47 protein-coding genes and 1 pseudogene are annotated in these 46,826 nt (G+C 55.1%); 22 read left to right on the top strand and 26 right to left on the bottom strand.

The features are described 5' to 3' along the window. The 4 genes from JHD74_RS18330 to hutC form a co-directional block, all read right to left on the bottom strand. The coding region (locus JHD74_RS18330; RefSeq protein WP_199063238.1) for a serine hydrolase at positions 1-1,443 on the bottom strand (1,443 nt) is incomplete at its 3' end. A 347-nt stretch (positions 1,444-1,790) separates the two neighbouring features. Beyond that, entirely contained in the window at positions 1,791-2,588 is a 798-nt protein-coding gene (gene hutG / locus JHD74_RS18335) for an N-formylglutamate deformylase (RefSeq protein WP_199063239.1), read from the bottom strand. After that, entirely contained in the window at positions 2,588-3,805 is a 1,218-nt protein-coding gene (hutI, locus tag JHD74_RS18340; protein WP_199063240.1) for an imidazolonepropionase, read from the bottom strand. The genes hutG and hutI overlap by 1 nt, the downstream gene beginning before the upstream one ends. A gap of 191 nt (positions 3,806-3,996) precedes the next feature. Continuing rightward, positions 3,997-4,752, bottom strand: coding sequence for a histidine utilization repressor (gene hutC, locus JHD74_RS18345; RefSeq protein WP_074030943.1), 756 nt, complete (start codon positions 4,750-4,752; stop codon positions 3,997-3,999). Between the two features lie 183 nt (positions 4,753-4,935). Here hutC and JHD74_RS18350 point away from each other — a divergent pair, with 183 nt between their 5' ends. Both JHD74_RS18350 and JHD74_RS18355 read left to right on the top strand, forming a co-directional pair. After that, entirely contained in the window at positions 4,936-6,306 is a 1,371-nt protein-coding gene (locus tag JHD74_RS18350) for a formimidoylglutamate deiminase (RefSeq protein ID WP_199063241.1), read from the top strand. After that, positions 6,306-6,878: a HutD family protein gene (locus JHD74_RS18355; RefSeq protein ID WP_199063259.1), complete on the top strand. Its 573-nt coding sequence runs from the start codon at positions 6,306-6,308 to the stop codon at positions 6,876-6,878. The genes JHD74_RS18350 and JHD74_RS18355 overlap by 1 nt, the downstream gene beginning before the upstream one ends. Before the next feature lie 152 nt (positions 6,879-7,030). Here JHD74_RS18355 and JHD74_RS18360 read toward each other — a convergent pair whose 3' ends face one another. After that, complete coding sequence (locus JHD74_RS18360) at positions 7,031-7,240, bottom strand: hypothetical protein (protein ID WP_024529976.1); 210 nt, start codon at positions 7,238-7,240, stop codon at positions 7,031-7,033. 172 nt (positions 7,241-7,412) lie between these two features. On the opposite strand from JHD74_RS18360, the gene JHD74_RS18365 reads away from it, so the two are divergent. Further along, positions 7,413-7,601, top strand: a complete 189-nt coding sequence (locus JHD74_RS18365) for a hypothetical protein (RefSeq protein WP_074030945.1) — start codon at positions 7,413-7,415, stop codon at positions 7,599-7,601. On the opposite strand, the gene yniD is transcribed toward JHD74_RS18365, so the two are convergent. After that, a complete protein-coding gene (gene yniD / locus JHD74_RS26660) occupies positions 7,598-7,705 on the bottom strand; it encodes a small membrane protein YniD (protein ID WP_223499378.1) in 108 nt (35 codons plus the stop codon). The genes JHD74_RS18365 and yniD overlap by 4 nt on opposite strands. A gap of 21 nt (positions 7,706-7,726) precedes the next feature. Then, complete coding sequence (locus tag JHD74_RS18370) at positions 7,727-7,864, bottom strand: hypothetical protein (protein ID WP_199063260.1); 138 nt, start codon at positions 7,862-7,864, stop codon at positions 7,727-7,729. Positions 7,865-8,042: 178 nt separating this feature from the next. On the opposite strand from JHD74_RS18370, the gene JHD74_RS18375 reads away from it, so the two are divergent. Both JHD74_RS18375 and JHD74_RS18380 read left to right on the top strand, forming a co-directional pair. Next, the gene (locus tag JHD74_RS18375) at positions 8,043-8,429 is read left to right on the top strand and encodes an ASCH domain-containing protein (protein ID WP_021804633.1); all 387 of its coding nucleotides are present in this window, start codon (positions 8,043-8,045) and stop codon (positions 8,427-8,429) included. Positions 8,430-8,432: 3 nt separating this feature from the next. Beyond that, entirely contained in the window at positions 8,433-9,038 is a 606-nt protein-coding gene (locus tag JHD74_RS18380) for a hypothetical protein (protein WP_024529978.1), read from the top strand. Positions 9,039-9,091: 53 nt separating this feature from the next. On the opposite strand, the gene JHD74_RS18385 is transcribed toward JHD74_RS18380, so the two are convergent. Next, positions 9,092-9,340 carry a DUF1480 family protein gene (locus JHD74_RS18385; RefSeq protein ID WP_021178226.1) on the bottom strand — a complete coding sequence of 83 codons (249 nt, stop codon included), beginning with the start codon at positions 9,338-9,340 and terminating at the stop codon, positions 9,092-9,094. Positions 9,341-9,848: 508 nt separating this feature from the next. Between JHD74_RS18385 and JHD74_RS18390 the strand changes: the two genes are divergently transcribed. The 6 genes from JHD74_RS18390 to JHD74_RS18415 all read left to right on the top strand — a co-directional run bounded on the left by JHD74_RS18390 (position 9,849) and on the right by JHD74_RS18415 (position 15,841). Then, positions 9,849-10,394, top strand: a complete 546-nt coding sequence (locus tag JHD74_RS18390; RefSeq protein ID WP_024529979.1) for a spore coat U domain-containing protein — start codon at positions 9,849-9,851, stop codon at positions 10,392-10,394. Positions 10,395-10,457: 63 nt separating this feature from the next. After that, a complete protein-coding gene (locus JHD74_RS18395; RefSeq protein ID WP_074030947.1) occupies positions 10,458-10,976 on the top strand; it encodes a spore coat U domain-containing protein in 519 nt (172 codons plus the stop codon). A gap of 12 nt (positions 10,977-10,988) precedes the next feature. After that, entirely contained in the window at positions 10,989-11,513 is a 525-nt protein-coding gene (locus JHD74_RS18400; protein WP_199063242.1) for a spore coat U domain-containing protein, read from the top strand. 18 nt (positions 11,514-11,531) lie between these two features. After that, positions 11,532-12,329: a molecular chaperone gene (locus JHD74_RS18405; RefSeq protein ID WP_024529982.1), complete on the top strand. Its 798-nt coding sequence runs from the start codon at positions 11,532-11,534 to the stop codon at positions 12,327-12,329. Positions 12,330-12,347: 18 nt separating this feature from the next. Continuing rightward, the gene (locus JHD74_RS18410) at positions 12,348-14,870 is read left to right on the top strand and encodes a fimbria/pilus outer membrane usher protein (RefSeq protein ID WP_199063243.1); all 2,523 of its coding nucleotides are present in this window, start codon (positions 12,348-12,350) and stop codon (positions 14,868-14,870) included. Beyond that, positions 14,867-15,841, top strand: coding sequence for a spore coat protein U domain-containing protein (locus JHD74_RS18415; protein ID WP_199063244.1), 975 nt, complete (start codon positions 14,867-14,869; stop codon positions 15,839-15,841). Before JHD74_RS18410 ends, JHD74_RS18415 begins: the two co-directional genes overlap by 4 nt. Before the next feature lie 3 nt (positions 15,842-15,844). Here the strand turns inward: JHD74_RS18415 and rsmF are convergent, their stop codons facing one another. From rsmF to yebS, 3 genes are all read right to left on the bottom strand, one after another. Next, positions 15,845-17,281: a 16S rRNA (cytosine(1407)-C(5))-methyltransferase RsmF gene (gene rsmF, locus JHD74_RS18420; RefSeq protein WP_199063245.1), complete on the bottom strand. Its 1,437-nt coding sequence runs from the start codon at positions 17,279-17,281 to the stop codon at positions 15,845-15,847. 188 nt (positions 17,282-17,469) lie between these two features. Next, complete coding sequence (locus tag JHD74_RS18425; protein WP_024529986.1) at positions 17,470-20,103, bottom strand: PqiB family protein; 2,634 nt, start codon at positions 20,101-20,103, stop codon at positions 17,470-17,472. Then, positions 20,072-21,319, bottom strand: a complete 1,248-nt coding sequence (yebS, locus tag JHD74_RS18430) for a membrane integrity lipid transport subunit YebS (RefSeq protein ID WP_074031035.1) — start codon at positions 21,317-21,319, stop codon at positions 20,072-20,074. The genes JHD74_RS18425 and yebS overlap by 32 nt, the downstream gene beginning before the upstream one ends. A 240-nt stretch (positions 21,320-21,559) precedes the next feature. Here yebS and JHD74_RS18435 point away from each other — a divergent pair, with 240 nt between their 5' ends. The 4 genes from JHD74_RS18435 (at position 21,560) to htpX (ending at position 26,079) form a co-directional block, all read left to right on the top strand. Continuing rightward, positions 21,560-22,057: a GAF domain-containing protein gene (locus tag JHD74_RS18435; RefSeq protein ID WP_024529988.1), complete on the top strand. Its 498-nt coding sequence runs from the start codon at positions 21,560-21,562 to the stop codon at positions 22,055-22,057. Positions 22,058-22,152: 95 nt separating this feature from the next. Continuing rightward, positions 22,153-22,866 carry an RNA chaperone ProQ gene (gene proQ / locus JHD74_RS18440; protein WP_024529989.1) on the top strand — a complete coding sequence of 238 codons (714 nt, stop codon included), beginning with the start codon at positions 22,153-22,155 and terminating at the stop codon, positions 22,864-22,866. 19 nt (positions 22,867-22,885) lie between these two features. Continuing rightward, on the top strand, positions 22,886-24,934 hold the full coding sequence (gene prc, locus JHD74_RS18445; protein WP_024529990.1) for a carboxy terminal-processing peptidase: 2,049 nt from the start codon (positions 22,886-22,888) through the stop codon (positions 24,932-24,934). Between the two features lie 266 nt (positions 24,935-25,200). Beyond that, the gene (htpX, locus tag JHD74_RS18450) at positions 25,201-26,079 is read left to right on the top strand and encodes a protease HtpX (protein WP_021178212.1); all 879 of its coding nucleotides are present in this window, start codon (positions 25,201-25,203) and stop codon (positions 26,077-26,079) included. Positions 26,080-26,148: 69 nt separating this feature from the next. Here the strand turns inward: htpX and JHD74_RS18455 are convergent, their stop codons facing one another. Continuing rightward, a complete protein-coding gene (locus JHD74_RS18455; protein ID WP_199063246.1) occupies positions 26,149-27,540 on the bottom strand; it encodes an MFS transporter in 1,392 nt (463 codons plus the stop codon). A gap of 228 nt (positions 27,541-27,768) precedes the next feature. Here JHD74_RS18455 and kdgR point away from each other — a divergent pair, with 228 nt between their 5' ends. After that, positions 27,769-28,560 (top strand): DNA-binding transcriptional regulator KdgR, encoded by a 792-nt coding sequence (gene kdgR, locus JHD74_RS18460; RefSeq protein WP_021178210.1) that lies wholly within the window; start codon positions 27,769-27,771, stop codon positions 28,558-28,560. A gap of 98 nt (positions 28,561-28,658) precedes the next feature. On the opposite strand, the gene JHD74_RS18465 is transcribed toward kdgR, so the two are convergent. From JHD74_RS18465 to hxpB, 7 genes and pseudogenes are all read right to left on the bottom strand, one after another. Further along, on the bottom strand, positions 28,659-29,552 hold the full coding sequence (locus JHD74_RS18465) for an SMP-30/gluconolactonase/LRE family protein (RefSeq protein ID WP_199063247.1): 894 nt from the start codon (positions 29,550-29,552) through the stop codon (positions 28,659-28,661). Then, positions 29,545-30,423, bottom strand: a complete 879-nt coding sequence (locus tag JHD74_RS18470; protein ID WP_199063248.1) for an SDR family NAD(P)-dependent oxidoreductase — start codon at positions 30,421-30,423, stop codon at positions 29,545-29,547. The genes JHD74_RS18465 and JHD74_RS18470 overlap by 8 nt, the downstream gene beginning before the upstream one ends. A 93-nt stretch (positions 30,424-30,516) precedes the next feature. Further along, on the bottom strand, positions 30,517-31,425 hold the full coding sequence (locus JHD74_RS18475) for a LysR substrate-binding domain-containing protein (protein ID WP_199063249.1): 909 nt from the start codon (positions 31,423-31,425) through the stop codon (positions 30,517-30,519). Positions 31,426-31,541: 116 nt separating this feature from the next. Then, positions 31,542-32,933: an L-cystine transporter gene (locus tag JHD74_RS18480; protein WP_199063250.1), complete on the bottom strand. Its 1,392-nt coding sequence runs from the start codon at positions 32,931-32,933 to the stop codon at positions 31,542-31,544. Positions 32,934-33,117: 184 nt separating this feature from the next. Continuing rightward, positions 33,118-33,666 (bottom strand): metal-dependent hydrolase, encoded by a 549-nt coding sequence (locus JHD74_RS18485; RefSeq protein WP_024530036.1) that lies wholly within the window; start codon positions 33,664-33,666, stop codon positions 33,118-33,120. A gap of 203 nt (positions 33,667-33,869) precedes the next feature. Next, positions 33,870-33,983 (bottom strand): annotated as a pseudogene (locus JHD74_RS26665) (2-deoxy-D-gluconate 3-dehydrogenase); the annotation flags it as partial. Positions 33,984-34,181: 198 nt separating this feature from the next. Then, positions 34,182-34,847, bottom strand: a complete 666-nt coding sequence (gene hxpB, locus JHD74_RS18490; protein ID WP_199063251.1) for a hexitol phosphatase HxpB — start codon at positions 34,845-34,847, stop codon at positions 34,182-34,184. Positions 34,848-35,060: 213 nt separating this feature from the next. Between hxpB and JHD74_RS18495 the strand changes: the two genes are divergently transcribed. Continuing rightward, positions 35,061-35,621 carry a YniB family protein gene (locus JHD74_RS18495; RefSeq protein WP_021178205.1) on the top strand — a complete coding sequence of 187 codons (561 nt, stop codon included), beginning with the start codon at positions 35,061-35,063 and terminating at the stop codon, positions 35,619-35,621. 41 nt (positions 35,622-35,662) lie between these two features. Here JHD74_RS18495 and JHD74_RS18500 read toward each other — a convergent pair whose 3' ends face one another. Beyond that, positions 35,663-36,532, bottom strand: a complete 870-nt coding sequence (locus tag JHD74_RS18500) for a fructosamine kinase family protein (protein WP_199063252.1) — start codon at positions 36,530-36,532, stop codon at positions 35,663-35,665. Between the two features lie 234 nt (positions 36,533-36,766). On the opposite strand from JHD74_RS18500, the gene JHD74_RS18505 reads away from it, so the two are divergent. Continuing rightward, a complete protein-coding gene (locus JHD74_RS18505; protein WP_024530034.1) occupies positions 36,767-37,216 on the top strand; it encodes a GNAT family N-acetyltransferase in 450 nt (149 codons plus the stop codon). Positions 37,217-37,236: 20 nt separating this feature from the next. Here the strand turns inward: JHD74_RS18505 and JHD74_RS18510 are convergent, their stop codons facing one another. The 5 genes from JHD74_RS18510 to ghoS form a co-directional block, all read right to left on the bottom strand. Continuing rightward, positions 37,237-38,097 carry a metal ABC transporter permease gene (locus JHD74_RS18510; RefSeq protein ID WP_199063253.1) on the bottom strand — a complete coding sequence of 287 codons (861 nt, stop codon included), beginning with the start codon at positions 38,095-38,097 and terminating at the stop codon, positions 37,237-37,239. Then, a complete protein-coding gene (gene yfeC, locus JHD74_RS18515) occupies positions 38,097-38,960 on the bottom strand; it encodes an iron/manganese ABC transporter permease subunit YfeC (RefSeq protein WP_199063254.1) in 864 nt (287 codons plus the stop codon). The genes JHD74_RS18510 and yfeC overlap by 1 nt, the downstream gene beginning before the upstream one ends. Beyond that, entirely contained in the window at positions 38,960-39,850 is an 891-nt protein-coding gene (locus JHD74_RS18520) for a manganese/iron ABC transporter ATP-binding protein (RefSeq protein WP_024530031.1), read from the bottom strand. Before JHD74_RS18520 ends, yfeC begins: the two co-directional genes overlap by 1 nt. Next, positions 39,847-40,785: a metal ABC transporter substrate-binding protein gene (locus JHD74_RS18525; protein WP_074030958.1), complete on the bottom strand. Its 939-nt coding sequence runs from the start codon at positions 40,783-40,785 to the stop codon at positions 39,847-39,849. Before JHD74_RS18525 ends, JHD74_RS18520 begins: the two co-directional genes overlap by 4 nt. Before the next feature lie 129 nt (positions 40,786-40,914). After that, positions 40,915-41,214 (bottom strand): type V toxin-antitoxin system endoribonuclease antitoxin GhoS, encoded by a 300-nt coding sequence (gene ghoS, locus JHD74_RS18530; protein ID WP_024486844.1) that lies wholly within the window; start codon positions 41,212-41,214, stop codon positions 40,915-40,917. A 109-nt stretch (positions 41,215-41,323) separates the two neighbouring features. On the opposite strand from ghoS, the gene JHD74_RS18535 reads away from it, so the two are divergent. The 4 genes from JHD74_RS18535 (at position 41,324) to JHD74_RS18550 (ending at position 46,158) form a co-directional block, all read left to right on the top strand. Continuing rightward, positions 41,324-41,986, top strand: a complete 663-nt coding sequence (locus JHD74_RS18535) for a transglycosylase SLT domain-containing protein (RefSeq protein ID WP_024530028.1) — start codon at positions 41,324-41,326, stop codon at positions 41,984-41,986. A gap of 307 nt (positions 41,987-42,293) precedes the next feature. After that, the gene (locus tag JHD74_RS18540; protein ID WP_199063255.1) at positions 42,294-43,019 is read left to right on the top strand and encodes a gluconate 2-dehydrogenase subunit 3 family protein; all 726 of its coding nucleotides are present in this window, start codon (positions 42,294-42,296) and stop codon (positions 43,017-43,019) included. 2 nt (positions 43,020-43,021) lie between these two features. Further along, positions 43,022-44,806: a GMC family oxidoreductase gene (locus tag JHD74_RS18545; protein ID WP_199063256.1), complete on the top strand. Its 1,785-nt coding sequence runs from the start codon at positions 43,022-43,024 to the stop codon at positions 44,804-44,806. A gap of 11 nt (positions 44,807-44,817) precedes the next feature. Then, complete coding sequence (locus JHD74_RS18550) at positions 44,818-46,158, top strand: cytochrome c (RefSeq protein ID WP_199063257.1); 1,341 nt, start codon at positions 44,818-44,820, stop codon at positions 46,156-46,158. Positions 46,159-46,640: 482 nt separating this feature from the next. On the opposite strand, the gene JHD74_RS18555 is transcribed toward JHD74_RS18550, so the two are convergent. Continuing rightward, positions 46,641-46,826 (bottom strand): hypothetical protein (locus JHD74_RS18555; RefSeq protein WP_199063258.1); only part of this gene is annotated, 186 nt, incomplete at its 5' end.

Here is a 46,826-nt window from a genome sequence, read left to right on the forward strand (position 1 = left end):
CCCCCCCCCCCCCCCCCCCCCCCCCCCCCCCCCCCCCCCCCCCCCCCCCCCCCTTTTTAGATGTGTATAAGAGACAGTTGCGGGGCCGACCCCGATGTGGATCTGGTTGCCGCAAATTTCGAACGCGGTGCGGTATTGTGGATGATACCAGTGCCCTTGAACCTGTTTTAGGCAAGCCGTTTCACTAGCCACCGGCAGAAAGCGGCGTGCAACGTGGCCAACTTCACCTTCTACGGCGTCACCCGTCCACTTAAGGCGCATTGGCTGATGGGCCGAGAGCGATACCGCATAACCATCTCCACTTTGATACAGCGGTTCGTTGGTGCCCAGATAAGCCACGTTGCCCCCTTTAACCTCCAACCAGTATGGTTCCGCCTGGGTGGCGTAGATGCCATCTGGGATCGCCGTGCTGCGTTGGGGCAGCGGTTCATTCAGCAGCGCCGCCATCACCTGTAAAATAATGGCAAAGCTGTCGCAATCTTCACGGTTGGCGACCAGCAGGGCACCGGCTTGCCGGTCCGGCGCCAGCAGAAAATAGGTCTTGTAGCCTGCATGAGAACCGCCATGGCCCAGCAAAGTCTGGCTGCCAAGCGGCGTTTGTGCCAGCCCTAGTCCGTAATGGCTGATTTGGCCCTGGCTGAGCTTACGTGGGGCACTTAGCTGCGTCAGAACCCCTTTGCCAGGGCCGCTATTGGCCAGCAGGCATTGCAACCAGCGGGTGAGGGCGTTGGCGCTCCCCGTCAGGCTGCCAGAGGCGGAGAGATGCAAACCAGCACTGGTTTGCTGCCAACCTTTGGCCGAGTGCCAATAGCCCGGAGCCAGCCCAGGCACCACATCAAACCAGCCTTCGGGAGCTTGTAGCTGCACGTCCAGAGGGCGGGCCAGATGCTGCTGAACCAGAGCATCAAAAGCGTAGCCTTTAGTCTTCAATGCCGCCTCTACCAGACGGTAACCGGTATTGGTGTAGGTGATCTCACTGCCTGCGGGGTAGTTGAGCCGGGTTAAACCATGGATAAACTCCATCACCGGTTGGGCTTCACTGACGGTGTTGCTCGAGACGCCAAGCAGCCCCAGCGTTTGCCGAATATCGGGTAGCCCGCTGGTCATGTCCAAAGCCTGTCCTACCGTCACCTCCGCCAGTTGTCCCTGCAATTCTGGCAGTAGACTGCCAAGGCGATCGTCAAGCCGCAGGGCGTTGTCGGTGGCATTGAGCGCCAGCGCGGCAAAAATATGTTTGGTGATCGAGGCATAGCGCACCACGGTATCGGTAGTGAAAGGATCGCGGCGTGCCAGATCGGCCAGCCCTGCACATACCACCGCCTGGGTCGTATCAGTATCAAACAGGGTGATAGCCCCACCGGGTTGGCCTGCGGTTTGCCAGCCTGCCAACAGTTGAGCGGCGGCTGCCTGTGCGGCGCGCCAGTTTAGCGGGGTGTCAGACATAGTTTCCTCCTGAGATAACGAACGCCACACATCACCGTGGCCGACTACACACGAGTGTCTACCGCAGCCAGGATAAAGAAGTGGATGGCGGGTATGGCAAGGGTGGTCTTTCAATCCCTGATCTCTGGCTTGCAACGGGTTGGCATGGGATGAAAGAGGCCCAATTGTGGCGCAAGGAAAAAGTCACGGGCCGCTGTTTTGTGCGCTGTTCAGACCAGTGGGCAACCTTTCCATCAAAATTGGGATGCAGTGCTCAAATCATCATGGAAGGGCGTGAAAGACAGGAGGGGATAATGGTGAGGGCAAGGTCAACTCCGGCGCAATAGCGGCACCGGAGTTGTGGCGGATTAGCGTTGTTGTTCGCCCCAGGCCAGCATGCTTTCTATCATCTGCTGCAACAGGCGTTGTAAAGGTGCAGCACGGACGGCATCAAATTCAAATGTCTGCTCGGACATATAGTTCACCTGTGCCAGCTCCAGCTGCACCGCGTGCTGGTTTTCCTGCGGTTGACCATAGGCACGGGTGATGTAGCCCCCTTTAAAGCGCCCGTTCAGCACGTGGCTGAACTGTTGTTGTTGCTGACAACAGGTGACCAGCCTGTCACTCAGTGAAGCAGGGCAGCTTTCACCACCGTTAGTGCCGAGGTTGAGATCGGGTAGCTTACCGTCGAACAGGCGCGGTATCACAGAGGCGATCGAGTGGGCGTCAAACAGTAAAGCGTAACCGTGTTGGGCTTTTAGCCGTGTCAGCTCATTCTGTAGTTGCTGATGGTAGGGCTGCCAGATGTTTTGCAGATATCCGGCCCGTTCTTGGTCAGAAGGGGCGGCGTCCGGTAGAAAACTGGGGCGGCCATCGAACAACACATCAGGAAACAGACCGGTGGTGGCAGTGGTATAGAGCGGTTTGTCATCTGCTGGGCGGTTGAGGTCAATCACCAGGCGCGAATAGTTACCCACCAGGATGCTGGCACCCATGGCACGGGCAAAATCGTACAGCCGTGGGATATGCCAGTCGGTGTCTTGCAGGGGGTGGGCCTCATCGGTCAGCCCTTTCTCAACCGCTGGCGTCAAGCGGGTACCAGCATGGGGAATACTGATCAACAGCGGCAGTTGGCCGCTCTGGAACTCGAAAGGATCGCAAATCATTAACGGACTTCTCCTCGGAAAATCACCGTGCAGGGCAGTTGACCGCCCAACCAGTAAGCCAGCTCTGCCGGGCGTGCCAGCGGCCAGTGAACAAAATCGGCCACTTTGCCCACTTCCAGCGAGCCGTGGGTTTCCTGCAGGCCCAAAGCCTTGGCGGCATGCAGCGTTACGCCTGCCAGCGCTTCTTCCGGCGTAAGACGGAACAGGGTGCAAGCCATATTAATCATCAGACGCAGCGATAGCGCGGGCGAGGTGCCAGGGTTGGCATCGCTGGCAATAGCCATCGTTACGCCGTGCTTGCGGAACAACTCAACCGGTGGGCACTGCGTTTCACGTAACAGGTAGTAGGCACCTGGCAACAGCACCGCCACGGTTCCGGCTGCCGCCATCGCTATCGCATCTTGTTCGGTGGCATATTCCAGGTGATCGGCGGAAAGGGCATGATGCCGTGCCGCCAATGCGCTACCGCCGAGCGCTGAAAGCTGCTCCGCGTGCAGTTTTACCGGCAGGCCAGCAAGCTCAGCGGCCGCGAAAACCCTCTCAACCTGCTCAGGGGAAAAGGCCAGGTGTTCGCAAAACGCATCCACTGCATCTGCCAGGCCAGCTGCTGCGGCTTCAGGGATGATGGTATTGCACACCAGGTCAATATAGTCGTCGCTGCGTCCGGCATATTCCGGTGGCAGGGCATGAGCGGCCAGGCAGGTAGTTTTCACTTCGACTGGCAATTTTTCTGCCAGACGACGCGCGACACGTAGCATTTTCAACTCGCTTGCTAGCGTTAAGCCATAGCCGGATTTGATTTCTACGCAGGTGACACCCTCAGCCAGCAATGGCCGCAGGCGGAACAGTGCTTGTTCCAGCAACAACTCTTCTTGTGCATCGCGCGTGGCCTTGACCGTGGAGATAATGCCCCCGCCCTGAGCAGCAATTTCTGCGTAGCTTACCCCGTTCAAACGTTGTTCAAACTCACCACTGCGGTTGCCGCCAAACACCAGGTGCGTGTGGCAATCCACCAGGCCGGGGGTGATGATGCCACCGTCAAGCTTCACCGTTTTGGTCGCGGCCAAGGCAGGCATGGCGGCCTGTTCACCCATCCAGACAATCTTGCCTGCGCGTACGGCGATCGCGCCGTTGCTGATGATGTGATACTTGCCGTCACGCATGGTGACGATATCGGCCCCGTGCCACAGGCTGTCGCAGTGGATCTCAGACGTCATGGTGTTCCCGCTCCCACATGGTTGTATATACAATTAAAAACAACCTAGCGCATTCGCCGGTCTGCGACAAGAGAGGGGATAAAAATTTGTTACCAAGATGTGATGAAACGCGAAAAAGGCAGGGATTAGCGTCACTGGACCCAACCAATGGGGCGCATGCTGCGCCCCATTGGTAACACGTTTGGTCTAACTCAAACCTGATTGGTAAAACGGCCAAACAGTTGATAGCGGCTGCCTGGATAGAGCAGGCGGGCGGAGGTTACCACCATTTTGCCAGACCAGGTGCGCCGATGGATCAGCAGGCCCGGTTCGTGGTCTTCCAATTGCAGCAGTTCGCGCTCTTGCTTGGTTGGCACGACGGCTTCGACAATATGTTCACCTGCGGTCAACGGGGCGGATTGGGTCAGGTAAATATAGGGCGTGACCCGATCGAAATCCTGCTTCATATAATCCGGGGCCGCCAGCGGGTTGACGCAGCGATCTTCCACCTGCACCGGCACGTCATTTTCATAATGCACAATCTGCGAGTAGAACAACTGCTGACCCGGCAGGATCCCCAATGCCGTCGCTTCCTCTGCGCTGGCCGGGCGGGCGGTCAACTGCAAAATTTTACTGCTGTGGCGGTGCCCACGGGCGGCGATCTCGTCGGCGATATTATGCACTTCCAGCAACGCGGTGTGTGCCTTGGCCTCGGCCACGAAGGTGCCTACACCCTGCATGCGGATCAAAAAGCCCTCGCTGGTCAATTCACGCAAGGCCCGGTTGATGGTCATGCGGCTGACGCCCAGCTCGCTGACCAGTTCACTTTCCGAGGGGACGCGTTGGTGCGGCTGCCAGTGACCCGCACGGATTTGGCTTACGATGGCCTGTTTGACCCGTTGATAGATCGGGGCGGGGGTCTCGCTCATTGCTGCAGCCAACTGCAACACGGTCTGTTGATCTACCACGACGTTAACCTCGTCAAATAAAAAAATAATAACACCAGTTTACTGTTGATGTTGAAGATATGTATATGTATATACAAGTAAGCGTCCGTTCACCAGATGAATGAAACTGGTTTACAAATTTTTTACCTGCGCGGCGTGACAGTCGTGCGTTCTTAGCCGTTACACCTACTTTGGAATACTGCTATGCCTGCTTATTTTGCCTCTCGCGCACTGCTTCCGACCGGTTGGGCCCATAACGTACGGCTCGAAGTTGATGCTCACGGTCAATTGGTCAAAGTGACCCCCAATGCCGACCCTGACGGTTGTCTGCGGCTGCACGGTGACGTGGTGCCGGGCATGCCGAACCTGCACTCTCATGCCTTCCAGCGCGCGATGGCCGGGCTGGCAGAGGTAGCGGGCAACCCACAAGATAGCTTCTGGACCTGGCGCGATCTGATGTATCGCCTGGTTCAGCGCTTAACCCCGGAGCAGGTTGGTGTTATCGCCCGTCAACTGTATATCGAAATGCTCAAGGGCGGCTACACTCAGGTTGCCGAGTTCCATTATCTGCATCACACACCGGAAGGAAAAGCCTATGCCGACCGGGGCGAGATGACCGGGCGCCTCAGCGAGGCCGCGCTTCAGGCTGGCATTGGCATGACCCTATTGCCGGTGCTCTACAGTTACGCCGGGTTTGGTGCCCAGCCTGCGCAAGCGGGGCAACGGCGCTTCATTCAGAGTGCAGAGAGCTACCTCGAACAGCAACAGGTGATAGCTCGCCAACTGGCAGGTCAGCCATTGCAGAATCAGGGATTATGTTTCCATTCGCTGCGGGCGGTTGAACTGGGGCAGATGCAGCAGATCCTGGCGGCATCTGACCAGGCGTTGCCGGTACATATTCATATCGCCGAGCAGCAAAAAGAGGTTAACGACTGCCTGGCCTGGAGCGGTCAACGCCCGGTGGCCTGGCTGTATGAACATTTGCCGGTGGATAGCCGCTGGTGTCTGGTGCATGCCACTCATCTGGATCGTGAAGAGCTTGAGCAACTGGCTCGCAGCAAAGCGGTAGCCGGATTATGCCCGACCACCGAGGCCAATCTCGGTGACGGCATTTTCCCAGGCGACAGTTACCTGCATCACCAGGGGCGCTGGGGGATCGGTTCGGACAGCCACGTTTCCCTAAACGTGGTGGAAGAATTACGCTGGTTTGAGTATGGGCAGCGGCTGCGCGATCAACGCCGTAACCGCCTGACCACGCCGGAGCAACCCGCCGTAGCCGACGTGCTTTATCAACAGGCATTACGGGGCGGCGCTCAGGCCTGTGGTACGGCAATTGGCAAGCTGGCGGTAGGCTATCGTGCGGACTGGCTGGTGTTGGATGGTGACGACCCGTATCTGGCATCTGCGCCTGATGCATCTATCCTCAACCGCTGGTTGTTTGCCGGGGGCAAAGAGCAAATCCGCGACGTATTTGTTGCTGGTCGGCAGGTGATTGAGCAGGGGCGTCACGCGTTACAACAGCAAAGCAGCGCTGAGTTCCTACAGGTACTGAAAACGTTCCAACAGGAGGCATGATGAAACTGAACCGTTTCGATTTTGCCGAACTGCCGGTCAGCCCATGGCGTAATGGCGGCGGAGAAACCCGTGAAATTACCTGCCAACCGCCGGGTAACGCCGAATTCGGCTGGCGCGCCAGCATTGCTACCATCGCGCAGGACGGGCCTTTCTCGGCCTTTAACGGTATTGACCGTTCCATCACTTTGCTAGAAGGCAATGGCGTACATTTGTACAGCGAAGGACTGATCGATCACCAGCTGCAGCGCATCGGTGAGCCGTTTGCCTTCTCTGGGGATGTGGCGCTAGAGGCCAGATTATTAGGCGGCAGCAGCCAGGATTTCAACATCATGACGCGGCGTGGCCACTACCAGGCGCAGGTGCAACGCATTGCTGAGACCATCGGGCTGTCGTTACAACATGCCGGAGTGTTGTATGTGTTGCGAGGGGAATGGCAGTTGCCGGATGGAAGCTTGCTGGGCGCACGCCAGGGATGCTGGTGGCTACCAGGGGATGGTCCGCTGCGGCTGGTGGCTCAGGGCAATGATGCTCAGGTCTTATGGGCAGATATCGTGCCTGCCACGCTGTTGTAGGGGCGCTGTAGGCCGCGTCCGCGTATTCTTTGTCACCAATCTGGACTATTCCGATTACTCAGCCAAGGCTGACGTGAGAAGATAGCATCTAGAGAGGCCGGGCTTGCATACCTTGGGCTCTTACAGGATCGCCAACCACTTCGGTTGGCGATTCACTTTCCCTCTTTCAGCATGTTGATCGCCGCAGCGATCAGGATGCGCTGCTCAATATCGTGACTTTCCGCCAGATGCTGCGCCAACTGCCTGGAAAGGCTCCCCACCGACAATTCCTCGCCGCGATGACGTAACTGCATCACGCTGTCGCCAATCAATCGGGCAACCTCATCCCATACTGGTTTGATCTCCTGTTCCGAGAACTTCATAGCTAACCTCGGCTGGGTGATTTTTGCTCAATGTAGCAGTTGCCAACCGGTAGCGCTACCCGTCAGGCCATAGAGAAAATAAAACCGGAAGTATAAAAATTATCCCATCAGTGTTTCTTCTGGTTTTTATATTCAATACTGGATTGGTCAATTCAACGAGAGGGGCGCAACCATGAAACTGGTCGAACAATTAGCGGCTTATTATCAACTTAGCCGACATGCCGAAGTGAACAATCGCTGGTGCCGTTGGTGGCTACCGCAGGGGGAAGCCCGGATGGCCTATTTGCGAGAGCTGTTTGAGCCAGTGGCCAAAGCGCCTCCTACCCGAGCGGGAGAGGCGGCTAACAAAATGCAGGATTAACCGAAGACGATAGCCGCCCAGCGCAATAACAGCAGGGCCAGACAGATCAGCACCAGGATCACAAACATTTTCCAGTGTTTGGTACGCATACGCTTGGTTGGCAATTCGGGGTTCCTTATTTTCCTTTAGACGCAGAGATACCAACTACCCAGAGCGATAAGGGTGATGGCTATAAAGGTGATGATTTTCAGTAAATCACTGAAGGTGTCATCGGGATCTTGCTCTGCCTGGTTCATTTTCTGCCCTGGCAGGTTGGCTGCCATTGAGGACGTCTTGATCCACAGTATGAATGCTGCACTGCGATACGCACAGAACTTTACCGTAAAGTCAGGTAAAAAGCAGGGGCTGCGAGCCTGCGCGACAACGTGATGGATGCAGACGTGAGGGAATACGGTGTAATATTGCCTGAGCACCTGTGACTCAATCAATAAAGGTAAAGCAATGGCCATTCCTGAAAAGTATGAAAATGTAGAACGTTGGGCGTTTGGTGATACCGAACAGCAGGCGGATGAGTTGGTGAAGCTGGTGCTGGATGGGGTCAAGACCGCCACCTGCTCCAATCTGGATGGCGAAGGGATCCCACAGCCTGGCGATGTCTTTGTGGTGGTGGACGGCAAGAACGAGCCAGTGTGCGCCATTGAGCTGACGAAAGTGGATATGAGCACCTATGAACAGGTGGATGCGGCTCATGCCTTGGCGGAAGGTGAAGGCGATCGCTCGCTGGATTACTGGCGCAAAGAGCACAAACGCTTCTTTGAAGAGTATGAACTGTTCTCACCGGATATGACGTTGGTGTTGATGCATTTCAAGGTTATCGAAAAGTTCTGAGTGATGTCACTGCCTGAAGTGCCCTACGTGTGTCAATGGGCGACGCCAGAGCTGGCTGCCAATCTGATTGCCGGGCGTGCTACGTTGGCGGATGATGCCAACTGGGTGCAGAGCGGGGCGGCTAGTCCGGCGGAATATGTCGAGTGGGCCAACCACGTGTGCGGTATGGCCTGTCTGAAAATGGTGCTGACGCACCGGGACGGTACGGCACCGCCATTGCTGGAGCTGGCACGCCGCAGCTTGCCTTACGGGGCCTATGTGCGTGACGGAGAACGGATCAAGGGGCTGATTTATGCGCCCTTTGTGAAGTTTGTGCGTGAACAGTTTGCGCTAACGGCAGAGGTGCGAGTCAATCTCGATGAACATCAGTTGCCGCCGCTATTGGAGCAACACCGCTATTTTATCGCCTCGGTGCATCCGAGTATCCGGCAACCAGCGATACAGCCGCCAGCGCGGGGTGGGCATCTGGTGCTGGTGTTCGCTGCGGATCGGCATAGTGTCACCTTTCATAATCCTTCCGGTGATAGCCTCGCCAGCCGTCAGAAGGTGACAATGTCACTGGCAGATTTCGGCCGTTTCTTTGCCGGGCGCGGTATCGCCATCGCATAAAACAACGTGCCGTGCCCAATGGGAACACGGCGCGTCCTTTCTCCTGAATCTCTCTACTCCAGCCGCATCACCCAGGCATCCGCATGTCGATCGTAATGCTGTTTGTACAGCAGCGACTGCTGGCCATCCAGCATAGCCGGAATACTGGTGTGCTCGTCCCAACCGTCCAGTTGCATGCACAGGTCGGGGTCTGATTTGCAGGGGATCGCCAGGGTGCTTTTCCCTTCGGCGTGTTCAGATGCTGGCGTTAAATGCGCGTCATCAACCTCGAAGCTGCCTATTTTCACGACGGTTTTGCCCATTGGAACTCCTTGCTGAAGCTAGTGGTATGAGGTGTGACCAGTTGCGACCACCCACTAAGCATAGACAAACAGGCGAAAAAGTCACAAAAAAAGTAGTTATCGGCCCACCGGACACTGCTCGTAACACTAGACCCAGCCGTTAATACTGACTTAATTGCCACGATAAATATTAACGTTTCTCACTATCGCACTCCTTAACAATTTTAAAGTCGAGGTATGGCGAGTTTTTCTGGAGTAAAATTTGTTAATAATATGAAAAATGGTTTTTTATCCTTATTTTATTAAAGGCAGATAAATTCCGCTTAAGCTAAATTTATTAATCTATATTTAACCACGAAAGCCTGTGTCATCAGGTTTTTGCCGCCAGGGTTCGCTAGCAAAAAAACAGAACCCGGTTTGAGCGTCGTCTTTTGGCAGTTTTTGGCAGTATGTGAGTCCACCAGAGAATTTCCATACGCAACCTGGTTGCATGAATACACATCGGTGTAAGTTGTTATTGGGAGTTATCATGGGCGAAAAAAAGAGTTTATTACTGGCCTTGCTGGCTGCTGCGACCTTGTCATTGGCTTCAGGTGTGCAGGCTGCGGGGACTTTGACAGGGCAAGTTGGCATTCAGTTGACGATCGGTAGCGGATGTACCGTGGGTAACGGCGGTGCAACCGGCGGTGCCAACCAATGGGGGACCTTGAACTTTGGCAGTTACTCCGATCTGACCAGCGTGATCAACGGTACGGTATTTGGTGCCAATGGTTCCAGCGCGGTCACCATCACCTGCAGCACTGGCCTGAGCCCAACGCTGTCGCTCAATGGCGGGCTGGCGGCAACGGGCGCGCTGCGTGCCATGAGTTCCGGCGGCGATACCATTCCTTATCGCCTCTATTCTGATAGTGCGCGTACCACGGAAATCGCCATTAATACGCCGATTGCCTTGACGACGGGCACGACCGCACAAAACATCCCGATTTATGGCCGCGTATTACCTGGCGACCAGCTCAGTACCACACCAACCGCAGGGACTTACAACGATACCGTAGTTGCCACGCTTTCCTGGTAAGGCTGTTATTCCGTCGGGGGCGAATCAGCCCCTGGCTGGTTTTCTCTACGGGAAGGAACGAGCATGGGGATCAAGGTATTGCTGCTGTTGCCAGCGATCTTGTCGCAGTCTTTACTGCTCAACATTCCCTTAGGTCAGGCGGCGACGATCGGCATTGCAGCCACGTTGCTGCCCGCCTGTGAAGCGGGAACGACAACGTCGGGCAATACCAGCTTTGGCACGATGAATTTCGGCACTTTTGCCGCTGTGAACACTGTGATCAACGCGACCAGCGCCCAGTTGGCGGGCTCAATCCGTGTCAAATGCGTCAGTGGTCTGAGTTATAAAATCTTGCTGGATGGGGGCAGCAGTGGCGTGGTCACGAATCGCAAAATGGTGAATACCAACAATAGCTCGATTAGCGTGCAGTACAACCTTTATACCAACCAACCCGGAGGGACGATTTGGGATAACACCACCGGGCTGAGTGACACCGGCAACGGAGCCGATCAATGGCACACCGTCTATGGCCGTGTTCCGGCGCAAACCACACCGGCTGCCGGTGTTTATCTGGATACGGTGAATGTCACCGTGTCCTGGTAGCGGGGGGCATTGATGCGCCATGTCTCCTTGATCCTGCTACCGTTGATGATGTGCGGTGCGCTACGTGCTGCCACGCCAACCACCACGACCTTTACTGTGACGGCAACCCTGACCAACGGCTGTGCTTTTGGCAGTTCGCTTTCCAGTCCCACCTCCAATCTTGGCACCATCAATTTCGGATCCATGACGACCATTACCAGTAATGTCGATACCGTGAGTACCGCCGGTGCCGGTTCGGTGGTGGTGACCTGTACGCCGGGAACGACGGTCACCATTGCTATGGATTACGGGACTCACGGTGGCAGCGCCACCCGGCGTTTCATGCAAAACACCGCCAATAGCGACACTCTGGGTTATCAGCTGTTTCGCGATGCCAACCGTAGTCAGGTCTGGGGCAATGGCGCATTGGTGATGTCTATCCCCAGTTTTCCCAGTACCACACAAACCTACCCGGTTTATGCCCGGTTATACGCCGTGACCACACTGCCTTCGGCAGGAACTTATACCGATACGGTCACCGTAACATTAACTTATTGAATCATCAGGATATGAGCTATGTCGACCTTGTTTACCCGCATTATCAGCGCTGTAGTACTGAGTTACACCCTGTGTGCTTCAATCACGGCACAAGCCGCCAGCTCGGTGCTGGTTTGGCCGGTATATCAAATCATTGAGTCCGATCAGAACGGCTCTGCATTATGGCTGGAAAATCGCGGGGCAGAGCCCGTTTCTCTCCAGGTGCGGGTGCTGGCATGGAAACAGGAAAATTTTAATGAGCGCTATGCCGATCAGAATAATGTGGTCGCCAGTCCACCTTTTGCTACCGTACCGCCGGGGCAACGCCAACTGATCAGGTTGATCCGCAATACGCCGGTACCGGCCAATACCGAGCAGGCGTACCGCATCATCGTTGATGAAATCCCGTCGCCGATCAGTGGCGCTGCCGGGGGGCAAAGTAAAGCGGTGGTCGGGCTGCAGTTACAGATGCGCTATCTGCTGCCGCTGTTTATGGATGGTGCTGGCTTGTGGACCAACGAACGTAGCGATATCAAACGCGATGCTGCCACGGCGACGCGTCCAGTGCTGCAATGGCGCACGGTCAATGACGGCGGGAAAACCTATTTACAGGTTCGTAATAGCGGCATTGTGCATGCGCGGCTGAGTAATGTGTTCTGGTCAGAGAAAGGCAACCAACAGCAGGGCGTGAAAACCATGATCGCGGGCTTTATGGGCTACGTCTTACCAGGGCAGTCAATGCGCTGGCCGGTTCCTGCCGGGGTTAGTCCTGGTGCGCAACTCAATGCGCAAATTGCCGATAACACCAAACCCATCGTCATTCCGCGCGGCGAATAGCGGCAGGAAGCGCGACGAATGCCGATCCGAGCCATTACTCGTCCCGGTCATCAGTATCCGCTGTATTGCCGGGGCGGTCTGTGCCTGCTATGCCTGAGTACCTTCTGCGTTCAGGCGCAGGAGTACTCATCATTGCCCGATGCCCCGCGTGCGGCACCGGTGATCACCAATGCAATGTTCTACCTGACCCTGGTCGTCAATGGCCAGAGCGACGGCCAGGTGGTTCCTGTAACCTATCGGGAAAATGCGTATTACGTAGAGGCCGGCGTGCTGGCAAAGAACCACGTACGGACCAATGGCCAGCAAGGGTTGATTAAGGTCGAGGAGTTGCCAGGGGTGAAGGTGAAATATGATTCTGCCGCCCAGCAGCTGATTTTTCAGGTACCGGATACCTGGCTGCCAAAACAGGACGTCGGCGGCGGCGAGCTGATGAATTACACCGTGGCGCAAAGTAGCACCGGTCTGCTGCTAAACTACGATTCCTATTATACCGATCCCCACGAAGGTTCCAGCTCGGTTGCCACCTGGATGGAGCAACGCTTGTTCAGCAATGCGGGGATTATCAGTAATACCGGGACCTATCGCTACAATATCGACACCGTATCGGGCGACGGCGGCAGTGCCGTTCAAGACCGCTATTTGCGCTACGATACGTTCTGGCGTTATAGCGATGAACAAGATCTGATCAGCTATCAGCTTGGGGATTTTGTCAGTAACTCGCTAACCTGGAGTAATTCGGCCCGCATGGGGGGATTACGCATCAGCCGCAATTTTGCCCTGCGCCCGGATCTGGTGACCTATCCGCTGTTGCAATATAGCGGTACCGCAGCGGTCCCCAGCACTGTGGATTTATTTCTCAACGGCTTTAAGGCCAGCAGCAATAACCTGAACTCCGGGCCGTTTACCCTCACCAATGTGCCTTACATCAACGGGGCCGGTGAAGCGACGATCGTTACCACCGATGCGGTCGGGCGCCAGGTATCAACCACGGTGCCGTTTTATGTATCCAACACCCTGCTGCGTAAAAACCTGAGCGACTTTGATGTGTCACTCGGCGCGGTGCGCCAGAATTATGGCATCTCTAATGGCGATTATTCAGATGCAGCCTTCAGCGGAATTTACCGCTACGGGCTGAGTAACTATTTGACGCTTTCTGGGCACAGCGAGGCCACGCAAGGGCTGGCGCTCGGCGGGTTAGGGGCCGATATTGCGGTGGGAACCTGGGGGACGCTAAGCCTGTCTGGTAGCCAGAGCAAAGCCAACCATCCGCCAGTAGCGACCAGCGATGTGGTGAATGATCAGATTGTCCTGCCAAATACACCAGGTATGTCTGGCACCAATCAGGGTATTGATAATCCGCTGGGAACTAACGTGACGGACAAAAAAGACGGTAGTCAGTACACGTTGGGCTACTCCTATAATTCGACGTTATTCAGCTTTTCGGCACAGCGGGCCTCGCGCACCGTGGGCTATCAGGATCTCACATCTTACACCAGCAATACCCGCCTGAGCCGTCAATCCGATCAGGCCACCTTCAGCGCTTCGCCGTTCGGCTCAAGCAATGGCACCCTGGGCTTGGGCTATTACGACGTCCAGGCCTATGATAACTCTCATACCCGCCTGGTGAACTTCTCTTACAGCCGTGCCCTGTGGGGGCAGAGCAGCATGTTTGTCTCACTCAACAAAACGTTGGGGGATAACGGCTACAGTGCGCAGCTGCAATTCATTATTCCACTGGGCAGTGATGTCAGCCTCAATGCGGGGTTGGCACGTAACAATAATGGGCATTATCAGCAGCAGGTGGGGGCCAGCAAGGCGGCTCCCACGGATGGCGGCATGGGCTGGAACCTGGCTTACAGCGGCGGTGGTGATGGCTATCAACAGGCCGATGCCACCTGGAAAACCCGCTATGCTACGCTGCAAGGCGGCATCTTCGGCCCACAAGGGGAATACACCAATTGGGCAGACCTGAGCGGCTCAGTGGTGTTCATGGCCAACTCCTGGTTCCTGTCGGACAAGATCAACGACGCGTTTATCGTGGTGGATACCGACAATTACGCCGGGGTTTCGGTACTGTACGAGAATCAGAAGATGGGCACCACCGACAGCAACGGGCATCTGCTGATCCCGTCGATCAGCTCGTACTATCCGGCCAAGGTCGAGATCGACACGCTGCCGTTACCGGCGGACGTGGTGGCCAACCAGGTCAACAATCGCATTGCCGTTAAGCAAGGTAGCGGGATGGTGGTGAAATTCCCGGTACAAAAAGTCCTTTCGGCCAATATCACGCTACATGACCCCGCCGGGCAACCGCTGAAGCTGGGCACCTTGGTCACGGAACAAACCACGCAACAAACCACCGTTGTCGGTTATGACGGGCTGGTGTACTTCTCGCATTTACAACCCCATGGCCAGTTAAGTATCCAGCGGGAGGATCGCTCGGTATGCCGTGTGGGCTTCGACCTGAACCCTAATTATCACAGCATTGAACAGGTCGGGCCGCTGGTCTGCCAAGGCAGTGCTGAAGAGAAGAAATCATGATTATGCTATTACGATGGATGCGAGCAGGATTGGCATTGATGCTGTTGGTGGGTTTTATTCCATCAGGAAGGGCGGGCTGCACGGCTACTCCCACCAACGGTTCGCTGGGCACGCAAAACTCCTTTGCGGTCAGCAGCGCCCCATTGGTCACCTCCGTAAGTAGCGGGCTGACCTGTACTGGCGGGTTGCTCAATATTGGCGGCACCAATACCATTACCGCCACCATCGGCACGACGTTGCACCCTGTCAGCACCCAGCCACGTTTATTCAGCGCGGCTACCGGCCAGTATTTGCCTTATAGCCTGTGCCAGGATGGTGGCTGCAGTACGCTTTATAATCAGGGCAGCGTTATTACCTGGAGTAATACCACCGCGTTGGGTTTACTCGGTTTGTTCACCGGGCCAAACAGTACGCTGCCGATTTTTATTCGACCGCAAATGAACTCTAATCTGGCTGCCGGCACTTATACCGACACCATCCCGATTACCTGGTCCTGGAGCATCTGCTCAATTGCGGTAGGCAATCTGCTTTGTCTCCCTGATACCGGTAGTATAACGAGCGGTTCCAATATTAATCTGTCGCTCGTCATCACCAACTACTGCTATATCGACAGCGCGCCGAACGTCGGTTTTGGGACTGCGGCCTTGCCGTCTGGCCTCACCGCGGTTGTTGGCAATACCATCAGCGTACGTTGTACCCTAAATGCCAGCTATTCTGTCAATCTGACCAGCAGCGTCGCCAGTTCGGGGCAATATCGGCAAATGGCGTCTACGGTAAACGGCACCACCAGCTATATTCAGTATCAGCTGTTCAAGGGGGATAGCACCGTTTGGACCGCCGCCACCAATAGCAACGCGACGGGCACGGGCACCTCGCAATCCTTCCCCTATACTGCTTCGGTTAATCTCTCGCAAAATAACCAGCCAGCAGGGAGTTATAGTGACACTGTAACGGTGACCGTGGCCTATTAAACGTTATTGATGGAAATCCAACACTCCATCACGCACCAGTTCGCGGGGCAGGCTGTTTTTAATCCGGCTGCCGATCAGTTTGGCCAGCCCTAGCGGCTGATGCTGATAAGTGACGATACACTCATTGCTTTGTGGGAGTTGCGAGGGGTAGAGATCGCGGCCATGAAACCACTCCTGGGCCAGCGCCGCATCAAGCTCAAACGTCTGTGGGTTGCCACTGGCAGCCAAGGCGATCACCGCCTCATGCTGCCAGCGGAACCCTTTTGGGAAGCGTTCCGCCAACTTAAGGCCAATGCGTGAAAAACGCACTTTGCTGACTAAAGGCTCCAGCTCGGCGGGGAACAGCCAGATTTCTTTATCCCGCGCCCATAATTTGCTGGTGTCATCCCAGGTTAAGCCAGAAGCTGCGGCAGCCTGTGCCACCAGTGCGGACTCCTGGGCCGAGAGCGGGGTGAAGGGGAACTTACCCAGTTTATAGCTCGGTTTGGCCAGGGCCGGAACGCTGTGATTTTTACGCAGCCGGGCGACAAAGAAGCCTTCACTGTCATAAATCTGCGGGAATACGTGCAGGAAGCCTTCTGGGGTGAGAGCAAGCTGTGCCTGTGGGAACAGATCGTCCAGTGGCTCTACGCTGACGGCATCGCCGTAGGTGGCCAACAGTTGATGCACCACTTGCTGATTTTCCTGAGCATTCAACGTGCAGGTGGAGTAAACCATCACGCCGCCGGGTGCCAGGGCGTGGAAGGCGCTGTCGATCAGTTCCCACTGGGTTTGCGCGATGCTCGCTACGCTTTCTGGTGACCAGTTGCTCATGGCATCCGGATCTTTACGCACCACGCCCTCACCAGAGCAGGGCGCATCCAGCAGGATGGCGTCAAAGCTTTCCGGTAAGGCGGCGCCAAACACCCGGCCGTCGAAATGGGTCAGCGCCGTATTTTTGACGCCGCAGCGGCTGATGTTGGCATGCAACACCTTGACTCGGCTGGCCGAATATTCATTGGCGACAATGCCGCCCTGGTTGCCCATCAACGCGGCGATCTGGGTGGTTTTGGAACCCGGCGCGGCGGCGACATCCAGCACCCGGCGCGGGGTCTCACGCCCGGCAAACAGGGCGCTCACCGGCAGCATGGAGCTGGCTTCCTGAATGTAGAACAGGCCGCTTAGATGCTCTGCTGCGCTACCCAGCCGTAATGCTTCGTCCTCGCGCTCGATCCAAAAGCCTTCGGAGCACCAGGGGATGGGTTCCAGCCGCCAGTCGTAGTCTTTTACCAGCGCCAGAAAGTCGGCAACGCTGATTTTCAGCGTGTTGACCCGCAGGCTACGCCGCAAGGGTTGTTGGCAAATAGCGATGAAGTCATCCATGGATAAATGGTCAGGCATGATGGCGCGAGTCGCGTCGAGAAACGCAGGAGGCAAAAAAGCAGGGGCAGGTTTAGCCACAGGGAGCTCTCAGGGCGGAAAAAAATCGAAGGGGCTAGTTTACCATAAACCGCCTGCCTGAGAATACCGGCAAGTTACGGTCAATGAGATGGATGACAAAGCAGCAATGATAGGGATTATTCAGGTGGCGGCAGCTTCGGTACGGTGAACTCGGCAGGGTTCAGAACATTGAACCCTGCCGATAGCTATCAGTTATCCCTCGGGATGGCGGTGCCCCATTCGCGCCAATCTTTCGGCTCTTCCGCATTCAGCAGGAAGTGTTTGTTCGGCGTGGCTTTAGGGGCCAATGGAATGCTTGGTGGGGTGGCAAAGGCAATACCACCGCGAATAAACTGCTGGAAGGTACCGCTCTTTATCACACCGCCCGTCAGGCCAAACTGCAGGTTATAGCCAGAGGCCAGCCAGAAGACGCTGTTGTTACGCACCAGATGCTGGTATTTCTTGCTGACGCGCAGTGAGACGTGAACACGATCTGACATCGCCCCCAGATAGAAACCGGTCACGGTACCCACCTCAATGCCACGGAACAGGATCGGCGTGCCGATTTGCAGCGAACCGGTTTCTGCGGCGTCCAGGATCACGCTCAGCCCATCCAGGTAGCGGGAGTCGGTAATGCTGGCTTCCTGTAGCTCAAAAGTGCGCATTGAGCCGCCGTGGCCAGGTTCCACGTTGATATAGGGCTGCAACAGGGAGTCCAGATTATTGACCCCCGCGGCAGAAATCTCCGGTGACACGATGGCGAAACGGCTGCCGAGACGGGCAAAGGTTTTCACATACTCTGGGTACAATACTGCTTTTGCCAGCACCTCGTTACGCTCCGGTGCCAGTTTCAGAGATTCAAGCTGGCCGATATCAATGCCCAGATAGCGTATTGGCATGCCAGGGGACAGTTTGCTGGCATCATAGGTGCGTAGCGTGATCTGGCTACCCACGGCTCGAGCGGCGGTTTCGGAGGCGTACAGCACGCGTTTGGCCCCTTTATCCAGCGTAACGCCCTGCAGGTTATCAAAGCTGATGGCGCCTTTCAGCGCGCGGTTGAGCGGAGAAGCCTGCACCGTGAGGCCGCTGCCGTTCAATTGCACCTTGGCACCACCTTCCGCCCAGAAAATGCTTTCGCTGGTTAACAGCTTGCGGTATTCCGGGCTGATATAGACCTCAACGTCAAACTCGTTGGCTTTGGGCCGTACGTTGACAATCTCACCCACCTGGAACTTGCGGTATAACACCACCGAGCCGGCTTGCACATCTGGCAGGCTGGCAGCGGTAAGCGTCAAGGTCGGCAGTGGGTTGTTGCCGACGATGCCCTCGGCGGCTTTTTCCGCGTTGCTGTACAGCGGATACTGAGCGTCCGGTTCGCCTTTACCTCCTGGGATCAGGCGTACGCCGCCGTCCAGCCACTCCTGGGCGCTGGCACCCAACACCTGCACGCCGTCCAGCCCGAATTTGACATCCACACGGCTGTTGACCACGAATTTACTGTCTTTATGCAGCAAACTGCGGTGTTGAGGTTCGATCGCTGCCGTAAAGGTTACGCCGCTGTCGGTCAGGGTTCGTGTCAGGATCTGGCCAATCTTGATGCCGTGCACGATTAACGGTTGCCCGACGTCGATGCCGTAGCTTTGCGGGGCATTCAAAGTGACCGTTACCACGCCAGGCTGTTGCAGCAGCGTTTTACTGCTGTCCAACACGGTAAAGTGCTGCTGGGGTTCTCCATCACCCGGCACCAATTCCAGGGTGTTGCCGGTCAACAGCTGGCTTAGCTTGGCGTCGTTAAGGCTGATTTTTGGGCTGCGCATCTCAATGCGCGTGCCACTACGCATCAGATCGACCACCGAAGGATCGATGGTGAGTTCGCCGGTTACCTTGCTATCCTGTTGCAGAGCCAGGCGAGTCAAGGTGCCGACCTGCAATCCTTGATACATCAGCGGCGTGCGCCCCTCGCTCAGGCTGTTGCCGTCGGGCAGGTCCAGCGTGATATTCACCCCGCGTTGGCTGCGGGCCAGGTCCGGATACAGCGTATAGTTTTGATCGGCTTTGGCCTGCTTGCCGTCGAGCGGGGAATCAAAGGCTATCGCACCATTTACCAGCGCTGCCAGGCTTTCCATCTGCACGCTGGCACCGGACAGGCTGAAATCGCCTTTAAAACCGGAAACGTTCCAGAAGCGGGTGTTATCCTTCACCAGATTGGCAAAGCGGCGGTCGATCAGCACGTCGATGATCACGCCCTTGTTACCTGGCGAAATAGTGTAGTCGTAAACTTTACCAACAGGGATTTTGCGATAATAGACCAGCGAGCCAGTGTTCAGGGAACCGAGGTCGTCTGCTTGCAGGTGGATCATCAGCTCACCGGTGTTCAGACGGTATTTCGGCTGCGTGTCCAACGCGGTGAAGTGGGTTTGTGGCTTGCCCCGGCCCGGCATCATGCCGATGTAGTTACCCCCTACCAGCGCATCCAGGCCGGAAACCCCGGCCAATGAGGCTTTAGGGGTTACCAGCCAAAATTGTGTGCCTTCCCGCAGTGAGTCTTCCAGATCGCTCTTGATACTGGCTTCAACCACGATACTACGCAGATCCTTGCTCAGCGAAATGCTTTGCACGGTACCCACCTCCACACCCTGGTAACGTACCGGCGTGCGGCCAGCGACAATACCTGCCGCAGACTGGAAGTCTATGGTGACGCTATTGCCGCTCTCCTGGTAATTGGTATAGACCAGCCACCCGGCAATCAGCAGGGCGATAAACGGCAGTAACCAGAATGGCGAGATACGGCGCTTGTTTTTGACCCGCGCCTCAGTCGGCGTATTCGGCGTTTCCTGTTGCATGTGCATCCCAAATCAATCGGCTGTCCAGCCACTGTACGGCAAGGATAGTTAAAATAACCGCAGACCCAAAGTAAAAAGCTGCTGGCCCCATAGTAAAAGATAACAGTTGGTCGCGATTGATCAGCGACATCATCAACGAGATCACGAACAGATCGAGCATCGACCAGCGGCCAACCCAGGTGACCAGCCGGAGCAGCCGGATACGGGTTTTGAGGCTGTGCGACGTTTTGAAATGAATGCTGAACAGCAGCACCAGCAGTACGATCACCTTGGTAAAGGGTACCAGGACACTGGCGATAAATACGATGGCGGCGATCGGCATATTACCCGAATTGGCCAGCGAAACGACGCCGCTGAAAATGGTATCTTCCATACGCGCGCCGTTGGCGTAAACCACCGAGATCGGCAGCAGGTTGGCGGGGATCAGCAGCACGATGGCGGCAATCAGCGCGGCCCAGGTTTTTTGCAGGCTGTAAGGTTGGCGATGGCACATCGGCACATGACAGCGGGGGCAGCGGCCACGCTCATCCTGAAAACCGGTAAAATGGCAGGCCAGGCAGACGTGTAACGCCTCTGGTTTACCCTCTGGCTGTTCCTGCGGATAGTAGCGTTCCCACATCTGCTCCAGGTTCATGTGGATCAGCGTCAGCAGGCTGAGCAGGGTCAATGCCAGATAGGCAATCAGGGCGCTGCCGGGGTGAATATCTGCATATTCCTTGACCTTGATCGCCGCGACCACCATACCGATCAGGTAAATATCGAGCATGATCCACTCTTTCAGACGCTCCAGCATCAGCAGCACTGGCCGAAGGTTCATGCCGAGCGCATGGCCAAACCACAGATACAGCAATGACAGTGATAGCGTCAGCGGCGCACCGATAGTGCAGAAGGCGACCATACTGGCAGTAAACGGATCACCCTGGCTGCTCATTTGCCAGATGCCTTCCAACAGGCTAGCGTTAATCTTCGTGCCGAGCAGGCGAATGCTGATCAACGGCTCGCTAAAGGCAAAGGGCATCAGCAACAGCATGGTGACGGCTACGGCGGTCAGGCGAGTCATTGACCAGTCGCGGCCATTCACCACCTTGGCGTTGCAGCGTGGGCAGTAGGCGGCCTGATTGCGGGTTAACGACGGCAACGTGAACAGCAAATCGCATTCACAACAGCGTTGGTGGCGAGCCTTGGAGAGCGGGCCGGTAATGGCGAGTATCTTCATCATGAGTGCTGTTTGGCGACCTGAGGTCTACTTAGCGTAGCTGGAAAACCAACCCGTCAATGCCATCAACCGGTAAAAAGGGATTGGCATCGCAGGTTACAAATGATTTTTAGACGGCAAACATACCCTGTTGTACCGTGTTTTGTGAAGCAACAGATGATTAACCTTGTGGCTATACGCATTTAATGCTTATTTTATAGGGGTTAAGTCTGGGCTATTTGAGTATTTGAACGGTTAATCATGACTAAAGAATCATTCTACGCGGAATTAAAACGCGATTTGAGCGCATTGCTGGATGGGGAAGATAATTTTATCGCCGCATTGTCTAACGCCAGTGCGCTACTCAATGAGCGTCTTGATGACGTAAACTGGGTCGGTTTTTACCTGATGGAAGGCCATCAACTGGTGCTAGGCCCGTTCCAAGGCAAGATTGCCTGCGTGCGGATCCCGTTGGGTAAGGGCGTGTGCGGTACGGCAGCGGCGCAGAACCAGGTGCAGCGCGTTGGCGATGTTCATGCATTTCCTGGACATATCGCCTGCGATGCCGCCAGCAACGCGGAAATTGTGTTGCCGTTAGAGGTCAGTGGTCAGGTCATCGGTGTTCTGGATATCGACAGCACAGTTTATCAACGCTTCGATGAACAGGACGAAATCGGCCTGAAAGCAGTGGTGGCGGGGCTTTGCGCACGGCTGGCACAGAGCAATTTTGCGAAATATGTCACTGTAGCGGCAAGTTGATCTACGGTTAACGTGGCATTTAGCGATGGCGTCATTATAATGACGCCTGTTCATGCCTGCGGCTTGTTGGCAACCCGTTGTAATCAGGAAATTTCATGGAAAATCAACACAAGTTGAACACAGTTAAAGAAGTCATTGCTTTTCTTGCCGAGCGTTTCCCGCTCTGCTTTAGCGCCGAAGGCGAAGCACGCCCGCTGAAAATCGGTATTTTTCAGGATCTGGTAGAACGTGTACAAGGGGAAGAGAACCTCAGCAAAACTCAGCTGCGTTCAGCTTTGCGCCTGTATACCTCAAGCTGGCGTTACCTGTACGGTGTCAAAGTTGGCGCCCAGCGTGTAGATCTGGACGGTAACCCGTGCGGTGAGCTGGAACAGCAGCATGTCGATCATGCTCGTCAGCAGCTTGAAGAGGCCAAAGCGCGAGTTCAGGCGCAACGTGCCGAACAGAATGCCAAAAAACGTGAAGCTGCTGGTGAGTCTGCCACTGCCGAGCCTCGTCGTCCGCGTCCTGCCGGCAAAAAGCCAGCCGTACGTCGTGAAGGCGGAGCCGCAGCAGAGAACCGCAAGCCGCGCACACAACAAGCACGCCCACAGCAAGCTCGTGAACCTCGTGTAGCCAAAGAGGCCAGCCAGCCGCGTCATGTGCCAGTCACAGACATCTCAAAACTGCAAATTGGCCAGGAAATCAAAGTCAGAGCAGGTCAGAGCGCGATGGACGCAACCGTACTCGAAATCGCTAAAGATGGCGTTCGTGTACAGCTCTCCTCCGGTCTGGCGATGATTGTGCGCGCAGAACACTTGCAGTTCTGATACGGAGGCCAACCAAGGCATGAACAAATTTGTCAGATTAACCGCAGTTGCGGCTTTGCTGTGGGCCGGTGTCAGTTACGGAGCGGATACAGCCAACATCCGCATCGATCAACTGCCCAAGCTTGAGCAGGAAGCTGAACATGCAACCGTGAGTGAGCGCGTAACCTCGCGCTTCACTCGCTCTCATTATCGCCAGTTTGCTCTGGATGCGGATTTTTCAGGCAAGATCTTCGATCGTTACCTGAATATGCTGGACTACAGCCACAATGTGCTGCTGGCCTCCGACGTCGCGCAATTTGCCGACAAACGCAGCACGCTGGGTGAAGAGCTGAAATCCGGCAAACTGGTTACGCCTTATGCGCTGTTCAATCTGGCGCAAAAACGCCGCTTTGAGCGCTATCAGTATGCGCTGTCACTGCTCGACAAGCCGATGAACTTCACCGGCAATGACACCATTGACGTAGACCGCAGCAAAGCGCCGTGGCCGAAAGACAAGGCCGAATTGGATCGCCTGTGGGACGCCAAGGTCAAATACGATCAGTTGAACCTGAAGCTGACCGGCAAAACGGATAAAGAGATCCGTGACACATTGACCAAGCGTTATCAGTTTGCGATCAAACGCCTGACGCAAAGCAACAGCGAAGACGTGTTCTCGCTGATCATGACTGCGTTTGCCCACGAAATCGATCCGCATACCAACTACCTGTCGCCACGCAATACCGAACAGTTCAATACCGAGATGAGTCTCTCGCTGGAAGGGATTGGTGCCGTGTTGCAGATGGATGATGATTACACCGTGATCAACTCCATGGTGGCAGGCGGCCCGGCAGCCAAGAGCAAGGCGATCGCCGTGGGCGACCGTATTGTCGGCGTTGGCCAGGCAGGCAAACCGATGGTGGATGTGATCGGCTGGCGTCTTGACGACGTCGTCTCGCAGATCAAAGGGCCGAAGGGCAGCAAGGTTCGCCTGGAGATCCTGCCGGCAGGTAAAGGCACCAAAACCCGTATTGTTACGCTGACTCGTGAGCGTATCCGTCTAGAAGATCGCGCAGTCAAAATGACGATCAAGACCGTCGGCAAGCAGAAGGTCGCGGTGATGGACATCCCTGGCTTCTACGTCGGCCTGACCGATGACGTAAAAGTCCAGCTGCAAAAAATGGCCAAGCAGAATGTCGACAGTCTGATTATCGATCTGCGCGGCAACGGCGGCGGAGCATTGACCGAGGCGGTATCGCTTTCCGGTCTGTTTATCCCAAGTGGCCCAGTTGTTCAGGTGCGTGATAACAACGGCAAGATCCGTGAAGATGCGGATAACGACGGCGTTGTCTACTACAAAGGCCCGCTGGTGGTGCTGGTTGACCGCTTCAGCGCCTCCGCTTCTGAGATCTTTGCTGCGGCAATGCAAGACTATGGCCGTGCGCTGATCGTGGGCGAGCCTACCTTCGGTAAAGGCACGGTGCAGCAATACCGTTCACTGAACCGGATTTACGATCAGATGCTGCGCCCTGAATGGCCCGCGCTGGGCTCTGTCCAGTACACCATCCAGAAGTTCTACCGCGTTGACGGTGGCAGCACCCAGCGTAAAGGCGTCACACCAGATATTCTGATGCCAACGGGGATCGATCCGGCAGAAACCGGCGAGAGCTTCGAAGATAACGCCATGCCGTGGGATAGCATCAATGCAGCTGCCTACACCAAAACCGGTGATTTGAAGCCGTTTGAACCGCAACTGCTGAAAGACCATGCGCAGCGTATCGCCAAGGATCCCGAGTTCCAATACATCGCGCAGGATATTGCCCATTACAAGGCGTTGAAAGACAAGCGCAACATCGTTTCTCTTAATCTGGCTATCCGTGAGAAAGAGAACCATGACGATGATGCTACGCGCCTGAACCGTATTAATGAGCGCCTGGAGCGTGAGGGTAAGAAACCGCTGAAGTCCCTGGAAGATCTGCCAAAGGACTACAAGGAGCCGGATCCGTATCTGGATGAAACGGTCAAGATCGCGCTGGATCTGGCCAATAACGAAAAGCAGCAGCCATCGCAACAGACGGCCGCCGCCAAGTAAGTTATTTGCGGATTTAACGTTATCGAGCGCACCTACGGGTGCGCTTTTTTTTCGCTATACTCGCACTAAAATTTCTGTTGGGGTCTCCACCCTGTGCTCCGAGATCGTTTACACTTTGTAAAACCCTTGTTTCTTCGTGACTTTGTAAAGTTACGTATTTTTAGTGGCTTAATGGCCTGCTAATCTTGAAATTGTGACCAATGCCCATAAGATCTGGGTATCTGAGGTCGCCTTTTGTTAACAAATAACGAGGAAGTAAACATTCTATGATGCGTATAGCTTTGTTCCTGCTCACCAACCTGGCGGTGATGTTGGTTTTCGGGCTGGTGCTTAGCCTGACAGGGATCCAATCCAGTAGCGTTCAGGGCCTGATGATCATGGCCGGTCTGTTCGGTTTTGGCGGTGCATTTGTTTCACTCCTGATGTCCAAATGGATGGCGCTGCGCTCCGTCGGTGGGGAAGTGATTGAACAGCCGCGTAACGAAACCGAACGCTGGCTGTTGGACACGGTGCGTCGCCAATCGCAGCAGGCGGGTATCGCCATGCCGCAGGTGGCTATCTACCAAGCGCCTGACATTAACGCCTTTGCAACCGGCGCACGCCGCGATGCATCGCTAGTGGCGGTTAGTACCGGCTTGCTGCAAAGCATGAGCCGTGATGAGGCGGAAGCGGTTATCGCCCACGAAATCAGCCACGTTGCCAATGGCGACATGGTGACCATGACGCTGATCCAAGGGGTGGTGAACACCTTCGTGATCTTCGTGTCTCGCCTGATTGCTCAGGTGGCCGCCGGTTTCCTCGGTAACCGTGATGGGGAAGGCGAAGGTAACGGCAACCCGATGATTTACTTCGGTGTTTCGATGGTGTTGGAGCTGGTATTTGGTATTCTGGCCAGTATTATCACCATGTGGTTCTCACGTCATCGTGAATTCCACGCCGATGCGGGTTCAGCCAAACTGGTTGGCCGTGAGAAGATGATCGCTGCGCTGCAGCGCTTGAAAACCAGCTATGAACCGCAGGAAGCGGGCACCCTGATGGCTTTCTGCATCAACGGCAAATCCAAGTCGTTCAGCGAGCTGTTTATGTCGCACCCGCCGTTGGACAAGCGTATCGAAGCGCTGCGTTCCGGCCAGTATCTGAAATAACCCTGTATCAAGCAAAAACCCCGGCGAGCCGGGGTTTTTGCTATTCAAACGGGCGCAGTGCTCGATAAGCTATTTACCGGGTTCAGCGAGGTTCGCACGGGGTTGAGTGATGCGCAGGCAGCTCACCACGGCAGCGACGCTGGCGAAAGCTCCCGCCAATACCAATGAAGCGTGTGTGCCGCTGGTGGGGAACAGGTTGAACATTAATGCCACCAGCGCCGCGCCGGAGGTTTGCCCCAACAGGCGCGCAGTACCAAGCATGCCACTGGCTCCGCCACTGCGGTGGCGTGGAGCGGCAGAAATAATGGTATGGTTGTTGGGCGACTGGAATAACCCAAAGCCCGCACCGCAAAGCACCATGCGCCAGATGATATCCATATCCGTCGGGTTATGTGGCAACAGTGCCAGCAGGAACAAACCGAGCGCGAAGGTCGCCAAACCAATCCCTCCCAGTAACCCCGCATGAACACGCTCCACCAGGCGGCCTGCAATCGGTGCCATCACGATAATGGCCAACGGCCAGGGCGTTAACAGCAAACCCGTCGCCACCTCGTCACGGCCCAGAGAGGCCTGCAGGAAGAAGGGCAACGACACCATAGCCAACATCTGGGCGGCAAAAGAGCAGATCGAGGTGCCCATCGACAGCGCAAAAATAGGGATGCGCAGCAGATCCACCGGCAGTAAAGGGGATGTCTGCCGCAACTGACGGCGCACAAAGAAGTAACCGATCACCAGCAATGCCGCGATTTCAGCGGCAATCAGCAGCAGACTTTGCCCCTGGGCAAAACCGCTAATGGCGGTGATCAGTAGACCAAACGTCAGGGCATTCATCAGCGCACTGGTGGGGTCAAAGCGCTGATTGCTGCTTTTCTGGCTATTAGCCGGCAGATATTTCATTCCCAGCATCAGTGCGACGATGCCGATCGGCAGATTGATGGCAAACAGCCACTGCCAGGAGGCCACGGATAAAATGGCGGCGGCGACCGTAGGCCCAGCGGCGGAAGAGAAGGCTACGATCAGCGAGTTTATTCCGATGCCACGGCCAAGAAAGCGTTGCGGATAGATAATGCGGATCAGTGCGGTATTGACGCTCATAATCGCCGCGGCACCAAACCCTTGCAGCACGCGTGCAATCGTCAGTGTTAATAGCGAATCGGACAGTGCGCAGAATAATGAAGTAATGCTGAATACCAGCAGACCAGCCTGATAGATACGGCGATAGCCAATCAGATCGCCCAAGGACGCCAGCGATAGCAACGAGATGGTGATCGCCAACTGATAGGCATTGACCACCCAGATCGAGCTGGCCGGGCTGGCGTTGAGATCGCGGGCGATGGTCGGCAAGGCCACGTTGGCGATAGCTCCGTCAAGTACTGAAACGGTAATGCCCAGCGCAATGGCCAGGATCGCTCCGTAGCGTTGCGGGACGGGTAAGCCGTCGGAATTAGCAAGCGTTGTCATGGAGATGGTTACTAAACAGGGGGAATATTATAATGCTAATCATATTTCCCGCCGAATGCACCCGCCGTTTCTGTGCTAAATGTAAAAGCAGTGGGATGTCTGCCGCTAATCCCATCAATAATGGCGAATATTGCGCAACTTCCATTGCATGGGGTGAAATGTTCCGATTATACTGAAACTCTTGTTCAAATTTCCTAAAACAAAAATAGTTAAGTTAAGGTATTAACCATGGCTAACGCAGATCTAGACAAACAACCGGATTCCGTTTCATCAGTGCTGAAAGTGTTTGGCATCCTGCAGGCACTGGGTGATGAGCGTGAGATCGGCATTACCGAGCTTTCACAGCGGGTAATGATGTCCAAAAGTACCGTTTACCGTTTCCTGCAAACCATGAAGTCGCTGGGTTATGTCTCACAGGAAGGGGAGTCGGAGAAATATTCGCTGACCCTCAAGCTGTTTGAACTGGGTGCCAAATCGCTGCAAAACGTCGATTTGATCCGCAGCGCGGACATCCAGATGCGTGAACTGTCTAACCAGACGCGTGAGACCATCCACCTGGGGGCGCTGGATGAAGACAGCATCGTCTATATCCACAAAATTGACTCCATGTATAACCTGCGTATGTATTCACGCATCGGTCGCCGCAACCCGCTACACAGCACCGCGATTGGTAAAGTCCTGCTAGCCTGGCGCGATCGCGGCGAAGTGGAAGAAATCCTGTCCCACGTCGAGTTTACCCGCAGCACTCCGCACACCATCGCCAGCGCCGCTGAATTACTGCCGCTGTTGGATAAGGTCCGTGAGCAGGGGTTTGGCGAAGATATCGAAGAACAGGAAGAAGGCTTGCGCTGCATCGCGGTGCCAGTGTTTGACCGTTTTGGCGTGGTGATCGCGGGCTTGAGCATCTCCTTCCCGACCATCCGCTTCTCTGAAGAAGGCAAAGAGGGCTACGTGGCGCAGTTGCACACCGCCGCTCGTCTGATTTCAGCGCAAATGGGTTATCACGACTACCCGTTTTAAGCTTGCCGCAGTTGTAGGGGGCCGAATATAGCTTCGCCCCTACGCTTTCCCTCCCAGCCTTTGTTATCTCTCTCGGTTTATAAAATCCCACTGTTCTGCTATCGGCCCATCTTGCACTCTTTGAACAAGTGACGTGGAATACCGGCAATGGCTGGGCGAATAGCAAAGAGGTCGCCAGAATCAGGGTATTCAGCCAGTTCAGAGCGCGTCATGGCAAAGCGCGCCGTAGTGATGAATAAGGTTTCCAAACCTTCCCCGCCAAAGCAGCAACTGGTGGGGCGCGGCACGGGCATGGCGACGCACTCGCCTAGGCTGCCGTTACGGTCGTAGCGCAGCAAACATCCTCCGTTGAACATACAGACCCACAATCCACCGGCTCGATCCAGGGCAATACCATCGGGACGTCCAAGTCCTGCCGGGGTTTCGGCGAAGCGCATTACGGCCTCCAGTTCCCCGTTGGGAGTGTATGCGGCCCGAAATATTGAACGTGCGATGGAATCGACAAAGAACAGCGTGTGGCCATCTTCCGACCAGGCCAGGCCATTAGGCAGCGCGATATTCCTCTGGATGGTTTGGGCGTTCAGTTCACTGTCATAGCGGTACAGCGCTCCGGCCTCACGGTTCGGCCCCTCGTGCATCAGGCCGGTAATAAAGCGTCCTTGCGGATCGCAGGCCCCGTCGTTGAACCGATAGCAGCCTTTGTTATGGACAGCGGTAGAGTGCGTGCGGACCACGCCTTCCTTGGGATCCAGAATGGCAACCCGCGTATCTTCGGTGAAGATCAGATTGCCTCTATCCGTAAGGGCCAAGGCACCGATGCGCGCCGTCGATTGATAGACGGATGCCACTCGTGCTTGCGGGGTCATGACGTTAATCTTGCCACCAGAGATATCGACGAAGTACAAAAGGCGGTTGTCTTTATCCCAGACTGGACTCTCGCCAAGGTCGGCACGGACTTCGGCGATCTTGTGCAGACGACACTCGTCACACATCGCCAAACTCCTTGATGCGCGGCCAATTGTGGGCGACATCCTCCACGCTGGCACACTCAATTCGCGACAGATCCGTAGGATAGGTTACGCCGGGGTTTTCACAAAAGCGGGTTGCAGTGAACTGACCGTTGCTGGCGCGCAGGATAACGCCTGTGTCCTGACATAACGAGCTGGCCAGATACAGCAAGCCCGGCACCACCCACTCGGGTTTTAGGTCTGTGGGTGGCTGTGTGATCCCCCACATACGGGTCTTGGCTACTGGAGAGATGGCGTTGACCAGAATGCCGTCCGGTTTTCCTTCCATACTCAGGGCATTCATGATGCCCACTTGGGCCATCTTGCCAGCGGCGTAGGCCGTCAGGCCTGGCTGCGCGTAGCGTTGATACATGGCACGGTCAGAGGTTGTCAGCACGATCCGTGGTGATGGGGAAAGCTTGAGATGCGCCCAGGCGTGCTTGCTCAACCAGATCGGCGTACGCACGTTGATGCCAAGGGAGCGCTCAAGGAATTCCTCTTCCTGTGTCTCAATGGGCTGATAGCCGACCCAACCCGCGTTGTGGATCAGGATATCCAGCGCGCCGAATTGCTCGATGGCCAGCGCTACGAGTTGTTGGCAGCCATCCTCGTTATCCAGGCGCCCGCTGTGGGTGATGAACGATCCACCGTCGACCTGCAAGGCATGTATCGCCTCGCTCATCACGTCTGGGTCAGCCCCGTCTCCGGTAAGGCTGGTTCCCAGGTCGCTAACGATTACCCGTGCGCCACGCTCCAAGAGGGCCTTGGCGTAAGCTTTCCCAAGTCCCCGGCCACCGCCAGTGACAATCGCTACCTTGTCTTTGAACGGCTCGTTTAAGCGTCGATCTGTCATCATGTACCTCCGTTTGGCAATAGCACGATGATGGAGCGACCGCTCCTGAGTGTAAAATATCTTATTTGTACCGAAACAAGACTTATCAGGTTTCAATCAAGGGCGAGATGCCATGGCATCTCGCACCTCATCAATCAGTTTGTCTCGAATAGGACAAGGCGAGTGCGGGTTCCAAGCCATCAGAAATTCCACATGCCGCAGTGCGTCTGGTGCATTGACCTGGATTGGCCGGAATACCACGTCTTTGCGACCCTCCTGCACCAACGACGCGGGCAACAGTGCAACGCCGAAGCCGCTGGCCACCAAAGCAACCAGAGTTTGCAGCTGACGCGCCTGTTGAGCAATGCATGGTATGAACCCTGCTGCTGCGCAAAGTTGAACCAGCTGGTCATGGAAGCCCTGGCCCAGGTGCCGTGGTGACGATACGAAGGCGTCATCTCGCAGTGCGGCCAGTGGAATGATCTCATGGCACGCGAGAGGGTGTGTGGCTGGCAGGCCAATCATGATGGGTTCTCGCAGAATGGACTCGAAGCGCAGCTCCGGAGCCGTCCTGCCCGGTGACCTCATGAAACCGAGCTCGGCGCGGCCATGTTCCAGTGCCTCGACCTGCTCTTGAGTCGTGGCCTCACGCATCGTGAAGGAGATGGCGGGGAATGCAGAGCGGAAGCGCTGCAATGCGCCTAGCAATGCGTCATAGGGGGCGATATTAATGAAGGTTAACGTGAGATGGCCTTCGATGCCTTGCGCGACTCGCCTGGTCTGTTCGACGCCTTCATCAAGCAGGCGCAACACTTTTCTTGCCGTTGCCAGAAAGTCGGTTCCAGCAGGCGTGAGCGACACGCTGCGATTGGTGCGTTCAAACAGGGGAGCGCCGATCTCATGCTCCAACCGACGAATAGCCTGACTCAACGGGGGTTGTGCCATATGCAGCCGTTGTGCTGCGCGATTGAAGTGTAATTCCTCGGCGACGGCGATGAACTGATGTAGCAGGCGCGTTTCAATCATAATGGGCTCCACGGATCCTATTTGCTACACACTAATACTAATGAGATATCATTGGCAGTCCTGGCGAAAAAAAACCGGCGCCTGGGCGCCGGTTCAGTTTGCGGATCAGTCTAGTATTACCGGTGAGCCAGTTCCGTTTCGTCTTCGCTGTCCATAATGGCTTTGTCGGTCTGCTTCATCAGTTGGCTGGTGACGGTACCTGCGGTCATCGAACCACTAACGTTCAGCGCGGTACGGCCCATGTCGATCAACGGTTCAACCGAAATCAGCAGGGCGACCAGGGTCACCGGCAGGCCCATCGCTGGTAGCACAATCAGCGCAGCAAAGGTCGCGCCGCCGCCCACACCGGCAACACCGGCTGAACTGACGGTAACAATGCCGACCAGCGTTGCGATCCACAGTGGATCCAGCGGGTTGATACCCACGGTTGGCGCAACCATCACCGCCAGCATTGCCGGGTAGAGACCCGCGCAACCGTTCTGACCAATAGTGGCACCAAAGGACGCTGAGAAGCTGGCAATCGACTCCGGCACGCCCAGACGGCGAGTCTGCGCTTCGACGTTCAGCGGGATGCTGGCAGCGCTGGAACGGCTGGTGAAGGCAAAGGTCAGCACCGGCCACGCCTTGCGGAAGAATTTCAGCGGGTTAACGCCGGTTAAGCTCAGCAGCAGACCGTGAACCACGAACATGATCGCCAGACCAAGGTAAGAGGCAACCACAAAGCTGCCCAGCTTGATAATGTCGTGGATATTGGAACCAGCAACGACCTTGGTCATCAACGCCAGTACGCCGTAAGGAGTCAGCTTCATCACCAGACGGACCAGCTTCATCACCCAGGCTTGCAGGGTATCGATAGCTACCAGCACGCGCTGGCCTTTCGGTTGGTCATCTTTAAGCAGTTGCAGAGAAGCCACACCGAGGAAGGCAGCGAAAATCACCACGCTGATGATTGACGTTGGGTTAGCCCCGGTCAGATCGGCAAACGGATTTTTCGGCACAAATGACAGGATCAATTGTGGCACACTCAGATCGGCCACTTTACCCGCGTAGTTGGTTTCAATCGCCGACAAACGAGCCGTTTCTTGTGTGCCCTGGACCAGACCCTCTGCGGTCAACCCGAATAGGTTGGTGACCAATACGCCCACCAGTGCGGCAATCAGCGTGGTAAACAGCAGGGTACCAATGGTCAGGAAGCTGATTTTGCCCAGTGAAGAAGCGTTATGCAACTTGGCTACCGCGCTCAGGATAGAGGCGAAAACCAGCGGCATCACGATCATTTGCAGCAGCTGTACATAGCCGTTACCGACGATGTTAAACCAGCCGATGGACTCTTTCAGCACCGGGTTGTCCGAGCCGTATACCAGTTGCAGTGCCAAACCGAACACCACACCCAGTGCCAGGCCAACCAGCACTTTTTTAGCCAGGCTCCATTGCTTATGGCGAGTTTGCGCCAACAGCAAAAGGAGGGCGGCAAAAACCAGCACGTTTAATACGAGCGGTAGATTCATCCCCAGTTTCTCCAATCTTGTTTTCTTATAATAAAAGGTGCCACGCACCGATGTAATGCGATGTAAATATCCTAACAGTTTGCGGTGCAGCGCACTTATATCCAAAAAGAATTTAATATAACTTTTGGCTTAAAATCGGTGATGTAATGAGCGGGAAGGTGGAAAAATAGGCGTTATTTTGTGATCACAGTCTAATATTTTTTATTTGCTCAAAATAGGACTGCACCGGAAGAGTGTAATCCCCTTGCCAGTAAATGGCGAAAGCCACCAGGCATAGACACAGCACCCGCTCCAGCTGGTTGCCTTTTTGTGAATTCAATATTGGCAAGCAGAAACGCCAGCGGCAGGGCCAAAGTAACGGCACGCCGGCAGGGGTGAGCATATCGGCCAGCAGGTGGCTGAAATACCCGATAATCATGGCGTGTAGCACGTCTGCGGGGATGGGCCAACCGCGCGGCACTTCTAGCTGAAATAGCCACATGCCGCCGACGATCGCCAGCAGGCTATGGGTGAAACCACGGTGACCAAAGGCGCGTGAGATTGGGATCGCGATCCAACGCAGGCGCTGGCCCAAGATGGATTTAGGGTGATCGATGTCGGGTAACAGCGACGTCAGCAGCGCGGCAGGAATGATGTGCCACCAATCGCCAGCGGCGAGCACGGGGGTCACCTCCGCTTTCTTGGCAAAGATCGCGCAGGCAACTGAAAATATGAGATGTCCTTCCGCGGTCATGTTGCTATATTCCGGCTACTAAACTGTTAATTTATCCAGTATATGGGAATTTTTACAGTTACGGAAGCGGTTACCCTGTAACGAGTTGTTAATTTTACGCCGTTTTACAAAGGGTTGAAACGGCGTGCTTGACGGGTAAGTTACACAGCTAGGCTCGTAATGTAGGGGCGCTGCAATGCTGCGTTCGCTCAACTTCGCGGGAAGATAATGTCGCAACCGGCCTGCGCCAGCCCAATCGCAATGCCTTGTCCCAGGCCGATATTGCAGCCGGTGATCAGCGCCACTTTTCCCGTTAAGTCGAAGGAATTCAGAATGATAGTAATTCTCTCTAGCCGTGAAGGAAGAAAGCACCGGGCTTACGACGGCTACTGCGTGGCAGTGACAGTGTCACCGATTCGCCCGGTGTTTTCTTTATGCGATTAGCATAATTTGAATGGGATGTTAATTCAATAAAAATGAAATTACGTTTTGTTTTTTTTGGAGAAAGGGCACCGGCAGGACCGATGCCGTCAAGGTCAGGCCAGGTGGGCGGCGGTCAACTGCTCGAGGCTTTGCAACTTAAGGTCAGCCAAGGCCCAGCGCGGATCCTGGCTGTATTCGTGCGAAGGGATCACGATCGATTTCATACGCGCCGCTTTGGTGGCAATCATACCGTTGAAGGAGTCTTCCAGAGTAATGCAGTGCTGTGGATCGCTGCCCAGGCGTTCGGCGGCGATCAGATAGACTTCCGGGTGAGGTTTGCTGTAGGGCAGGTATTCGGCCGAAACCAACTGATCGAAATAGCTCTCCAGATCGAACATCTTCAGCACTTGCTGCTGCATATGTAGCGGAGAGGCGGAGGCCAGCCCAATATTCAAATCCAGGCTACGGCACAGTTCCAGCGCTTGTTGCACCCCAGGCAGCAACGGGCGCTTTTCCCGTACCAACTCGATGGCCCGCTCGATAATGCGGCCAGCGACTTCCTCCTGAGAGGGGCCTTGCCACGGCATGGCCTGGAACCACATCCGCACCACCAGATCGATGCGTAAACCTAGCGTATCCGGAAGTTTGTGACGGTCAGACAGATCCAGCCCCAATGAGCTAAAAATGTCCATTTCCGCCTGTAACCATAGGGGTTCAGAGTCGATCAGTAGACCGTCCATATCAAAAATTGCGGTTGCTATGCGTTGCGAATAAGCCATTAACAATTAACTCCTGCAGCACCAGTAAAAGAAAATGTTTTCGCCACTCTATCATTTTTGTTCAGGCACCTGCACCCTTCGGGCCGGGGGGTTATCTCAAAGTGCTGGATCTCACTGGATTCAGACTGGAAGACGAAGAAAACGGTGGGCGAGTTTCATTAACTACAGGTAGACTTAGCGCAACAACGGTTACGTCGCTTACAAGGGGAACACATGACGTATCAACAGGCTGGGCGCGTTGCCATCTTGAAACGCATTTTCGGATGGGTCGTTTTCATCCCGGCGTTACTTTCAACGCTGGTTTCACTGCTGGGTTTTGTTTATCAACACAGTGAGAAGTCCAGAGGGATCAACGCCGTGATGCTGGATTTTGTCCACGTTATGGTCGACATGGTGCGGTTCAATACGCCATTCCTGAATATTTTCTGGTACAACTCACCGGTACCGGACGTGGATAAGAGCCTGTTTAGCGGCGCTAATCTGATGTTTATCATTATCTATTTCCTGATTTTTGTCGGCCTGGCATTGCAGACTTCCGGTGCGCGCATGTCGCGTCAGGTGAAGTTTATCCGTGAGGGACTGGAAGATCAGATGATCCTCGAACAGGCCAAGGGCAGCGAAGGGCACACGCGTGAGCAATTGGAAGAGCGGGTGACGTTGCCGCACCACACCATCTTGCTGCAATACTTCCCGCTGTATATCTTGCCGGTGGTGATCGCCGTGGTGGCTTATTTCGTGCTCAAGCTGCTAGGGCAAATGGCCGGAGTGGCCTAGATCTGAAATTAAAGGGCGGCACCAATGTGCCACCCTTTATATTACAGCGTTTCTGGATGGAGCAACTTGTCGATGGCCCGTTGTGCCATGACCAGATGTTGCCCGCCAAACAGGTTGCTGCGATTGAGCAGATAATACAACTGATACAGCGGTTGACGTTCTATAAACCCGGCCTCCAGCGGCCACACGCTCTGATAGCCGTCATAAATCTGGGCGGGCAAATCGGGATAAAGCGGCAGCATCGCCAAATCACACTCTCTGTCGCCCCAGTAACAGGCTGGATCAAACAGCAAAGGCCCATCGGCGGCCTGAGCACAGTTGGCAGGCCACAAATCGCCGTGCAGCAGGGAGGGCTGTGGCTGATGGTTTTGCAAGCGTAGGTACACCACGTCGATAATTTCGTCGATATCACCGAAGGTCATGCCCTTTTCCGCTGCCAGCTGTAGCTGCCAGCCTATGCGTTGCTCGGCAAAAAATTCCGCCCAGCGGCGTTGCCAGGCGTTGGGCTGCGGCGTGGTGGAAAGATGGTTATCGAAGTCGAGGCCGAACTGCGGTTGTTCGCTCCATTGGTGCAGGCGGGCCAGCTGTTGGCCGAGACAGTGCGCCCCGTGCGCATCCAGCGGCTTAAGGAGTTGATACTCCAGCAGCAGGAAACTGTAATCGCGATCGCTGCCAACCCCATACACTGCGGGGACACGCACGGTCTTGCTGCGCGCCAACAGCGCCAGTTGGTCTGCCTCTGCGGTGAATATCGGCAGCATTTCGCGGGCATCACATTTAACAAACACCTCGCTGTCACCGTAACTCACGCGCCACGCCGGGTGGATTTCTCCCCCAGGAAGTTCAGTCCTTTCGCGGATTTCTGCGCTGCCAAGATGTTCACTCAACAGACGGCTAACGGCTTGCCACATAGTAATCCCCTTCTGTGTTGCCTGCGATTTCATTAGGTTAGCGTCTTTCCTGCGGCGAAAACACGATGTGGCGCACAGCTGCGCCATCTATTGACGAAAATATCATCGCCGCGTGTCTGGTCAAAGTATATACGCTATTGATTAATTTAAGTACGTCTCAGCTTGCAACTTGGCAAAAGCTCGACGATGTTTAGACGTTACTTTCAAACCAATCAATTTTCACGGGAGTGGGCAATGGAGCCGAGTCAGCAGTGGCAGCGCGGTGAGTTTCGTATCAACAGTGATAAAAGCGAGTTGGACCTGGCTGTCACCCACGCTTTTTTGGCGACTACCAGTTGGGCGCAGGGGATCTCGTTGACAACGGTGCAGCAGTCGATCGACAACAGCCTGTGTTTTGGCCTTTATCATCAGCGCCAGCAGATTGGTTTTGCCCGGCTGGTGACGGACTACTCCACGTTCGGCTATTTGTGTGACGTGTTCGTCATCCCCGAGTTTACGCGGCAGGGGCTGGCCAAATGGTTGATGGCCTGCATGCTGGAGCATCCGGTGTTACAACGCTTGCGGCGCATTATGTTGGTGACCAGCAGTGCCCCGGGGCTGTATCAACAGGTAGGCTATCAGCCGGTCAATAAGCAGGACTTTGTCTGGCAGATCGCACGGCCCGATATTTATCAGCAGCAATAAATGGGCGCCGCATGCGGCGCCTACGGGGTGGTTTTAACTACGGTGATTTCGTGACGTTGCACGGGTTTGAAGTGGCTATAGAGCAGGGCGATGACAAACAGCAGCGCCTGCACGATCACGATGCACGGCCCGGTTGCGCCGTCGATATGAAAGCTGATCAGCGTGCCCAGCACGCAGGAAAAAACCGAAGCGACGGTGGCGACGATCAGCATCCGGTTGAAACTTCGGCACAGGGTGAATGCAATGATCCCCGGTGCGATCAGCATCGCAATCACCAGGATCACTCCCACCGCCTGTAGCGAGGCCACAATGGTTAACGCTAGCAGGCACAGTAAGCCGTAGTGCAGTAACTTCACTGGCAGACCAATGACGCGCGCATGGTTCGGATCGAAACAGTAGAGCATAAAGTCCTGGCGCTTGAGCAGCACGATCGCCAGCGTGATCCCGGCGATCCACAATGTTTGCTGCAGTTCACCGTCGGTGATCCCCAGCATATTGCCGAACAGGATATGGCTGAGGTGTTGATCGGTATCTATGCGGGCAAACAGCACCAGCCCAAAGGCAAACATGCCCGAGAATACGATTCCCATCACCGTATCCTCCTTTACCCGGCTGTGTTCTTTCAGATAACCCGTCGCGACCGCGCAGAAAATGCCGGAAAGAAATGCGCCAATCGCCAGCGGAATACTGAACACAAAGGCCAGCACGATGCCGGGAAGCACAGCGTGAGAAATGGCATCTCCCATCAGTGACCAGCCCTTCAACACCAGATAACAAGACAGCACGGCGCAGACGACACCGGTGACGATAGCCGCGATGATGGCGCGCTGCATAAAGGGATAGGCAAACGGCTCAGAGAACCATTGCAACAGGAGTTCCATCAGTTGCCCTCCGGAGAATTGCCACGGGTGACGCGGCGTTTTGAGGCTAACAGCCCGTGCTTCGGTGCGAACAGGAAGGCCGACAGGAACACCAGCGTTTGCAACGTGACGATCACGCCGCCGGTTGCCCCGTCGACGAAGAAACTTAGATAGGCACCCAGGCCGCTGGTCAAGGCGCCGATCGCGATGGCGATAATCACCAGCCGACCAAAACGGTCGGTCAGCAGATAGGCGGTAGCACCGGGAGTGATCACCATGGCGATCACCAGAATGGCGCCGACGGTTTGCAGTGCGGCCACGGTACAAGCGCTCAGCAGGGTAAAGAACAGGATCTTCAACTTTAATGGCGAAAGCCCGATCGATACCGCGTGGTTCTCGTCGAAAAATACCGCCAGCAGGTCTTTCCACACCAGGCATAAGATCAGTAACGAAACGCCGATAATAATCTCCACCTGTAACACGTCTTCATCTGCGATACCGAGAATATTGCCGAAGATGATCGACTGCACGTTCACCGAGGTGGGATTGAGTGAAATAATCAACAGGCCGACGGCGAAAAAGGTGGAGAAAATAAAGCCGATAATCGCATCCTCGCGCAGGCGGGTAACGTGGCGTACCAACGTCATCGCCAGCGCGGCCAACATACCAGTGAAAAATGCACCGGCTGCATAGGGCAGGCCAAGGGCATAGGCACCGGCCACGCCAGGCACCACGGAGTGGGAAAGCGCATCCCCCATCAACGACCAGCCTTTCAGCATCAGATACGCCGACAGAAAAGCGCAGGCCGCACCGACGATGGCGCTGACCCACATCGCCTTGACCATGTAGTTGTAGTTGAACGGCTGTAGCAGGAGTTCGAGCATCAGGGATTATTCTCCTTTTGCTGACTTTGCGCTGGAGGATCGCTCTTGGTATGGCCATAAAACACCGCAGGGCGTTCGTCATCGGTTAATACCGTCACGGTGCGGGGATCGTTGTCATCGTGCAAATCGGGACCGGAGAGGTTGATATGGCGCAATACACCACCGAATGCCAGTTCCAGATTGCTTTGCGTGAACGTGGTCTCGAGCGGGCCGGCGGCCAGCACGGTACGGTTAATCAGGATCACCCGATCGCAAAACTCCGGCACGCTGCCAAGGTTGTGGGTCGATACCAGGATCAGGTGTCCCTCATCGCGCAGCGAACGTAACAGCTCGATAATGGCGTTCTCGGTTTTGACATCCACGCCGGTAAAAGGCTCATCAAGCAGTAGCACCGTTCCCTGCTGAGCCAGGGCACGGGCCAGGAATACACGTTTTTTTTGCCCGCCGGAAAGCTCGCCGATCTGTCGGCTACGCAGCTCACTCAGGCCAACGCGCTCCAAGGCCTTATCGACCCGTAGCCGGTCTTCCTTGGTAGGAATGCGCAAGAAGTTCATTTTACCGTAGCGGCCCATCATCACCACGTCTTCCACCAGCACCGGGAAGTTCCAGTCAACTTCTTCGGTTTGCGGCACGTAGGCGATAATATTTTTCTTCAGCGCGGCGACAACCGGTTGCCCGCTCAGCATCACTTGGCCAGATGTCGGTTTTACCAGGCCCATGATGCTTTTGAAGAGGGTCGATTTTCCGCTGCCGTTAACCCCCACCAGCGCACAGATCGAACCACCGCTAAGGGTAAAACTGGCGTTATGGATCGCCGTATGGCCGTTGTTATAGGTGACCGATACGTCATCCACGCTGAGCTCAGGGCGGATAAAGGTCTCTGCACTCATTGATTGAATCCTTTGGCGATGGTCTGCACGGTGGCATTGAGCAGATCGATATAGGTGGGCACCGGCCCGTCGGCGGCAGACAGCGAATCGACGTACAGCACGCCGCCGTATTGTGCGCCGGTTTCTTTGGCCACCTGCTTGGCAGGTTTATCCGAAATGGTGCTTTCGCTGAACACCACCGGAATGTGGTTGGCCCGCACGGTATCAATCACCCGGCGCACCTGCTGCGGTGAACCCTGTTCGTCTGCGTTGATCGGCCACAGATAGACTTCTTGCAGTTGATAATCTTTGGCGAGATAGCTAAAAGCACCTTCGCTGGTTACCAGCCAGCGCTGGGCTGACGGAATACGCGACAAACGCTCGCGTAGCGGGGCATCCAGCGCCGCGATTTTTTCAGCGTAGGCTTTGGCATTGCGGTTATAGGTTTCCGCGTTATCAGGATCGTGCTGTACCAGCGCTTTGCGGATGTTCTCGATGTAGATCAGCGCATTGCTTGGCGACATCCAGGCATGGGGGTTTGGATTACCGTTATACGGGCCTTCGTGGATCGGTAGCGGGGTGATCCCCTCGGTCACTACGGCGGCGGGCACTTGTTTGATATTTTCGAAGAAACGTTGGAACCAGCGCTCCAGGTTCATTCCGTTCCATAAAATCAGATCGGCGTGCTGTGCCTTAACGATATCGCGCGGCGTGGGCTGATAGTCGTGGATTTCCGCCCCAGGCTTGGTGATGGACTCTACCACCGCGGCGTCGCCTGCCACGTTCTGGGCGATATCCTGGATAATGGTGAAGGTTGTCACCACGCGCAGCTTGTCCTTTGCCAAAGCCGGTTGGCTCACAGCAATAACGCTGAGGCATACGCAGAGCAGGGCAAGGGGGCGAAAGTGGGACAAGCTAAAACGACGACGAGTAAATACGTTGTTTTTCATTGGCATGATGACGTCTCCTGATTCAAATGAAAATGATTATCAATATCAATTGAGCGGAAGTCAAGCATCACCCAGCTTTGCCAAGGGGTTAGTTTGTTGTTAATGAAATAGTACCGCCGTGTGAGTTATAACATTTTATGTATCGGGATGTAACCGCTTAAAGTAGTCACTGCCAGTGACTATCTCCACCTCGGGTTTTGCCCCCAATGCCACCTCGCCCAACCCCTGTGCCAACTGTTTTACATCTTCTTGATTTAATGGCGTTGTTAGCGAAAAACTGTTGATCCCCAGCTCATGGGGTACGCCATTGCTGTCGCTGAGCATGGTGGAAAAACCGGCCAGCGTCATTTGTCCGGTTAATTTGGCTAAATCGGTTAAGCTCTGTTCCGGATAGGTGAAAGACACCACAAATCCTATGGACGAAGATTGACTCATAAATCACCTCTTGGTATATGGATAGCCTGAGAATAGACCAAAAAAGTTATGCAGGTATCCTTACCAGTTGTATATGCTACGCAACTCATTGAAAGGAGTGAGGGATTCTGTGAAAACAAAAATAGGTTGCCTGATGGCAATCGTACTATTAGCCGGTTGTGCGAAAGATCCGCAAACAACCGGCAACCAGACAGGCAGTGGCACTTCGGGCGGTTGGCTAAAAACCCCACCGCAAACATCAAGCAACCGTACCGGTACACCGGTCGCTTATAACGATTATATCCGTCAGGCCGCCAGCAACTATGGCGTCGATGAAACGCTGATTAAGGCGATCATTCAGGTGGAGTCCGGGTTTAACCCGAATGTGGTCAGCACCTCGAATGCCGTGGGGCTCATGCAGCTGAAAGCCTCAACCGCTGGACGTGATGCTTACCGTATGAAGGGAAAGAACGGACAGCCAAGTTCACGTGAGTTGAAGGATCCGGCGGTCAATATTGATCTGGGAACAGCCTATATCAATATTCTTCAAAGCCAGCAGCTAGCCGGGATCACTAATCCACAAACGTTACGTTATGCCACCATCGTTTCCTATGTGAACGGGGCTGGCGCGATGTTACGGACCTTCTCATCAGATAAACGTGTGGCGGTAAACCGCATCAATCAGATGAGCCCGGACGAGTTTTATCAGCATATCCAGAAGAAGCACCCGGCACCGCAAGCGCCGCGTTACTTGTGGAAGGTTACCACCGCTTATCAAGCGATGGCCTACTAGCCTAAGATTGTCTACGGCTGGCCTCGCTAAGGGGCCGGTTTTGCTATTTCTTGCCGGTAAAAATGTGCTACACATCCCATTTCCGCTGTTCTCCCGCCTTTTGAACTAAAAAACCGCACAAATTGTTAATTTTACATTAACAAAGAAAACTTTACGTTCAATCAAATAGTTACCGGTAACATTGCTGCCAAAGCTCACATTCTGGCCTTCAAAAAATAAACAATTACGTAACAATATATGTTTAAACTCCGTATAGACCGCGAGGTTGAGGTTAAATAGTTGTGATTTTTTTTGGAAGGAATGTGCTATGTCGAACGATAAAACCAACAACTCCCGGCGTGATTTCTTGCTGAAGTCGATGACGCTGATCCCCGCAGCCGTTATCGGTGGCTGCGGTGTGAGTGCCCTGACGGCGGCCACACCGGTGCTTGCCGCTAGCGATACTCCCAAGCAGACTGACTATCAACCTACTTTCTTTACCCCCGAAGAGTGGGCCTTTGTTCAGGCGGCGGTTGCGCGTTTGATCCCTGCGGACGAGCGCGGCCCGGGCGCTTTGGAAGCCGGCGTGCCGGAGTTTATCGATCGGCAGATGAATACGCCTTATGCCACCGGTTCAATCTGGTACATGCAAGGGCCGTTCAATCCCGATGTCGCACCGGAAATGGGTTATCAACTACCGTTGGTGCCGAAACAGATTTATAACCTCGGTATCAGCGATGCGGATGCCTACAGCAAGAAAACGACAGGTAAAGTATTCGCCGAGCTGGATGGCGCACAACAGGATGCGCTGTTGCAGAAGTTCGAATCCGGTGAGGCCGATTTTGCGCAACTGCCTGCCAAGCTGTTCTTCTCTTATCTATTACAAAATACCCGTGAAGGTTTTTTCAGCGATCCGATCCATGGCGGTAACAAAGAAATGGTGGGATGGAAGCTGATTAATTTTCCGGGCGCACGCGCTGACTTTATGGACTGGGTTGAGCGAGGGGAACGTTATCCCTTCCCACCGGTATCGATTCGTGGGGAGAGAGGATAATTATGGCAACGGTAATGAAGAAGCAGGATGTGGTGATCGTCGGTTTTGGTTGGGTTGGTGCCATTATGGCCAAGGAGTTGACCGAGGCCGGGCTGAACGTGGTGGCGCTTGAGCGTGGCCCGATGCGCGATACCTACCCAGACGGCTCCTACCCGCAGGTGATCGATGAGCTGACCTATAATATCCGCCGTAAGCTGTTCCAGGACCTTTCCAAAAGTACGGTGACCATCCGTCACAACACCAGCCAAACCGCAGTGCCTTATCGCCAGTTGGCGGCTTTCCTGCCAGGCACCGGCGTGGGTGGAGCGGGTCTGCACTGGTCTGGCGTGCATTTCCGTATCGATCCTATCGAGCTGCGTATGCGCAGCCATTATGAAGAGCGCTACGGCAAAAATTTTATTCCAAAAGACATGACGATCCAGGATTTTGGGGTGAGCTACGACGAGCTGGAGCCGTTCTTCGATAAGGCCGAGAAGGTATTCGGCACCTCAGGCACTGCCTGGTCGGTGAAGGGGCAGTTGGTGGGTAAAGACAAAGGCGGAAACCCCTTTGCACCAGACCGTTCCGACCATTTCCCACTGCCAGCGCAGAAGAACACCTTCTCCGCGCAGCTGTTTGAAAAGGCGGCGCGTGAAGTGGGTTATCACCCTTACAATCTGCCCTCTGCCAATACCTCAGATTCCTATACCAATCCCTATGGCGCGCAGATGGGTCCTTGCAACTTCTGCGGTTATTGCAGCGGTTATGCCTGCTACATGTATTCCAAGGCCTCGCCAAACGTCAATATCCTGCCAGCACTGCGCATGGAGAAGCGCTTTGAGCTGCGTACCAACGCCAACGTGCTGAAGGTTAACCTGACCGCCGACAAAAGCCGGGCGACCGGGGTCAACTATATCGATGCCCAGGGGCGCGAGATTGAACAACCTGCCGATCTGGTGATCCTCGGAGCCTTCCAGTTCCACAATGTGCACCTGATGCTGCTCTCCGGCATTGGCAAACCTTACGACCCACAGACCGGTGAAGGGGTGGTTGGGCGTAATTTTGCCTACCAGAACATGACTACCATCAAGGCGTTCTTCGATAAGGATGTCCACACCAACCCGTTTATCGGCGCTGGCGGCAACGGCGTCGGTGTGGATGATTTTAACGCGGATAACTTTGACCACGGCAAAGAAGGCTTTGTCGGTGGCTCACCATTCTGGGTTAACCAGGCGGGTACCAAACCGATCTCCGGCCTGCCGACGCCTCCTGGCACTCCAGCCTGGGGCAGCAAGTGGAAAGCCGCGGTGGCGGATGCTTATACGCACCATGTCTCTATGGATGCGCATGGCGCGCACCAGTCTTATCGTAGCAATTACCTCGATCTCGATCCGGCCTATAAAAACGTCTTTGGTCAACCTCTGCTACGGATGACCTTCGACTGGCAGGAAAACGACATCAAGATGGCGCAGTTTATGTTTAACAAGATGGCTCCGATTGCCAAGGCGATGAACCCGAAACTGATTTCCGGCAGCCCGAAAAATGCCAACAGCCATTTCGATACCACCAGCTATCAAACTACGCACATGAACGGCGGTGCGGTGATGGGAGAAGATCCCAAGACCAGCGCGGTAAACCGTTATCTGCAAAGCTGGGACGTGCATAACGTGTTCTCGATCGGCGCATCGGCCTTCCCGCAGGGGCTAGGCTACAACCCGACCGGCACCGTTGCCGCGTTGGCCTATTGGTCTGCCCGTGCCATTCGCGAGCAGTATCTGAAAAACCCAGGCCCATTGGTGCAGGCATGAGGAGGCGAGTGATGAAAGCTTTGGTTCCCGCACTGGTTCTCAGTGCACTGAGTTTTTCCGTTTTGGCGCAGGACGCGGCGGACAGCAGCGAATTGCTCAAACGGGGTGAATATCTGGCACGTGCCGGTGACTGTGTGGCCTGTCATACCAATGGTAAAGACGGCGTGCCCTTTGCGGGTGGTTTGGCGATGGAAACGCCGATTGGCACTATCTATTCCACCAACATCACCCCGGACAAAACAACCGGGATTGGCGATTACAGTTTTGAAGATTTCGACAATGCGGTACGTAAAGGTGTCGCCAAGAACGGCAGCACTCTGTACCCGGCGATGCCTTATCCTTCTTTTGCGCTGGTAAAAGAGGAGGATATGCGTGCCATGTACGCATATTTCATGCACGGCGTGCAACCCGTCGAACAAGCGAACAAAGACTCCGATATTCCCTGGCCGCTGTCCATGCGTTGGCCATTGCGCATCTGGCGTTCGATGTTTGCACCCACGCCTGCCGATTTCTCGGCAAACGCTAACGCCGATCCGGTTATCGAACGTGGTCGCTATCTGGTCGAAGGCCTTGGGCACTGTGGGGCATGCCATACGCCGCGTAGCCTGACCATGCAAGAGAAAGCATTGAGCAACACGGAAGGGGATGACTACCTGTCTGGCAGTAACGCGCCGATCGACGGTTGGGTGGCATCCAGCCTGCGTGGCGATAATAAAGATGGCCTAGGCACCTGGAGCGAGAGTGAACTGACCGAGTTCCTGAAAACCGGCCGCAACGATAAGTCTGTGGTTTTTGGTGGCATGAGCGACGTGATCGAACATAGCCTGCAATATCTCAGCGATGAGGATTTGACCGCGATCGCCCGCTATCTGAAAACCTTACCGCCGAAAGACGGTAAACAGCAGGCCGCACCGGTTGAAGACAGCGTTGCCAAAGATTTGTGGCGTGGTAACGACAGTAAGCCCGGAGCCGCGCTGTACGTCGATAACTGCGCCGCTTGTCATCGTACCGATGGTGTTGGTTACAAGCGCGCCTTCCCGGCGCTGAAGGGCAACCCGGTGGTGCAGACCGAAGACGCGACTTCGCTGATCCACATTGTGTTGGTCGGCAATACCACGCCAGCGGTGAAGGGAGCAGTTTCCAATCTCACCATGCCGCCGTTTGGCTGGCGCTTGAACGACCAGCAGGTGGCGGACGTGGTGAACTTTATCCGTTCGAGCTGGGGGAACAATGCCAAGGCCATCAGTGCCTCCGATGTGGCTGACGTGCGTAAGGATCGTTCAATAATCCGCGATGAGAAGGCGATGGGCAGTTCTGCTGTCCCAGAGCCAGCGCCGCTGGGTGCCAAGTAAGCTTCCCAAGGGCCTCGTTCGAGGCCCTTTAATCGTCTTAATTATCCTTAAATAAATTAGATTTGTTAATCATTTCAGGGTGGTTGATTTTTAATCACCTTTATCGGTGTGTTCCTAGGGTTTTAAGCTATTTTATCTGAGTATTTTACCTTTTAGCGAGATGTTTAACTTCATATTTCATATATGTCATTGTTATTGATTAGGTTGTTGTGGGTTTTTTAGGTGGTGAATAAAAATTTCATTAATGTTATTAATGTTAATCGTAAGGGGGAATTGAAATTAAAGGGAGGTTAGGGGCGTGATGGTAATAGTTTTATTGATAGTAGTGTACGTTTCCGTCGCTTTTGAGGTCGATAGGCGTAAGCGTATCTGTATTAGTCTTGGTAAAAAATATACCTACAGAAAGCGCATCAAGTTCAAAAGGAAATGTGTAAGGTTAATCGATACGCTGCTTTTCCGAACATGATAAGTTGCGGTTTACCCTATTTGCTGTCTCTTATACACATCTGACGCTGCCGACGATGCCAACTAAAAAAGTGGTTTGGGGGGGGGGGGGGGGGGGGGGGGGGGGGGGGGGGGGGGGGGGGGGGGGGGGGGGGGGGTGGGGGGGGGGGGGGGGGGGGGGGGGGGGGGGGGGGGGGGGGGGGGGGGGGGGGGGGGGGGGGGGG

This window comes from Serratia sp. ASV30 (assembly GCF_016428815.1).
In the GTDB taxonomy this organism is placed as follows: domain Bacteria; phylum Pseudomonadota; class Gammaproteobacteria; order Enterobacterales; family Enterobacteriaceae; genus Chania; species Chania fonticola_C.

What these genes read in the sequence shown, in the direction of transcription:
- hutG (WP_199063239.1), bottom strand. Translation starts at nt 2,588, where the DNA reads ATGATTTGCGATCCTTTCGAGTTCCAGAGCGGCCAACTGCCGCTGTTG.
- hutI (WP_199063240.1), bottom strand. Translation starts at nt 3,805, where the DNA reads ATGACGTCTGAGATCCACTGCGACAGCCTGTGGCACGGGGCCGATATC.
- JHD74_RS18350 (WP_199063241.1), top strand. Translation starts at nt 4,936, where the DNA reads ATGCCTGCTTATTTTGCCTCTCGCGCACTGCTTCCGACCGGTTGGGCC.
- JHD74_RS18355 (WP_199063259.1), top strand. Translation starts at nt 6,306, where the DNA reads ATGAAACTGAACCGTTTCGATTTTGCCGAACTGCCGGTCAGCCCATGG.
- JHD74_RS18360 (WP_024529976.1), bottom strand. Translation starts at nt 7,240, where the DNA reads ATGAAGTTCTCGGAACAGGAGATCAAACCAGTATGGGATGAGGTTGCC.
- JHD74_RS18365 (WP_074030945.1), top strand. Translation starts at nt 7,413, where the DNA reads ATGAAACTGGTCGAACAATTAGCGGCTTATTATCAACTTAGCCGACAT.
- JHD74_RS18370 (WP_199063260.1), bottom strand. Translation starts at nt 7,864, where the DNA reads ATGGCAGCCAACCTGCCAGGGCAGAAAATGAACCAGGCAGAGCAAGAT.
- JHD74_RS18375 (WP_021804633.1), top strand. Translation starts at nt 8,043, where the DNA reads ATGGCCATTCCTGAAAAGTATGAAAATGTAGAACGTTGGGCGTTTGGT.
- JHD74_RS18380 (WP_024529978.1), top strand. Translation starts at nt 8,433, where the DNA reads ATGTCACTGCCTGAAGTGCCCTACGTGTGTCAATGGGCGACGCCAGAG.
- JHD74_RS18385 (WP_021178226.1), bottom strand. Translation starts at nt 9,340, where the DNA reads ATGGGCAAAACCGTCGTGAAAATAGGCAGCTTCGAGGTTGATGACGCG.
- JHD74_RS18390 (WP_024529979.1), top strand. Translation starts at nt 9,849, where the DNA reads ATGGGCGAAAAAAAGAGTTTATTACTGGCCTTGCTGGCTGCTGCGACC.
- JHD74_RS18395 (WP_074030947.1), top strand. Translation starts at nt 10,458, where the DNA reads ATGGGGATCAAGGTATTGCTGCTGTTGCCAGCGATCTTGTCGCAGTCT.
- JHD74_RS18400 (WP_199063242.1), top strand. Translation starts at nt 10,989, where the DNA reads ATGCGCCATGTCTCCTTGATCCTGCTACCGTTGATGATGTGCGGTGCG.
- JHD74_RS18405 (WP_024529982.1), top strand. Translation starts at nt 11,532, where the DNA reads ATGTCGACCTTGTTTACCCGCATTATCAGCGCTGTAGTACTGAGTTAC.
- JHD74_RS18410 (WP_199063243.1), top strand. Translation starts at nt 12,348, where the DNA reads ATGCCGATCCGAGCCATTACTCGTCCCGGTCATCAGTATCCGCTGTAT.
- JHD74_RS18415 (WP_199063244.1), top strand. Translation starts at nt 14,867, where the DNA reads ATGATTATGCTATTACGATGGATGCGAGCAGGATTGGCATTGATGCTG.
- JHD74_RS18425 (WP_024529986.1), bottom strand. Translation starts at nt 20,103, where the DNA reads ATGCAACAGGAAACGCCGAATACGCCGACTGAGGCGCGGGTCAAAAAC.
- yebS (WP_074031035.1), bottom strand. Translation starts at nt 21,319, where the DNA reads ATGAAGATACTCGCCATTACCGGCCCGCTCTCCAAGGCTCGCCACCAA.
- JHD74_RS18435 (WP_024529988.1), top strand. Translation starts at nt 21,560, where the DNA reads ATGACTAAAGAATCATTCTACGCGGAATTAAAACGCGATTTGAGCGCA.
- proQ (WP_024529989.1), top strand. Translation starts at nt 22,153, where the DNA reads ATGGAAAATCAACACAAGTTGAACACAGTTAAAGAAGTCATTGCTTTT.
- prc (WP_024529990.1), top strand. Translation starts at nt 22,886, where the DNA reads ATGAACAAATTTGTCAGATTAACCGCAGTTGCGGCTTTGCTGTGGGCC.
- htpX (WP_021178212.1), top strand. Translation starts at nt 25,201, where the DNA reads ATGATGCGTATAGCTTTGTTCCTGCTCACCAACCTGGCGGTGATGTTG.
- JHD74_RS18455 (WP_199063246.1), bottom strand. Translation starts at nt 27,540, where the DNA reads ATGACAACGCTTGCTAATTCCGACGGCTTACCCGTCCCGCAACGCTAC.
- kdgR (WP_021178210.1), top strand. Translation starts at nt 27,769, where the DNA reads ATGGCTAACGCAGATCTAGACAAACAACCGGATTCCGTTTCATCAGTG.
- JHD74_RS18465 (WP_199063247.1), bottom strand. Translation starts at nt 29,552, where the DNA reads ATGTGTGACGAGTGTCGTCTGCACAAGATCGCCGAAGTCCGTGCCGAC.
- JHD74_RS18470 (WP_199063248.1), bottom strand. Translation starts at nt 30,423, where the DNA reads ATGATGACAGATCGACGCTTAAACGAGCCGTTCAAAGACAAGGTAGCG.
- JHD74_RS18475 (WP_199063249.1), bottom strand. Translation starts at nt 31,425, where the DNA reads ATGATTGAAACGCGCCTGCTACATCAGTTCATCGCCGTCGCCGAGGAA.
- JHD74_RS18480 (WP_199063250.1), bottom strand. Translation starts at nt 32,933, where the DNA reads ATGAATCTACCGCTCGTATTAAACGTGCTGGTTTTTGCCGCCCTCCTT.
- JHD74_RS18485 (WP_024530036.1), bottom strand. Translation starts at nt 33,666, where the DNA reads ATGACCGCGGAAGGACATCTCATATTTTCAGTTGCCTGCGCGATCTTT.
- hxpB (WP_199063251.1), bottom strand. Translation starts at nt 34,847, where the DNA reads ATGGCTTATTCGCAACGCATAGCAACCGCAATTTTTGATATGGACGGT.
- JHD74_RS18495 (WP_021178205.1), top strand. Translation starts at nt 35,061, where the DNA reads ATGACGTATCAACAGGCTGGGCGCGTTGCCATCTTGAAACGCATTTTC.
- JHD74_RS18500 (WP_199063252.1), bottom strand. Translation starts at nt 36,532, where the DNA reads ATGTGGCAAGCCGTTAGCCGTCTGTTGAGTGAACATCTTGGCAGCGCA.
- JHD74_RS18505 (WP_024530034.1), top strand. Translation starts at nt 36,767, where the DNA reads ATGGAGCCGAGTCAGCAGTGGCAGCGCGGTGAGTTTCGTATCAACAGT.
- JHD74_RS18510 (WP_199063253.1), bottom strand. Translation starts at nt 38,097, where the DNA reads ATGGAACTCCTGTTGCAATGGTTCTCTGAGCCGTTTGCCTATCCCTTT.
- yfeC (WP_199063254.1), bottom strand. Translation starts at nt 38,960, where the DNA reads ATGCTCGAACTCCTGCTACAGCCGTTCAACTACAACTACATGGTCAAG.
- JHD74_RS18520 (WP_024530031.1), bottom strand. Translation starts at nt 39,850, where the DNA reads ATGAGTGCAGAGACCTTTATCCGCCCTGAGCTCAGCGTGGATGACGTA.
- JHD74_RS18525 (WP_074030958.1), bottom strand. Translation starts at nt 40,785, where the DNA reads ATGCCAATGAAAAACAACGTATTTACTCGTCGTCGTTTTAGCTTGTCC.
- ghoS (WP_024486844.1), bottom strand. Translation starts at nt 41,214, where the DNA reads ATGAGTCAATCTTCGTCCATAGGATTTGTGGTGTCTTTCACCTATCCG.
- JHD74_RS18540 (WP_199063255.1), top strand. Translation starts at nt 42,294, where the DNA reads ATGTCGAACGATAAAACCAACAACTCCCGGCGTGATTTCTTGCTGAAG.
- JHD74_RS18545 (WP_199063256.1), top strand. Translation starts at nt 43,022, where the DNA reads ATGGCAACGGTAATGAAGAAGCAGGATGTGGTGATCGTCGGTTTTGGT.
- JHD74_RS18550 (WP_199063257.1), top strand. Translation starts at nt 44,818, where the DNA reads ATGAAAGCTTTGGTTCCCGCACTGGTTCTCAGTGCACTGAGTTTTTCC.